Annotated in this window: 59 protein-coding genes (2 of these 59 only partly in view); 37 read left to right on the top strand and 22 right to left on the bottom strand. The window is 63.2% G+C overall.

Features of this window, described 5'->3' with window-relative positions:
• Positions 1-155: the beginning of an aminopeptidase gene (locus tag DN387_RS10835; protein WP_054916039.1), read on the bottom strand. The gene continues 952 nt to the left of window position 1, outside the view; only the first 155 of its 1,107 coding nucleotides appear in the window; the start codon lies at positions 153-155; the stop codon falls past the left edge of the window.
• Positions 156-220: 65 nt separating this feature from the next.
• Here DN387_RS10835 and DN387_RS10830 point away from each other — a divergent pair, with 65 nt between their 5' ends.
• Entirely contained in the window at positions 221-634 is a 414-nt protein-coding gene (locus DN387_RS10830; RefSeq protein WP_054916040.1) for a hypothetical protein, read from the top strand.
• A gap of 52 nt (positions 635-686) precedes the next feature.
• Positions 687-1,100 (top strand): hypothetical protein, encoded by a 414-nt coding sequence (locus DN387_RS10825; protein WP_043862265.1) that lies wholly within the window; start codon positions 687-689, stop codon positions 1,098-1,100.
• Positions 1,101-1,103: 3 nt separating this feature from the next.
• Here the strand turns inward: DN387_RS10825 and DN387_RS10820 are convergent, their stop codons facing one another.
• Together DN387_RS10820 and DN387_RS10815 are read right to left on the bottom strand one after the other, a co-directional pair.
• Positions 1,104-1,337, bottom strand: coding sequence for a DUF1161 domain-containing protein (locus DN387_RS10820; protein WP_043862264.1), 234 nt, complete (start codon positions 1,335-1,337; stop codon positions 1,104-1,106).
• Positions 1,338-1,422: 85 nt separating this feature from the next.
• Complete coding sequence (locus DN387_RS10815; RefSeq protein WP_088514205.1) at positions 1,423-1,857, bottom strand: OsmC family protein; 435 nt, start codon at positions 1,855-1,857, stop codon at positions 1,423-1,425.
• Between the two features lie 181 nt (positions 1,858-2,038).
• Between DN387_RS10815 and DN387_RS10810 the strand changes: the two genes are divergently transcribed.
• On the top strand, positions 2,039-3,043 hold the full coding sequence (locus tag DN387_RS10810) for an LLM class flavin-dependent oxidoreductase (protein ID WP_054916041.1): 1,005 nt from the start codon (positions 2,039-2,041) through the stop codon (positions 3,041-3,043).
• Between the two features lie 66 nt (positions 3,044-3,109).
• On the opposite strand, the gene DN387_RS10805 is transcribed toward DN387_RS10810, so the two are convergent.
• A complete protein-coding gene (locus tag DN387_RS10805; RefSeq protein WP_054916042.1) occupies positions 3,110-3,334 on the bottom strand; it encodes a DUF1161 domain-containing protein in 225 nt (74 codons plus the stop codon).
• A gap of 52 nt (positions 3,335-3,386) precedes the next feature.
• Entirely contained in the window at positions 3,387-3,602 is a 216-nt protein-coding gene (locus DN387_RS10800; RefSeq protein ID WP_043862261.1) for a dodecin, read from the bottom strand.
• A gap of 157 nt (positions 3,603-3,759) precedes the next feature.
• On the opposite strand from DN387_RS10800, the gene DN387_RS10795 reads away from it, so the two are divergent.
• Positions 3,760-4,086 (top strand): YqjD family protein, encoded by a 327-nt coding sequence (locus tag DN387_RS10795; RefSeq protein ID WP_043862260.1) that lies wholly within the window; start codon positions 3,760-3,762, stop codon positions 4,084-4,086.
• Here DN387_RS10795 and DN387_RS10790 read toward each other — a convergent pair.
• Positions 4,083-4,979 carry a LysR family transcriptional regulator gene (locus tag DN387_RS10790; RefSeq protein WP_043862259.1) on the bottom strand — a complete coding sequence of 299 codons (897 nt, stop codon included), beginning with the start codon at positions 4,977-4,979 and terminating at the stop codon, positions 4,083-4,085. The two genes, DN387_RS10795 and DN387_RS10790, sit on opposite strands and share 4 nt — an antisense overlap.
• Before the next feature lie 111 nt (positions 4,980-5,090).
• Here DN387_RS10790 and trpB point away from each other — a divergent pair, with 111 nt between their 5' ends.
• Positions 5,091-6,308, top strand: coding sequence for a tryptophan synthase subunit beta (trpB, locus tag DN387_RS10785; RefSeq protein WP_043862258.1), 1,218 nt, complete (start codon positions 5,091-5,093; stop codon positions 6,306-6,308).
• Entirely contained in the window at positions 6,305-7,117 is an 813-nt protein-coding gene (trpA, locus tag DN387_RS10780) for a tryptophan synthase subunit alpha (RefSeq protein WP_043862257.1), read from the top strand. The genes trpB and trpA overlap by 4 nt, the downstream gene beginning before the upstream one ends.
• 93 nt (positions 7,118-7,210) lie before the next feature.
• On the opposite strand, the gene DN387_RS10775 is transcribed toward trpA, so the two are convergent.
• Positions 7,211-7,546 (bottom strand): DOPA 4,5-dioxygenase family protein, encoded by a 336-nt coding sequence (locus DN387_RS10775; RefSeq protein ID WP_043862256.1) that lies wholly within the window; start codon positions 7,544-7,546, stop codon positions 7,211-7,213.
• A gap of 78 nt (positions 7,547-7,624) precedes the next feature.
• On the opposite strand from DN387_RS10775, the gene DN387_RS10770 reads away from it, so the two are divergent.
• Positions 7,625-8,146, top strand: a complete 522-nt coding sequence (locus tag DN387_RS10770; RefSeq protein WP_054916043.1) for an NAD(P)H-binding protein — start codon at positions 7,625-7,627, stop codon at positions 8,144-8,146.
• 60 nt (positions 8,147-8,206) lie between these two features.
• On the top strand, positions 8,207-9,778 hold the full coding sequence (locus tag DN387_RS10765; protein WP_054916044.1) for a SulP family inorganic anion transporter: 1,572 nt from the start codon (positions 8,207-8,209) through the stop codon (positions 9,776-9,778).
• 69 nt (positions 9,779-9,847) lie between these two features.
• Here the strand turns inward: DN387_RS10765 and aroE are convergent, their stop codons facing one another.
• Positions 9,848-10,675, bottom strand: a complete 828-nt coding sequence (aroE, locus tag DN387_RS10760) for a shikimate dehydrogenase (RefSeq protein WP_043862253.1) — start codon at positions 10,673-10,675, stop codon at positions 9,848-9,850.
• A gap of 52 nt (positions 10,676-10,727) precedes the next feature.
• The gene (gene hemF / locus DN387_RS10755) at positions 10,728-11,654 is read right to left on the bottom strand and encodes an oxygen-dependent coproporphyrinogen oxidase (RefSeq protein ID WP_043862252.1); all 927 of its coding nucleotides are present in this window, start codon (positions 11,652-11,654) and stop codon (positions 10,728-10,730) included.
• Between the two features lie 155 nt (positions 11,655-11,809).
• On the opposite strand from hemF, the gene DN387_RS10750 reads away from it, so the two are divergent.
• Positions 11,810-12,787 carry an NADPH:quinone reductase gene (locus tag DN387_RS10750; RefSeq protein ID WP_054916045.1) on the top strand — a complete coding sequence of 326 codons (978 nt, stop codon included), beginning with the start codon at positions 11,810-11,812 and terminating at the stop codon, positions 12,785-12,787.
• 99 nt (positions 12,788-12,886) lie between these two features.
• On the opposite strand, the gene DN387_RS10745 is transcribed toward DN387_RS10750, so the two are convergent.
• Positions 12,887-13,444 carry an L-threonylcarbamoyladenylate synthase gene (locus DN387_RS10745; RefSeq protein ID WP_043862251.1) on the bottom strand — a complete coding sequence of 186 codons (558 nt, stop codon included), beginning with the start codon at positions 13,442-13,444 and terminating at the stop codon, positions 12,887-12,889.
• Between the two features lie 39 nt (positions 13,445-13,483).
• Positions 13,484-14,581 (bottom strand): DNA-processing protein DprA, encoded by a 1,098-nt coding sequence (dprA, locus tag DN387_RS10740; protein ID WP_054916046.1) that lies wholly within the window; start codon positions 14,579-14,581, stop codon positions 13,484-13,486.
• A gap of 209 nt (positions 14,582-14,790) precedes the next feature.
• Between dprA and def the strand changes: the two genes are divergently transcribed.
• The 5 genes from def to DN387_RS10715 are packed head-to-tail and all read left to right on the top strand — an operon-like array spanning position 14,791 to position 19,314.
• On the top strand, positions 14,791-15,297 hold the full coding sequence (gene def / locus DN387_RS10735) for a peptide deformylase (RefSeq protein WP_043862249.1): 507 nt from the start codon (positions 14,791-14,793) through the stop codon (positions 15,295-15,297).
• 57 nt (positions 15,298-15,354) lie between these two features.
• Entirely contained in the window at positions 15,355-16,287 is a 933-nt protein-coding gene (gene fmt, locus DN387_RS10730) for a methionyl-tRNA formyltransferase (protein ID WP_054916047.1), read from the top strand.
• Positions 16,284-17,597: a 16S rRNA (cytosine(967)-C(5))-methyltransferase RsmB gene (rsmB, locus tag DN387_RS10725; RefSeq protein WP_054916048.1), complete on the top strand. Its 1,314-nt coding sequence runs from the start codon at positions 16,284-16,286 to the stop codon at positions 17,595-17,597. The genes fmt and rsmB overlap by 4 nt, the downstream gene beginning before the upstream one ends.
• A 19-nt stretch (positions 17,598-17,616) precedes the next feature.
• The gene (trkA, locus tag DN387_RS10720) at positions 17,617-18,990 is read left to right on the top strand and encodes a Trk system potassium transporter TrkA (protein WP_043862246.1); all 1,374 of its coding nucleotides are present in this window, start codon (positions 17,617-17,619) and stop codon (positions 18,988-18,990) included.
• Positions 18,991-19,002: 12 nt separating this feature from the next.
• Positions 19,003-19,314: a tetratricopeptide repeat protein gene (locus DN387_RS10715; RefSeq protein ID WP_054916049.1), complete on the top strand. Its 312-nt coding sequence runs from the start codon at positions 19,003-19,005 to the stop codon at positions 19,312-19,314.
• Between the two features lie 107 nt (positions 19,315-19,421).
• Here the strand turns inward: DN387_RS10715 and DN387_RS10710 are convergent, their stop codons facing one another.
• Positions 19,422-20,309 carry a lysophospholipid acyltransferase gene (locus DN387_RS10710; RefSeq protein WP_054916050.1) on the bottom strand — a complete coding sequence of 296 codons (888 nt, stop codon included), beginning with the start codon at positions 20,307-20,309 and terminating at the stop codon, positions 19,422-19,424.
• A 39-nt stretch (positions 20,310-20,348) separates the two neighbouring features.
• Positions 20,349-20,900 carry a DNA-3-methyladenine glycosylase I gene (locus DN387_RS10705; protein ID WP_043862243.1) on the bottom strand — a complete coding sequence of 184 codons (552 nt, stop codon included), beginning with the start codon at positions 20,898-20,900 and terminating at the stop codon, positions 20,349-20,351.
• An 81-nt stretch (positions 20,901-20,981) separates the two neighbouring features.
• Here DN387_RS10705 and glyQ point away from each other — a divergent pair, with 81 nt between their 5' ends.
• Genes glyQ through DN387_RS10685 form a run of 4 tightly spaced genes read left to right on the top strand, consistent with a single transcriptional unit; the run spans position 20,982 to position 25,324 of the window.
• Positions 20,982-21,935 carry a glycine--tRNA ligase subunit alpha gene (gene glyQ, locus DN387_RS10700; RefSeq protein WP_043862242.1) on the top strand — a complete coding sequence of 318 codons (954 nt, stop codon included), beginning with the start codon at positions 20,982-20,984 and terminating at the stop codon, positions 21,933-21,935.
• On the top strand, positions 21,932-23,986 hold the full coding sequence (gene glyS, locus DN387_RS10695) for a glycine--tRNA ligase subunit beta (RefSeq protein ID WP_043862241.1): 2,055 nt from the start codon (positions 21,932-21,934) through the stop codon (positions 23,984-23,986). The genes glyQ and glyS overlap by 4 nt, the downstream gene beginning before the upstream one ends.
• A 3-nt stretch (positions 23,987-23,989) precedes the next feature.
• Positions 23,990-24,532 carry a D-glycero-beta-D-manno-heptose 1,7-bisphosphate 7-phosphatase gene (gene gmhB / locus DN387_RS10690; RefSeq protein WP_054916051.1) on the top strand — a complete coding sequence of 181 codons (543 nt, stop codon included), beginning with the start codon at positions 23,990-23,992 and terminating at the stop codon, positions 24,530-24,532.
• Between the two features lie 21 nt (positions 24,533-24,553).
• On the top strand, positions 24,554-25,324 hold the full coding sequence (locus DN387_RS10685; RefSeq protein WP_043862239.1) for a 1-acyl-sn-glycerol-3-phosphate acyltransferase: 771 nt from the start codon (positions 24,554-24,556) through the stop codon (positions 25,322-25,324).
• 179 nt (positions 25,325-25,503) lie between these two features.
• Here the strand turns inward: DN387_RS10685 and DN387_RS10680 are convergent, their stop codons facing one another.
• Positions 25,504-27,126 carry an MFS transporter gene (locus DN387_RS10680; RefSeq protein WP_043862238.1) on the bottom strand — a complete coding sequence of 541 codons (1,623 nt, stop codon included), beginning with the start codon at positions 27,124-27,126 and terminating at the stop codon, positions 25,504-25,506.
• A 94-nt stretch (positions 27,127-27,220) separates the two neighbouring features.
• A complete protein-coding gene (locus DN387_RS10675) occupies positions 27,221-28,870 on the bottom strand; it encodes a GMC family oxidoreductase (protein ID WP_054916052.1) in 1,650 nt (549 codons plus the stop codon).
• 136 nt (positions 28,871-29,006) lie between these two features.
• On the opposite strand from DN387_RS10675, the gene DN387_RS10670 reads away from it, so the two are divergent.
• Entirely contained in the window at positions 29,007-29,894 is an 888-nt protein-coding gene (locus DN387_RS10670; RefSeq protein ID WP_054916053.1) for a LysR family transcriptional regulator, read from the top strand.
• Between the two features lie 7 nt (positions 29,895-29,901).
• Here the strand turns inward: DN387_RS10670 and DN387_RS10665 are convergent, their stop codons facing one another.
• From DN387_RS10665 to DN387_RS10655, 3 genes are read right to left on the bottom strand one after another with little or no spacing between them, the layout of a single operon-like run.
• Positions 29,902-30,720 (bottom strand): sulfite exporter TauE/SafE family protein, encoded by an 819-nt coding sequence (locus DN387_RS10665; RefSeq protein ID WP_054916054.1) that lies wholly within the window; start codon positions 30,718-30,720, stop codon positions 29,902-29,904.
• Positions 30,717-31,994 carry an FAD/NAD(P)-binding oxidoreductase gene (locus DN387_RS10660; protein WP_054916055.1) on the bottom strand — a complete coding sequence of 426 codons (1,278 nt, stop codon included), beginning with the start codon at positions 31,992-31,994 and terminating at the stop codon, positions 30,717-30,719. Before DN387_RS10660 ends, DN387_RS10665 begins: the two co-directional genes overlap by 4 nt.
• Positions 31,995-32,033: 39 nt before the next feature.
• The gene (locus DN387_RS10655; protein ID WP_043862233.1) at positions 32,034-32,918 is read right to left on the bottom strand and encodes an MBL fold metallo-hydrolase; all 885 of its coding nucleotides are present in this window, start codon (positions 32,916-32,918) and stop codon (positions 32,034-32,036) included.
• 252 nt (positions 32,919-33,170) lie between these two features.
• On the opposite strand from DN387_RS10655, the gene DN387_RS10650 reads away from it, so the two are divergent.
• Entirely contained in the window at positions 33,171-34,481 is a 1,311-nt protein-coding gene (locus DN387_RS10650; RefSeq protein WP_054916056.1) for a sigma-54-dependent Fis family transcriptional regulator, read from the top strand.
• 124 nt (positions 34,482-34,605) lie between these two features.
• Here DN387_RS10650 and gyrB read toward each other — a convergent pair whose 3' ends face one another.
• From gyrB to dnaA, 4 genes are read right to left on the bottom strand one after another with little or no spacing between them, the layout of a single operon-like run.
• Positions 34,606-37,023, bottom strand: a complete 2,418-nt coding sequence (gene gyrB / locus DN387_RS10645; RefSeq protein WP_054916057.1) for a DNA topoisomerase (ATP-hydrolyzing) subunit B — start codon at positions 37,021-37,023, stop codon at positions 34,606-34,608.
• 4 nt (positions 37,024-37,027) lie between these two features.
• Positions 37,028-38,131: a DNA replication/repair protein RecF gene (recF, locus tag DN387_RS10640; protein WP_043860678.1), complete on the bottom strand. Its 1,104-nt coding sequence runs from the start codon at positions 38,129-38,131 to the stop codon at positions 37,028-37,030.
• An 18-nt stretch (positions 38,132-38,149) separates the two neighbouring features.
• Positions 38,150-39,253: a DNA polymerase III subunit beta gene (gene dnaN / locus DN387_RS10635; RefSeq protein ID WP_043860677.1), complete on the bottom strand. Its 1,104-nt coding sequence runs from the start codon at positions 39,251-39,253 to the stop codon at positions 38,150-38,152.
• 42 nt (positions 39,254-39,295) lie between these two features.
• Positions 39,296-40,813, bottom strand: coding sequence for a chromosomal replication initiator protein DnaA (gene dnaA, locus DN387_RS10630; protein ID WP_054916058.1), 1,518 nt, complete (start codon positions 40,811-40,813; stop codon positions 39,296-39,298).
• A gap of 603 nt (positions 40,814-41,416) precedes the next feature.
• Here dnaA and rpmH point away from each other — a divergent pair.
• From rpmH to atpD, 17 genes are all read left to right on the top strand, one after another.
• Positions 41,417-41,551: a 50S ribosomal protein L34 gene (gene rpmH, locus DN387_RS10625; RefSeq protein WP_002551315.1), complete on the top strand. Its 135-nt coding sequence runs from the start codon at positions 41,417-41,419 to the stop codon at positions 41,549-41,551.
• A 13-nt stretch (positions 41,552-41,564) separates the two neighbouring features.
• On the top strand, positions 41,565-41,969 hold the full coding sequence (gene rnpA / locus DN387_RS10620; protein ID WP_196933215.1) for a ribonuclease P protein component: 405 nt from the start codon (positions 41,565-41,567) through the stop codon (positions 41,967-41,969).
• On the top strand, positions 41,962-42,210 hold the full coding sequence (yidD, locus tag DN387_RS10615) for a membrane protein insertion efficiency factor YidD (protein WP_078481305.1): 249 nt from the start codon (positions 41,962-41,964) through the stop codon (positions 42,208-42,210). The genes rnpA and yidD overlap by 8 nt, the downstream gene beginning before the upstream one ends.
• Before the next feature lie 2 nt (positions 42,211-42,212).
• A complete protein-coding gene (gene yidC, locus DN387_RS10610) occupies positions 42,213-43,895 on the top strand; it encodes a membrane protein insertase YidC (RefSeq protein ID WP_054916059.1) in 1,683 nt (560 codons plus the stop codon).
• 83 nt (positions 43,896-43,978) lie between these two features.
• Complete coding sequence (gene mnmE, locus DN387_RS10605; protein WP_043860673.1) at positions 43,979-45,349, top strand: tRNA uridine-5-carboxymethylaminomethyl(34) synthesis GTPase MnmE; 1,371 nt, start codon at positions 43,979-43,981, stop codon at positions 45,347-45,349.
• Positions 45,350-45,863: 514 nt separating this feature from the next.
• Complete coding sequence (gene mnmG / locus DN387_RS10600) at positions 45,864-47,756, top strand: tRNA uridine-5-carboxymethylaminomethyl(34) synthesis enzyme MnmG (protein ID WP_054916064.1); 1,893 nt, start codon at positions 45,864-45,866, stop codon at positions 47,754-47,756.
• Positions 47,753-48,403: a 16S rRNA (guanine(527)-N(7))-methyltransferase RsmG gene (rsmG, locus tag DN387_RS10595; RefSeq protein WP_054916060.1), complete on the top strand. Its 651-nt coding sequence runs from the start codon at positions 47,753-47,755 to the stop codon at positions 48,401-48,403. The genes mnmG and rsmG overlap by 4 nt, the downstream gene beginning before the upstream one ends.
• Before the next feature lie 18 nt (positions 48,404-48,421).
• Positions 48,422-49,216, top strand: coding sequence for a ParA family protein (locus tag DN387_RS10590; protein WP_043860671.1), 795 nt, complete (start codon positions 48,422-48,424; stop codon positions 49,214-49,216).
• Positions 49,217-49,225: 9 nt separating this feature from the next.
• Positions 49,226-50,098, top strand: coding sequence for a ParB/RepB/Spo0J family partition protein (locus DN387_RS10585; protein ID WP_043860670.1), 873 nt, complete (start codon positions 49,226-49,228; stop codon positions 50,096-50,098).
• Between the two features lie 149 nt (positions 50,099-50,247).
• Positions 50,248-50,655 (top strand): F0F1 ATP synthase subunit I, encoded by a 408-nt coding sequence (locus tag DN387_RS10580; RefSeq protein WP_043860669.1) that lies wholly within the window; start codon positions 50,248-50,250, stop codon positions 50,653-50,655.
• Between the two features lie 16 nt (positions 50,656-50,671).
• A complete protein-coding gene (gene atpB, locus DN387_RS10575) occupies positions 50,672-51,541 on the top strand; it encodes a F0F1 ATP synthase subunit A (RefSeq protein ID WP_043860668.1) in 870 nt (289 codons plus the stop codon).
• Between the two features lie 142 nt (positions 51,542-51,683).
• Positions 51,684-51,941 carry a F0F1 ATP synthase subunit C gene (gene atpE, locus DN387_RS10570; protein WP_003097235.1) on the top strand — a complete coding sequence of 86 codons (258 nt, stop codon included), beginning with the start codon at positions 51,684-51,686 and terminating at the stop codon, positions 51,939-51,941.
• A gap of 57 nt (positions 51,942-51,998) precedes the next feature.
• Entirely contained in the window at positions 51,999-52,469 is a 471-nt protein-coding gene (locus tag DN387_RS10565; RefSeq protein ID WP_043860667.1) for a F0F1 ATP synthase subunit B, read from the top strand.
• 12 nt (positions 52,470-52,481) lie between these two features.
• Positions 52,482-53,018 carry a F0F1 ATP synthase subunit delta gene (locus DN387_RS10560; protein WP_043860666.1) on the top strand — a complete coding sequence of 179 codons (537 nt, stop codon included), beginning with the start codon at positions 52,482-52,484 and terminating at the stop codon, positions 53,016-53,018.
• A gap of 21 nt (positions 53,019-53,039) precedes the next feature.
• Positions 53,040-54,584, top strand: a complete 1,545-nt coding sequence (gene atpA, locus DN387_RS10555) for a F0F1 ATP synthase subunit alpha (protein ID WP_043860665.1) — start codon at positions 53,040-53,042, stop codon at positions 54,582-54,584.
• A gap of 50 nt (positions 54,585-54,634) precedes the next feature.
• Positions 54,635-55,495: a F0F1 ATP synthase subunit gamma gene (gene atpG, locus DN387_RS10550; protein WP_054916061.1), complete on the top strand. Its 861-nt coding sequence runs from the start codon at positions 54,635-54,637 to the stop codon at positions 55,493-55,495.
• A 27-nt stretch (positions 55,496-55,522) separates the two neighbouring features.
• Positions 55,523-56,014: the 5' end (the start) of a F0F1 ATP synthase subunit beta gene (gene atpD / locus DN387_RS10545; protein ID WP_043860663.1), read on the top strand. The gene runs 885 nt beyond the window's last position; only the first 492 of its 1,377 coding nucleotides appear in the window; the start codon lies at positions 55,523-55,525; its stop codon lies beyond the right edge, outside the window.

Raw genomic sequence — 56,014 nt, 5'->3', positions numbered from 1 at the left:
CGCAGCAGCTGCCATTGCCCGCTGGCCAGCTGGCTGTAGTAGCCGAGGCTGGTGCAACCGTTGAGCAGCCCGAGCAGCAGCACGGGAACCAACCCGCGGAAAACGCGGTCGAGTGCCCCGGGGCTTGAGCGCAACCAGAAAAAAATTCGAACCATGTGCAGGGATGTCTCGCTCAAGTGCTCATCGGCCCAAGACTATCCTGCCTGCCCGGAGTTTTGCCATGCGTACGATGCTTGCCGCCAGCGCTGTGCTGGCCCTGACCGGCTGCGCCGGCCTGCCCGCCGCCGACCCGAACCAGGCCTGGGTCGACCTCCAGCCCGCTGCCGACGACACCCTGCACGCGCTGGAGGTGGACGAGCGCAGCTGGGCCGACACCCGCTACTTCGAAGTCACGCCGGGCAGTCACGAGCTGACGGTGCGCTATCAGTTCGCGGTAGCGCCCGGCAATATCGGGCCGGTGGACGAACCGCTGTGGCGCGATTGCCAGCTGAACGTGAAATTCAAGGATTTCAATGCCGGCCAGCGCTATCAGTTGCAGGCCGGCAGCATCGGCTTCAGGCCCTGGGCCAAGCTCTACGACGAGCAGCGCAAACTGGTCGGCACCGGTTTGCCTGCCGGATGCCAGCGTACCTGAACAGACTAATGGCGCTATGCTTGTAGCTTGTAGCCCGCCAGCGGAGATTGCCATGCGCCAGCCCATGATGCTGCTTGCCATCAGTACCCTGGGGGCCTGTGCCAGTCCCCTGCCACCGGTCGACAGCAAGCAGGCCTGGATCGACCTGTATACCGTCACGCCGGGCAAGGTGCTCATGGCCGACCGCCTGGATGGTCAGCGCCTGAACGACGGCCGTTTCTTCCAGGTCACGCCGGGCAAACACGAACTGGTGGTGCGCTTTGATTTCGAGGTGTATTCAGGCGGTTTCAGCACCGACCCCACCGAACGCACCTGCTACCTGAAGATTCGCTACGACGACTTCCAGGCCGGCCAGCGCTACCGCATCGAAGCCCGCGCCCCGGCCATGCAGCCCAGTGCCTATCTGTACGACGCGCAGCGCAAGCTGGTCGCCGAAGAACAGAACGACATCTTCTGCATCCCGTGACGGCTAGCGATCGTTTTTCTGGTAGATGATCTTCTTGGTGCCGTTCTCACAGCTGCCCACCACCATGTTCTGGTCGTGGACTTCATCGTTGGTCACGATTTCCAGGGTGTAGGAAGAGACATTGTTGGCCTGGATCTTGGCTTCGATCTCGGCCTTGAGCTCGGCGCAGTCCTTGGGCGCGGCCAGCGCACTGGTGGCCAGCAACGAGGTCAGCACAGCGAATGCAATACGAGTCATCAGAACAGCTCCTTGTGGCGGCAGACCATCTGCCGACAGCCATTTGACCACAAGAAGCCGTGCGTCGTTCTGATCTGCGCCGGCGTCAGTCCACCAGGGTGGCGTCCAGGCTGATCTGGGCCTTGAGCACCTTGGATACCGGACATCCCGCCTTGGCCTTGTTGGCCAGCTCCTCGAATTTCGCCTTGTCGGCACCGGGCACCTTGGCCTTGAGGATCAGGTGCACGGCGGTGATGGCAAAACCATCGGGCTGCTTGTCCAGGGTCACTTCGGCGATGGTGTCGATACGCTCGGCGGTCAGGCCGGCTTCGCCGAGGATCATCGAAAAGGCCATGGAGAAGCAGCCTGCATGGGCAGCGCCGATCAGTTCTTCAGGGTTGGTACCAGGCTGGCCTTCGAACCGGGTGTTGAAGCCATAGGGGTTGGCCTTCAAGGCGCCACTCTCGGTGGAGAGCTGGCCCTTGCCGGTTTTCAGGTCGCCTTGCCAGATTGCCGATGCTGTCTTTTTTATCGAACTCATAAAGCCTCCTGAGTGCCTGAGAGCGCGGGGGATCGCGCCTGGCGTTCAATTCAGAGGGCGTCACCACGGGCAAGTTCAGCCCGATTGCAGGGGCAGGCATTGAATACCTGTGATCTGCCCATACAGAGTCAGAAAGGTCGCGGCATGCTGTCGGCCTAACCATTCAGGAGGCGTACACGCCATGACGCGACTCGCGGACATCAAATACTCCACCCTCGACCTGGTACCGGTACGCCAGGACAGCGGCCCGGCCCAGTCGCTGCGCAACTCGCTGGACCTGGCGCAACACGTGGAGAAATTCGGCTACAACCGCTTCTGGGTGGCCGAGCACCACAACATGGACGGCATTGCCAGCTCCGCCACCTCGGTGCTGCTGGGGTACTTGGCCGGTGGCACCTCGACGATCCGCGTGGGTGCAGGCGGAGTGATGCTGCCCAACCACGCGCCGCTGGTGATTGCCGAGCAGTTCGGCACCCTGGCCAGCCTGTACCCGGGCCGTATCGACCTGGGCCTGGGACGTGCGCCGGGCTCCGACCAGATGACCGCCCGCGCCCTGCGCCGCGAGCGCTCGGGCAGCGCCGACGACTTCCCGGACGATGTAGAGGAACTGGTGCGCTACCTGGGCCCGCGCACGCCCGACCAGAAAGTGATTGCCGTGCCGGGGTATGGCACCGAGGTGCCGATCTGGCTGCTGGGCTCGAGCCTGTTCAGTGCACAGCTGGCGGGGATGCGCGGCTTGCCGTATGCGTTTGCCTCGCACTTTGCGCCGCGCATGATGCATGAAGCGATCCGCGTGTACCGCAACCACTTCAAGCCCTCGACAGTGCTCGACAAGCCCTACGTGATGTTGGGTGTACCGCTGGTGGCGGCCGATACCGACGAGCAGGCCGAGTATCTGGCCACCTCGGTGTATCAGCGAATTCTGGCGTTGATGCGTGGGCAGAGCCTGGTGCAGCGCCCGCCCGTCGATAGCATGGACGGCCTGTGGCAGTCCCATGAGCGGGAGGCAGTGGGAAGTTTCCTGGGCCTGGCGATGGTGGGCGGGCCAGAGAAGATCCGCGCCAAACTGGATGTGCTGCTGGAGCAGACCGGTGCTGATGAGCTGATCTTTACCTGCGACCTGTACGAGCATGCGGACCGGATCCGGTCCTACGAGATTCTGTCGCAGATCATCAAGGGCAACTGAGGGCCCTTTCGCCAGCAAGGCTGGCTCCTACGTGGGAGCCAGCCTTGCTGGCGAAAGACTCACCGATCAACCGCGCTTGTACACGATTTCCTTGGTACCGCCTTCACACGACCCCACCACTTTCCCATCGGTCGCAGCGCCCTTGTCGACGATTTCCAGCGAATAGTGCGGTACGCCATTGGCGTCGATCTTCGCGGCAATCTCGCTCTTCAATTCTTCACACGGCTTGCCCGCCGCCAGCGCAGTCCCGGCCAGGGTCATCAAGCCAAACGCCAATACCAGCTTCTTCATCGATCGCATTCCTTGTTCAGATCAAAAAGGGTTCAGGGCCAGCCGGCCGCCATCAGCTGTTGGCGATACGGAAGCCCACCTTGATGGTTACCTGAAAATGCGCCGCCTTGCCATCCTTGATATGGCCCCGGGTCTCGGTCACTTCGAACCACTCCAGGTGCTTGATGCTCTTGGCCGCTTCGGCCAGGGCATTGTTGATCGCGTCCTCGATGCTGCTGGGCGAGGAGCCGACCAGTTCGACCTTCTTGTACGTGTGGTGATCAGACATGACTACTCTCCATCAATGGTGTGCATTGAGCCTAGCAGCGCCAGGCAGGTTTACCTGTGTGGGTAAAAACCTGGCAAAAGTTCGATTGCTCTGCACTTTCGCGGCACTGCGCAGTCCCATTCTTCACATGCCACTCAAACCCTGAAGGAGAGCCACCATGGCCAATAGCTCGCTACGTAAAGCCTCGTTGCAAAGCATGGAAGCGGAAATCGAAAGTCTCCTCAAATCCCTGGAAAACCTCAAAGACGATGCTTCGGACGAGTCGCGCAAGACCTTGAAGAGCCTCAAGGGCAATGCCGAAAATGCCCTGCGTCACTCGCGCAGCCTGCTCACCGATGCCTATGAAGAGGTCAAGACCAAGACCCGCGAAACCGGCATCGCCACCCGTGACTATGCCCAGCAACACCCCTGGACCACCGCCGGCGTGGCCGTGGGCGCACTGGGCCTGCTGGCCGCCTACCTGCTGTGCAAGCGCGGCGACTAAAGCGCCTGCCGCCCCAGTTCGGCGCGCAACCAGTGCGCCAGCTGCTCGGCGCGCCCGTCCGCGGCGCGCCGGGGCACCCACAGGGCCAATGACGCCCGCGTAGGACCAAAGCCCCACGGTGCCGCCAGCCTGCCGGCACGCAGGTCATCGGCCACCAGCGGCTGCGGGGCGATCGCCACCCCCAGGCCGGCCACAGCTGCCTCCAGCAAGTAATACAGATGCTCGAACCCTTGCCCGTAGCGCATTGCCTGCGGGTCGATGTGCTGTTGGCGGGCCCAGTCGGGCCAGGCCTGGGGCCGCGAGGTGGTGTGTAGCAGGGTTTCCCCCAGCAAGGCGCTGGCTGGCGCCTGACGCAGGCGGTCGAACCCTGGAAAGTGCGGGCTGAGCACCGGCCCGATGCATTCCTGTGCCAGCACGTGCACCTGCATGTCGGCCGGCCACGGCGGCTCGGCGAATACCAGCAGCGCATCCAGCCCCGGCCGGCGCGGGTCCAGGTCGCCTTCGCCCGCCGACAGGTGCAGACGCAGCTCCGGCAGGTCGGCCTGCAGGCGCCCAAGGCGCGGAATGAACCAGCGCGCCAGCAGGCTGCCTGAACAACCCAGCACGAACGGTGCGTCGGCGCGGTCCTGGCCCAGCTCGGCGCACACGCTGCGCAGGCGCTCGAAGGCGTCGCTGCTGGCGTCGCGCAGGCGCACACCGGCATCTGTGAGTTTAATGCCGCGCCCTTCCTTGACGAACAGGCTCACGCCCAGGTGCTCTTCAAGCACCTTCAACTGCCGGCTCACCGCACCGTGGGTCACGTGCAGTTGCTCGGCAGCCTGGCTGACGCTGTTGAGCCGGGCGGTGGCTTCAAAGGCCCGAAGGGCATTGAGCGGGGGCAGTTCTCTGGCCATTGACGTGTGAGTTTTCCTGACAGGTTGTGGCGATCTTATCGGTTTTCAGCGGCGCGTGTCGTGGGTAGAGTAGGCCCATTGCGACCTCATACCCACGCCCTGGAGCGACCCATGACCCAGACCAACTTCCGCAGCGGCCCCGATGCCAACGGCCTGTTTGGCGCATTCGGTGGCCGCTACGTGGCCGAAACCCTGATGCCGCTGGTGCTCGACCTGGCCCGTGAATACGAAGCGGCCAAGGCCGACCCCGAGTTCAACGAGCAACTGGCGTACTTCCAGCGCGACTACATCGGCCGTCCTAACCCGCTGTACTTCGCCGAGCGCCTCACCGAACACTGCGGCGGGGCGAAGATCTTCTTCAAGCGCGAAGAGCTCAACCACACCGGCGCGCACAAGGTGAACAACTGCATCGGCCAGGTGCTGCTGGCCAAGCGCATGGGCAAGAAGCGCCTGATCGCCGAAACCGGCGCCGGCATGCACGGTGTGGCCACCGCCACCGTGGCCGCACGTTTCGGCCTGCCCTGCGTCATCTACATGGGCGCCACCGACATCGAGCGCCAGCAGGCCAACGTGTTCCGCATGAAGCTGCTGGGCGCCGAGATCGTGCCGGTCACCGCCGGCACCGGCACCCTCAAGGACGCCATGAACGAAGCGCTGCGCGACTGGGTGACCAACGTCGACGACACCTTCTACCTGATCGGCACCGTGGCCGGCCCGCACCCGTACCCGGCGATGGTGCGCGACTTCCAGTCGATCATCGGCAAGGAAACCCGCGAGCAGCTGCAGGCCAAGGAAGGGCGCCTGCCCGACAGCCTGATCGCCTGCGTGGGTGGTGGCTCCAACGCCATGGGCCTGTTCCATGACTTCCTCGATGACGCCAGTGTGCAGATCATCGGCGTCGAGGCCGGCGGCCACGGGGTCGACACCGACAAGCACGCAGCGAGCCTCAACGGCGGCGTGCCCGGCGTGCTGCACGGCAACCGCACCTACCTGCTGCAGGACGCCGATGGCCAGATCACCGACGCCCACTCGATTTCCGCCGGCCTGGACTACCCCGGCATCGGCCCGGAGCACGCCTACCTGCACGAAGTGAAGCGCGTCGAGTACGTGAGCATCACCGACGACGAGGCGCTGGATGCGTTCCACGCTACCTGCCGCCTGGAAGGCATCATCCCGGCGCTGGAAACCTCCCACGCGCTGGCCGAAGCCATCAAGCGTGCGCCCACCCTGCCCAGGGACCACCTGATGGTGGTGTGCCTTTCGGGGCGTGGCGACAAGGACATGCAAACCGTAATGAGCCATATGGCCGCGCAGGAGAAGCAGGCATGAGCCGTCTTGAACAACGTTTTGCCGACCTCAAGCGCGAGGGCCGCGCTGCCCTGGTGACCTTCGTGACCGCCGGTGACCCGGGCTACGACGCTTCGCTGGCGATCCTCAAGGGCCTGCCGGCTGCGGGTGCCGACGTGATCGAGCTGGGCATGCCGTTCACCGACCCGATGGCCGACGGCGTGGCCATCCAGCTGGCCACCCTGCGTGCGCTGGAGGCCGGGCAGACCCTGGCCAAAACCCTGCAGATGGTGCGCGAGTTCCGCACCGGCAATGCCACCACGCCGATCGTGCTGATGGGTTACTACAACCCGATCCACCGCTTCGGCGTGGAGAAGTTCGTGGCCGAGGCCAGGGATGCGGGCGTGGACGGCCTGATCATCGTCGACCTGCCGCCGGAGCACGACGCCGAGCTGGCCACCCCGGCCCAGGCCGCGGGCATCGACTTCATCCGCCTGACCACCCCGACCACCGATGACGCGCGCCTGCCGCGCGTGCTGGAGCGCAGTTCGGGCTTTGTGTACTACGTGTCGGTAGCCGGCGTGACCGGCGCAGGCTCGGCGACCAGCGATCAGGTAAGCGGCGCCATCGAGCGCCTGCGCCGCCACACCGACCTGCCGATCAGCGTAGGCTTCGGCATTCGCACGCCTGAACAGGCGGCAGCCATTGCGCGGCTGGCCGATGGTGTGGTCGTGGGTTCGGCGCTGGTGGACAAGGTGGCCAACGCCAGCACGGGCGAGCAGGCGGTAAGCGATGTGCTGGCGCTGTGTTCGGCGCTGGCCGAAGGTGTGCGCGGCGCGCGCAAAGGCTGATACCGCGTCGCCTCATTCGCCGGCAAGGCCGGTTCCTACAGACACCGCAGTCCTGTAGGAGCCGGCCTTGCCGGCGAAAGCCTCACCGCCGCTTCAAGCCCCTTCGAACATCGAAAGATCCAGCGGCCGCACGGCCCCCATCCAGATCGCATGGTCCCGATGATCGGCCAACTCATCGCCGGTCAGCGGATGCAGAAACACCACCAGCCCCTTGCGGTACAACGCCAGCCACGGCAGCACCACGCCCACCATCTCCGGCCCGAATGCCAGCTGGCAGCTCCAGTCCGGGTGCGGCCCCACCGGTTTCTGATGCATGCGCCCCATGCTCACGCCAAACAGCGTGGCGGCCTCCTCGCACAGCGCCCGCGCCTGCTCCATCGTACCGGCGTCGTAATACACATGGGCGTGATACCCCTTTATCCGTTGCACGCTGCCTCCTGAATTCGACCGAACCCCCAGGTGCTCCCGCAGGTCCAAAGGCCATCAGGATACCCCCGGAGCGCTATCGTGAAAAACGCCGAAACACCTGTCTTCAAACTGATCCTGCTCGGCGGCCAGTGCACCCTGGGCGATGCGCTGGTAAGCGAACGGCTGCAGCGCCAGCACGAGGTGACCCTGATCCTCGACGACCTCAACCAGCCCCAGGCGCGCCCCGGCCTGCACGTCAAGAACGGCGGCCTGGCCAGCGCAGACCAGGCCGAACAGAGCATCGCCGGCGGCTCGGCCGTGGTGTGCCTGCTCGACGGCCTGGCGCCCGGCGACTTCTCGCGGCAGGGGCTGATGACCCAGGCCCTGCTCGCGGGCATGGCCCGCACGCCCCTGCGTCGCATCGTGCTGGTGGGCCAGTTTGGCGGCGGCGCGGCGCCGCTGGCGGAGTTGTTGCAGGCCGGTGGCCTGCGCTGGACGTTGGTCAACACGCCACTGAGCGAGCACCCGGACAGCCTGGCAGGCATCGCTGCGGGCATTGCCGACCTGCTGGACCTGAACCTGCATGTTGGCGAACAGGTGAATTTCATCGAGGCCCCCTGACTTGCACCGGGCCGCCATAGCCTGCACCCTGAGCCTTCACCGCACTGCATAGAGAGCTTCATGGCCTGGCTAGAGCGCCACCGTCTGTTTCCCTTTCTCGCCTGGTTGCCTCGGCAAACCCGTGCCAGCGTGCGGCGCGACCTGCTGGTGGGGCTCAGCGGGGCGATCCTGGCCCTGCCGCAGTCGATCGCCTATGCGCTGATCGCCGGCCTGCCCGCCGAGTACGGGCTATACGCGGCCATCGTGCCGGTGCTGATCGCGTGCCTGTGGGGCTCGTCGTGGCACCTGATCTGCGGGCCCACCGCCGCCATCTCCATCGTGCTCTACGCCAGCATCAGCCCCGTGGCGGTGCCCGGCAGCGACGACTACATCCGCCTGATCCTGCTGCTGACCTTCCTGGCCGGGGTGTTCCAGTGGCTGGTGGGCATGCTGCGCTTCGGCGCGCTGGTGAATTTCGTCTCGCACTCGGTGGTGCTCGGCTTCACCCTCGGCGCTGCAGTGGTGATCGCCCTGGGCCAGGTGCCGAACCTGCTGGGGCTCGACCTCGCCAGCCAGGCCACCGCCCTCAGAACCCTGCAAGGCCTGCTGCAGCATGCCGGCGACATCGACTGGCCATCGCTGCTGCTGGGGCTGGGCACCTTGCTGCTGGGGCTGTCGATCAAGCTCGCACGGCCGCGCTGGCCGGCGCTGTTGATCAGCCTTGCCGGCGCCAGCCTGCTGGTGTGGCTGTGGCCGGCACTGTTCGGCCATGTGGCGCTGGTGCCGGCGTTCATTGGCCGGCTGCCCCCGCTGAGCCCGCTGCCGCTGCTGGACCTGGAGCTGATCCTGCGCCTGCTGCCCAGTGCCGTGGCGGTGGGCATGCTGGGGCTGGTCACCAGCCTGTCGATTGCGCGCTCGCTGTCGATCCGCTCCGAACAGCTGATCGACGCCAACCAGGAGATCCGCGCCCAGGGCCTGTCCAACCTGGGCGGTGCATGGTTCTCCGGCTACCTGTCGTCGGGCTCGTTCACCCGTTCCGGGCTCAGCTATGAGGCCGGGGCGCAGTCACCGCTGGCGGGGGTGTTCTCGGCCCTGTGGGTGGCGCTGTTCGCCGTGGCGGGCGCCAGCCTGATCGCGCACATCCCGATCCCGGCGATGGCCGGCAGCATCCTGCTGATCTGCTGGGGGCTGGTGGATCACCGTGCGATTCGGGCGCTGTACCGGGTCAGCCGGCCGGAGTTTCTGGTGATGCTGCTGACCTGCGTCGCCACCTTGCTGCTGGAACTGCAGACGGCGATTTATGCCGGGGTGCTGGCGTCGCTGTTCTTCTACCTCAAGCGCACTTCGCAGCCACGGGTACAGCAGTCGCGCGAAGGCGAGGCGGATGTGCTGCGGGTGTTCGGCTCGATCTTCTTCGGCGCCAGCCATTATCTGCAGGTGCGCCTGCAGCGGTGCCAGGCACCGGTGGTGGTGATCGATGCGCGGCAGATCAACTTCATCGATTACTCGGGGGTGGAGATGCTGCACCAGGAGGCGCGGCGGCTGCGCCGGCAGGGGCGTCAGCTGGTGCTGCGGCGGGCGAGGGGGCAGGTGGTGGAGGAGTTGCAGAAGCTGGAAGGGGCGGCTGATTGCCCGGTCCAGTTTGAGGATTGAGTTGCGCCCTTCGCCGGCAAGGCCGGCGCCTACAGGGGCCGGCCTTGCCGGCGAAGGCAGCGCCGCGTTCTAGCCCCGCGCCAGCTGCCGGCGCAGCTCATCGAGCACCGGCCCGGTGTCCGGGCGCACCCCGCGCCAGATGAAGAACGCCTCCGCCGCCTGCTCAGCCAGCATTCCCAGCCCGTCCAGCACCTTGGCCGCACCGTGCTCGGTGGCCCAGCGACAGAACGGCGTGGGCTCCTTGGCATACATCATGTCGTAGCACACGGTCACGCCCGGTTCGATCAGGCTCGCGGCAATCGGCGGCATCTCGCCGGCCAGGCTCGCCGAGGTGGCGTTGATGATCAGGTCCACCGGCTCTTCCAGCCAGCTGAAGCCGCTGGCGGCCACCGGCCCCAGGTCGTCGAACTCGCGGGCCAGCTGCTCGGCCTTTTCTACCGTACGGTTGGCAATCACCAGCGACGCAGGCTCATGCGCCAGCAACGGCTCGAGCACCCCGCGCACCGCGCCGCCGGCCCCCAGCAGCAGGATGCGCTTGCCCTTGAGCTCGACCCCGGCATTCACCGTGAGGTCGCGCACCAGGCCGGCACCGTCGGTGTTGTCGCCCTGCAGGCTGCCGTCGGGCAGCCGGGTCAGCGTGTTCACCGCCCCGGCTCGCCAGGCGCGTGCGGTCAGGCCGTCACCCACCAGGCGGTAAGCTTCCTCCTTGAAGGGCACGGTGACGTTGGCGCCGCTGCCCTGCTTGAAGAAGCCCAGCGCGCACATGCTGAAGTCGTCCAGCGGCGCCAGCAGGGTGTTGTACTCCAGCTGCTGGCCGGTCTGGTCGGCGAACAGCCGGTGAATCAGCGGCGACTTGCTGTGGCCGATCGGGTTGCCGAATACAACGTACTGGTCCATGACGCGTTTCCTGAGTCCGCCCGGCGAATCGGGCACGTTATCCACAATGGGTTCAGTGAGCGGCCTTGTCCAGGCCCAGCCAGTCGCGGTCCTGCAGGAAGTACTCGGTCAGGCGTGCTTCTTCGCTGCCCGGCGCAGCCTTCCAGTCATAGCCCCAGCGCACCTGCGGCGGCAGCGACATCAGGATCGACTCGGTACGGCCGCCCGATTGCAGGCCGAACAGGGTGCCACGGTCGTACACCAGGTTGAATTCCACGTAGCGCCCGCGGCGGAACTCCTGGAATTCACGCTGCTGGGCGGTGTACGGCTGCGCCTTGCGCCGTTGCACGATGGGCAGGTAGGCCTCGACGTAGGCATCGCCAATGGCGCGGATGAAGGCGAAGCAGGTGTCGAAGTCCCACTCGTTCAGGTCGTCGAAGAACAAGCCGCCGATGCCCCGCGGCTCGCCCCGGTGCTTGAGGTGGAAGTAGCGGTCGCACCAGGCCTTGTAGCGCGGGTACACATCGGCGCCGAACGGTGCGCAGGCCTGCTCGGCCACGCGGTGCCAGTGGATGCAGTCTTCTTCGTGGGCGTAGTAGGGCGTGAGGTCGAAGCCGCCGCCGAACCACCATACCGCCTCTTCGCCTTCCTTCTCGGCAATGAAGAAGCGCACGTTGGCGTGGGAGGTCGGTACATGGGGGTTGTGCGGATGGATCACCAGCGACACCCCCAGCGCCTCGAAACCACGGCCAGCAAGTTCGGGGCGGTGCGCGCTGGCAGACGGCGGCAGGCCGCTGCCGAACACGTGCGAGAAGTTGACCCCGCCTTTTTCGATGACGTTGCCTTCGCCGATCACCCGCGTGCGCCCACCGCCACCGGCTTCGCGTACCCAGGCGTCCTCGACGAAGCGGGCGCCGCCGTCTTCGCTTTCCAGGGCGGCGCAAATCCGGTCTTGCAGGTCGAGCAGGTAGGCCTTCACGGCCTCGGTGCGGGTAGTCATCAGGTCACCTTGGAAACGGGCTAGGGCCGGGCCAGGCGGGGGCCGGCGCTGAATTCGGCGCGTAGCATACCACCGGCGGCAGGCCACCCGCAGTTGACGGCGATCAAGCAAAGGCGTCCGATAGGGGTTTTCCCGGATCCAGCAGGAGAGTGCAGATGGCCAAGCGTATCCAGTTCAGCCAGCATGGCGGCCCCGAGGTATTGACCCTGGTCGACTTCGAACCCGCCGCGCCCGGCCCGCAACAGGTCCGCGTGCGCAACCACGCCATTGGTCTGAACTTCATCGACACCTATTTCCGCAGCGGGCTGTACGCGCCGCCGGCACTGCCCTCGGGCCTGGGCACCGAAGCTGCCGGCGTGGTCGAGGCGGTGGGCGAGGGCGTGACGCGGATCAAGGTGGGCGATCGGGTGGCCTACGCTGGCGGTCCGCTGGGTGCCTACAGCGAGGTGCACACGCTGCCTGAAGCAAACCTGGTGAAGCTGCCCGAGAGCATCAGCTTCGAGCAGGCCGCCGCGGTGATGCTCAAGGGCCTGACCGTGCAGTACCTGCTGCGCCAGACCTACGCGCTGCAGGCCGGCCAGACGGTGCTGTTCCATGCCGCCGCCGGTGGGGTGGGTTCGCTGGCCTGCCAGTGGGCCAAGGCCCTGGGCGTGAAGCTGATCGGTACCGTGAGCTCGCCGGAGAAGGCGGCGCGGGCCAAGGCCCTGGGTGCATGGGAAACCATCGACTACAGCCGTGAAGACGTGGCGCAGCGCGTGCTGGAGCTGACCGGCGGCAAGAAGTGCCCGGTGGTGTACGACGGCGTGGGCCAGGACACCTGGCTGACCTCGCTGGACTGCCTGGCGCCGCGCGGGCTGATGGTGAGCTTCGGCAATGCGTCGGGCGCGGTGAGCGGAGTCAATCTGGGGATCCTGGCGCAGAAGGGCTCGCTGTATGTGACCCGGCCGACGCTGGCCAGCTATGCCAACAATGCCGAGAACACCCAGGCGATGGCCGACGAGCTGTTCGAAATGATCGCCAGCGGCAAGCTGGCTGTGGATATCCAGCAGCGCTATCCGCTGGCCGAAGCGGCCAAGGCTCAGGCAGAGCTGTCGGCGCGGCGGACGGTGGGGTCTACGGTGTTGTTGCCTTGATTCAGCAGTGACGCCATCGCGGGTCAAGCCCGCTCCCACAAGGTTATCCACAACGCCTGTGGGAGCGGGCTTGACCCGCGAAAAAGGCCCGAAGGGCCTTCAACCCGCTCTGACGACCTGCCCCGTGGCCAGGTCGCGAATCACGCTCGGGTTGCGCCGCCCGCCCAGGCTGCCGCCCAGGATCACATCCAGCTGCCCGTGGAAGTACTGTTCCACGCGCAGGCGCGAGCGCGCTGCCGGCCGGCCCTGCGGGTTGGCCGAGGTCGACACCAGCGGGCCCACCAGCGAACACAGGTCGCGCACCACCGGGTGGTCGCTGACCCGCAGCGCCACGGTGTCATGCACGCCGGTGATCCATTCCGGCAACATGCCCTGGTGCGGCACCAGCCAGGTATTGGGCCCCGGCCAGGTGCTGGCCATGCGGTCCAGCCACAGCTCGGGGAAGTCCTCGAACAAGAAGTCGAACTGGCGGATGTTGTCCGCAATCAGGATCAGCCCCTTGTTCACCGAGCGGGACTTGAGCGCCAGCAGGCGGTCCACCGCCTCCTCGTTCCACGGGTCACAGCCCAGGCCCCAGACCGCCTCGGTCGGATAGGCCAGTACCGCACCCGCCCGAATTTCCCGCGCGGCTTGTTGCACACGCCAACTGTTCACCATCGTTGTCACTCCGCGTTCAAAGGCTGGTACGCAGTGTACTTAGCCCGGCCGGGCAAACCAACGCCCCGCGTCACTGCACACACGCCCGTCCAGCTCCAGTTCGGTGAGCGTGGCCAGCACCTGGGGCAGGGCCTGACCGCTGGCCAGCGCCAACGCCTCGGTGGTGTGCGGCGCCGCCAGCAGCAACCCCAGCAGCGGGTGCACCACCGGCTCGGGGGCGGCCGACGGAAGGTTCTGCCAGCCACGCAAACTTTCCAGAATCTGCTCTATGCTCTCCACCAGCATCGCGCCGTCACGTATCAATTGATGGCAACCCCTGGCCCCCGGATGGTAGATGGAGCCAGGAATCGCGTACACCTCGCGCCCCTGTTCGGCCGCCAGGCGCGCGGTGATCAGCGAACCGCTGGCCAGGCTGGCCTCCACCACCAGCACACCGAGCGACAGCCCGCTGATGATGCGATTGCGCCGCGGGAAGTTGGCCGCCACCGGTCCGGCATCCAGCGGGAACTCCGAGACCACTGCGCTACCGCGCTCGGCCATGGCCTGCGCGAGGGCATGATGTCGCTGTGGATAAAGTTTTTGCAGGCCGGTGCCGAGCACGCCGATAGTGCGTCCGCCAGCATCCATTGCAGCCTGGTGAGCGGCACCGTCGACCCCCAGTGCCAGGCCGCTGGTAATCACGAAACCGGCCTGGGCCAGTTGCCTGGAAAACGCGGCCGCGGTGTCCAGGGCCGGGCGTGAAGCACGCCGGCTGCCGACGATGGCCACCTGCGGCTGCTCCAGAATCATCGGGTCGCCGGCAATGAACAGAAGGGGCGGGGCATCGCAAAGCTCGGCCAGCAAGCCAGGGTAGGTGGGGGCGTCCCACATCAGCAAATGCTGCCCGGGCCGCTCTAGCCAGGCCATTGCAGCCGCTGCGCCGGCGTAAGCCTCGGCACTGTGGCGGGCCGTTATGCTGGCCGGGCTGCGGCCCAGCGCCCGCCATTGTGTGGCGGGCGCATCAAGCGCGGCGGCCGCGCTGCCAAAGGCTTCCAGCAGCAGGCCAAAGCCCTTTGGCCCGATATCGGGAAGGCGGTGCAGGCGCAGACGTGCCTCGAGTTCAACCGGCGAGCACGCCGCAACAGGCGGGAGGGGCATCGGATCATCCTTGATCGAAGGCGGGTCAGCCACGCGTGAAAACCTGTGGATAACTCTGTTGATAATAGTTTGACAACTCGCCGCCCGGTGCGGGCCGCCAGTCGCCTTCAAAACCCTAGCCGACCTTGAGAAGGGTGCCGAACGCGCCGAATACCTTTATTATGTGCATTCATGTTTGCAACCCATCGCACAGTGCAGCTCATACGCTTATGGCCATCTTGAACATCCTCGAATTCCCGGACCCGCGCCTGCGCACCATCGCCAAACCGGTGACGGAAGTGGACGACAGCATCCGTCAGTTGATCGATGACATGTTTGAAACCATGTACGAAGCCCCTGGCATCGGCCTCGCCGCCACCCAGATCAACGTGCACAAGCGCGTGGTGGTCATGGACCTGAGCGAAGACCGCAGCGAACCGCGGGTCTTCATCAACCCCGAGCTGGAAATGCTCACCGACGACATGGACCAGTATCAGGAAGGCTGCCTGTCGGTACCCGGCTTCTACGAGAACGTCGACCGCCCGGTGAAGGTCAGGGTCAAGGCCCTGGATCGCGACGGCAAGCCCTTCGAACTGATCGCCGAAGGCCTGCTGGCCGTGTGCATCCAGCACGAATGCGACCACCTCAACGGCAAGCTGTTCGTCGACTACCTGTCGAACCTCAAGCGCGACCGCATCAAGAAGAAACTGGAAAAGCAGCACCGCCAGAACGCTTGATCCCTCATTCCAGAAGGCTTGCTCCGGCAAGCCTTTTTCTTTTTAAGCGAGAACTGCATGCGCATCGTCTTCGCGGGCACCCCCGAGTTTGCCGCCGAACACCTCAAGGCCCTGCTGGCCAGCCCCCATGAAATCGTCGCGGTCTACACCCAGCCAGACCGCCCGGCCGGCCGTGGCCAGAAGCTGATGCCCAGCCCGGTCAAGCAGCTGGCTGTGGATAACGCCATCCCGGTGCTGCAACCGCCGACGCTGCGCAGCCCCGAGGCGCAGGCCGAGCTGGCCGCACTCAAGCCCGACCTGATGGTGGTGGTGGCCTACGGCCTGATCCTGCCCCAGGCGGTGCTGGATATTCCGCGCCTGGGCTGCATCAACAGCCACGCCTCGTTGCTGCCACGCTGGCGCGGCGCCGCGCCGATCCAGCGCGCGGTGCAGGCCGGCGACGCCGAAAGCGGCGTGACGGTCATGCGCATGGAGGCCGGCCTGGACACCGGGCCGATGCTGCTCAAGGTCAGCACCCCGATCAGCGCCAGTGACACCGGCGGCAGCCTGCACGATCGCCTGGCCGAACTGGGCCCGCCTGCGGTGCTGCAGGCCATCGACGGCCTGGGCGCGGGCACCCTGCACGGCGAAGTGCAGGACGACGCGCTGGCCACGTATGCCCACAAGCTGAACAAGGACGAGGCGCGTCTGGACTGGTCGCGCCCCGCCAAGGAACTGGAGCGCCTGATCCGCGCCTTCAACCCGTGGCCGATCTGCCACAGCACCCTGGGCGGCGAAGCCCTCAAGGTGCTGGGTGCGCGCCTGGCCGATGGCAAGGGGGCGCCGGGCGAGATCCTGTCTGCCAGCAAGGACGGCCTGATCGTGGCCTGCGGCGAGCAGGCGCTGTGCCTGACCCGCCTGCAACTGCCCGGCGGCAAGGCGCTGAACTTCAGCGACCTGTACAACAGCCGCCGCGAAAAATTCGCCAGCGGCACGGTGCTGGGCCAATGAACCCGCGTCTGGCCGCCGCCCGCGCCCTGGCCGCCGTGCTCAGCGGCAAGGCCTCGCTCAACAGTTCGCTGCCCGCCCAGCTGGACAAGGTCGAGGCCCGCGATCGCGGCCTCACCCAGGACCTGGCCTTCGGTACCGCACGCTGGCAGCCACGCCTGTCGGCACTGGCCGAGCGCCTGCTGCAAAAGCCGTTCAAGGCCGCCGACAAGGATGTCGAGGCGTTGCTGCTGGTGGGCCTCTACCAGCTGCTGTACACCCGCGTGCCGGCCCACGCCGCCATCGGCGAAACGGTCGGGTGCGCCGACAAGCTGAAAAAGCCCTGGGCCAAGGCCCTGCTCAATGCCGTGCTGCGCCGCGCCCAGCGCGAGAGCAGCGAGATGCTTGCCGAACTCGAACGCGACCCGGTGGTGCGCACCGCGCACCCGCGCTGGCTGCAGAAGTCGCTCAAGGCTTTCTGGCCCGAGCAGTGGGAAGCCATCTGCGCCGCCAACAATGCCCACCCGCCGATGATCCTGCGGGTCAACCGCCGCCACCACAGCCGCGATGCCTACCTGGGCCTGCTGCGCGAAGCCGGCATCGATGCCGCGCCGTGCACGTACAGCCGTGACGGTATTCTGCTCGCCGAGGCCTGCGACGTGCGCGGTTTGCCGGGCTTCGAACAGGGCTGGATCAGCGTGCAGGACGAAGCCGCGCAGCTGGCCGCCGACCTGCTCGACCTGGCGCCCGGCCAGCGCGTGCTCGACGCCTGCTGCGCCCCCGGCGGCAAGACCTGCCACCTGCTCGAGGCGCATGCCGGGCTGGAGGCGGTGGTGGCCATCGACCTGGAAGCCAAGCGCCTGACCCGCGTGCGTGAAAACCTCGACCGCCTGGGCCTGGATGCCCAGTTGATCGCCTGCGATGCCCGCGACACCGCCAGCTGGTGGGACGGCAAGACCTTCCAGCGCATCCTGCTGGACGCTCCCTGCTCGGCCACCGGTGTGATCCGTCGCCACCCGGACATCAAGCTGACCCGCCAGGCCGATGACATCGCTGCCCTGGCCAGCCTGCAGGGCGAGCTGCTCGACGCGCTGTGGCCAACCCTCGAAGTGGGCGGCATCCTGCTCTACGCCACCTGCTCGACCCTGCCGACCGAGAACACCGAAGTGATCGAGGCGTTCCTGGCCCGCACGCCGGGCGCGCGCGAGCTGGACCTGGCCACCGAGGCCGGCATCCGCCAGCCCCATGGCCGGCAGTTGCTCGCGCAGGAAGGCGGCCACGATGGCTTCTACTATGCCAAGCTGATCAAGATCGCCGCCGTTCGCGGACACTAACCAGCACAAGGGAGAGCGGATGAAGATCATCATCCTGGGCGCGGGGCAGGTCGGCGGCACGCTGGCCGAGCACCTGGCCAGCGAAGCCAACGACATCACCGTGGTCGACACCGATGGCGACCGCCTGCGCGATCTGGGCGATCGCCTCGACATCCGCACCGTGCAGGGCCGCGCCTCGCTGCCGACGGTGCTGCGCCAGGCCGGTGCGGATGATGCCGACATGCTGGTGGCGGTGACCAACAGCGACGAGACCAACATGGTCGCCTGCCAGGTGGCCTACACCCTGTTCCACACCCCGACCAAGATTGCCCGGGTTCGCGAGTCGGCCTACCTGACCCGCAGCGGCCTGTTCAACAACGAGGCGATCCCGGTCGACGTGCTGATCAGCCCCGAACAGGTGGTCACCCACTACATCAAGCGCCTGATCGAGCACCCCGGCGCCCTGCAGGTGATCGACTTCGCCGAGGGCAAGGTCCAGCTGGTGGCGGTCAAGGCCTACTACGGCGGCCCGCTGGTGGGCCAGCAGCTGCGCCAGATCCGCGAGCACATGCCCAACGTGGACACCCGCGTGGCGGCGATCTTCCGTCGCGACCGGCCGATCAAGCCACAGGGCGACACGGTGATCGAGGCCGACGACGAGGTGTTCTTCATCGCCGCCAAGAACCACATCCGCGCAGTGATGGGCGAGCTGCGCCGCATCGACGAAACCAACAAGCGCGTGGTGATTGCCGGCGGCGGGCAGATCGGCGAACGCCTGGCCGAGGCCATCGAGAGCCGCTACCAGGTCAAGATCATCGAGATGAACGCGGCCCGTTGCCGCTACCTGTCCGACACCCTCGACAGCACGGTGGTGCTGCAGGGCAGCGCCTCGGACCGCGACCTGATGCTGGAAGAGAACATCGCCGACGCCGACATCTTCCTGGCCCTGACCAACGATGACGAAGCCAACATCATGTCCTCGCTGCTGGCCAAGCGCCTGGGCGCGAAGAAGGTGATGACCATCATCAACAACCCGGCCTATGTCGACCTGGTGCAGGGCGGCGAGATCGACATCGCCATCAGCCCGCAGCAGGCCACCATCGGCACCTTGCTGGCCCACGTGCGCCGCGGTGACATCGTCAGCGTGCACTCGCTGCGCCGTGGCGCGGCCGAAGCCATCGAGGCCATTGCCCACGGCGATTCGAAGTCGAGCAAGGTGATCGGCAAGGCCATCGAGGACATCGCGCTGCCGCCGGGCACCACCATCGGTGCGATCATCCGCGACGAGCAGGTGCTGATCGCCCACGACGACACGGTGATCGAGTCCGGCGACCACGTGATCCTGTTCGTTGTGGATAAAAAGTACATCCGCGACGTGGAGAAGCTGTTCCACGTGGGCCTGAGCTTCTTCTAGGGAGAAACCGGAATGCGCGAATCACTGGAAAAGATGCTGGCCAAGGGTGTGGATAACTCGCTGCTGCGCTTCGGCCTGGGCAAGGCCTGGCTGGATGAGGGCAACGGCGCAGAGGCCGCGCTGCACCTGCGCCGCTGCGTGGAATTCGACCCCAAGTACTCGGCGGCGTGGAAGCTGCTGGGCAAGGCGTATCAGGTGCAGGGCGACGTGGCCGGCGCGCGCCAGGCCTGGACCGAAGGGCTGGATGCAGCGCAGGCGCATGGGGACAAGCAGGCGGAGAAGGAGATGACGGTGTTTCTCAGGAAGCTCGACAAGGCTGTTTAGGGCTGCTGTGCAGCCCATCGCGGGTCAAGCCCGCTCCCACAGGTACAGAGCAGATCCTGAGATCACTGATATCCCTGTGGGAGCGGGCTTGACCCGCGAAGGGGCACTCAGTACCAGCGCGTCTCGCCCGGCGGGCGCTTCTTGAAGCGCTTCATGCTCCACATGTACTGGCTTGGATACGCCCGCACATAACGCTCCACCACCTTGCTCATGGCCGCCGCCGAGGTCTCCACGTCGGTGCTGTACATCGCATCCGGCGCCGCTTCCAGGATCACCTTGAAGCCCGAACCGTCCGGCAGGCGCAACGCATGCAGGAACACCCCCACCGCCTTGCCACCGGCCAGCATGTTCGGCACGAACTTGCTGGTCAGTGCCTTGGTGGCAAAGAACGGCACGAACACCCCCGCCGATTCCGCCGGCTCCGGGTCGGCCGGAATGCCCACCTGGCCGCCCTTGCGCACTTCCTTGATGATGCTGAGGATGCCTTCCTTGGTCGACGCCGCCACTCGGTTGCCCAGTTGCACGCGCTGTTCGCGCAGCAGGTCATCCACCGCCTTGAGCTTGGGCGGACGGTAGAAGATGATCGGCTTGCACTGGCTGCAATAGAAGTGGTTGAGCACTTCCCAGTTGCCCAGGTGGCTGGTGATGCCCACCACGCCCTTGCCCGACGCCAGTGCCTCGTGCAGCACCTCCAGGCCCTCGACCTCGCGCACCAGGTCGATGGAGCGCTGCGCCGGCCAGATCCACGCACAGGCGCTTTCGGTGAACGACTTGCCGATGTCCATCAGCGTGCGGCCCACAAGGCGCTCGCGTTCGGCCGGGTCCATCTCGGGGAAACACTTGGCCAGGTTGATACGCACCACGTTGCGCGAGCTGTTGGGCACCTTCCACATGATCCAGCCGATGGCCGCGCCAACCCGCTGTACCGCGCCCCAGGGCAACTTGGCAAACAATCGCAACGCCCCGACCATCAAGGCGCCCTTGAACTTATCCACAGGCAGGTTCCTCCTTCTGCAAGCCGCGCATTGTAACCGTCAGCGGCGCAGGGCGGCGTAACGATCGCAATCGGTGGTGTGATCCATGACCATGCCAGTGGCCTGCATGAAGGCATAGCAGATGGTCGGCCCGACAAAGGTGAAGCCGGCCTTCTTCAGGGCCTTGCTCATGGCCGTGGCCTCGTCGGTCACGGCCGGCACCTCGTTGCGCTGGCTGAAATGATTGATTTTCGGCACCCCGCCGACGAACGACCAGAGCCACTGCGCCGGCTCGTCCAGCGCCAGCCAGGCCCTGGCGTTGCGCCGCGCGGCGTTGAGCTTGAGGCGGTTGCGGATGATGCCGGGGTCGAGCATGCGCTCCTCGATCTCGGCATCGGTCATCTGCGCCAGGCGCTGCGGGTCGAAGCCGAACAGCACCTCACGGTAGCGCTCGCGCTTCTTCAGCACCGTGATCCACGACAACCCGGCCTGAAAGCCTTCGAGCAGCAGCATTTCGAACAGCGCGCCAGGCTCGCGCTGGGGCGTGCCCCACTCGCTGTCGTGGTACGCCTGGTACAACGGATCATCGGTACACCAAAAGCAGCGTGGCATAAGGCTCCAAGGGTAGAGGCGGGGGCGAATCGGGTTATACTCCCGCTCTTTATATTCGCAGCCCTGGAAAAGGTGAATTTCGTGAGCCAGCCTACGCCAGCCGTGCGTACCTTCCAAGACCTGATCCTCGCCCTGCAGCAGTACTGGGCCGAGCAAGGTTGTGTGGTACTTCAGCCCTACGATATGGAAGTAGGCGCCGGCACTTTTCATACCGCCACCTTCCTGCGCGCCATCGGCCCGGAAACCTGGAACGCCGCTTATGTGCAGCCCAGTCGTCGCCCGACTGACGGCCGCTACGGCGAAAACCCCAACCGCCTGCAGCACTACTATCAGTTCCAGGTGGTCCTGAAGCCGAACCCGGACAACTTCCAGGAACTGTACCTGGGCTCGCTCAAGCACGTGGGCCTGGACCCGCTGGTGCACGACATCCGCTTCGTCGAAGACAACTGGGAGTCGCCGACCCTGGGCGCCTGGGGCCTGGGCTGGGAAGTCTGGCTCAACGGTATGGAAGTGACCCAGTTCACCTACTTCCAGCAGGCCGGCGGCATCGAGTGCTACCCGGTCACCGGCGAGATCACCTACGGTCTGGAGCGCCTGGCCATGTACCTGCAGGGCGTGGACTCGGTCTACGACCTGGTATGGGCCGACGGCCCGTTCGGCAAGGTGACCTACGGCGACGTGTTCCACCAGAACGAGGTGGAGCAGTCCACCTACAACTTCGAGCACGCCAACGTCGACAAGCTGTTCGAACTGTTCGACTTCTACGAGAGCGAAGCCAAGCGCCTGATCGAACTGGACCAGCCGCTGCCGCTGCCAAGCTATGAAATGGTGCTCAAGGCCTCGCACACCTTCAACCTGCTGGATGCACGTCGCGCCATCTCGGTGACCGCGCGTCAGCAGTACATCCTGCGCGTGCGCACCCTGGCGCGTGCCGTGGCCCAGGCCTACCTGCTGGCCCGTGCCAAGCTGGGCTTCCCGATGGCGACCCCGGACCTGCGTGACGAAGTATTGGCCAAGCTGGAGGCTGCACAATGAGTGCTCAAGATTTCCTGGTAGAACTGGGCACCGAAGAGCTGCCACCCAAGGCCCTGAACACCCTGGCCGAAGCCTTCCTGGCCGGCATCGACAAGGGCCTGCAAGCGGCCGGCCTGAGCTTCGAGAGCAAGACCGTGTACGCCGCACCACGTCGCCTGGCGGTGCTGATCACCGCCCTGGCCACCCAGCAGCCGGACCGCAGCGTCAACCTCGACGGCCCGCCACGCCAGGCCGCGTTCGACGCCGACGGCAACCCGACCCAGGCTGCCCTGGGTTTTGCCAAGAAGTGCGGCGTGGACCTCAGTGAAATCGACCAGAGCGGGCCGAAGCTGCGCTACAGCCAGAACATCGTCGGCAAGCCGACCGCCAGCCTGCTGCCGACCATCGTCGAAGACTCGCTCAACGACCTGCCGATCCCCAAGCGCATGCGCTGGGGTGCACGCAAGGAAGAATTCGTGCGTCCGACCCAGTGGCTGGTGATGCTGCTCGGTGACCAGGTCATCGATTGCACCATCCTCGCCCAGAAGGCCGGCCGCGACTCGCGTGGCCACCGCTTCCACCACCCTGAAGCCGTGCGCATCACCTCGCCTGCCAACTACCTGGCCGACCTGCGCGCCGCCTATGTGCTGGCAGACGCCAACGAGCGCCGCGAGCTGATCAGCAAACGCACCGCCGAACTGGCCACCCTGCAGGAAGGCACCGCGATCGTGCCGCCGGCCCTGCTCGACGAAGTGACCGCGCTGGTCGAATGGCCGGTGCCGCTGGTGTGCTCGTTCGAGGAGCGTTTCCTCGAGGTGCCGCAGGAAGCCCTGATCACCACCATGCAGGACAACCAGAAGTACTTCTGCCTGCTGGACGTGGACGGCAAGCTGCTGCCGCGCTTCATCACCGTGGCCAACATCGAGAGCCGCGATCCGAAGCAGATCATCGAAGGCAACGAGAAGGTCGTGCGCCCGCGCCTGACCGACGCCGAGTTCTTCTTCAAGCAGGACAAGAAGCAGAAGCTCGAAAGCTTCAACGAGCGCCTGCAGAACGTGGTGTTCCAGGCACAGCTGGGCAGCGTGTTCGACAAGGCCGAGCGCGTGGCCAAGCTGGCTGCGTTCATTGCCCAGCGCATCGGCGGCGACGCCCAGCGCGCGGCGCGTGCCGGCCTGCTGTCCAAGTGCGACCTGGCCACCGAGATGGTTGGCGAGTTCCCTGAAATGCAGGGCGTTGCCGGCTACTACTACGCCCTCAACGACGGCGAACCCGAAGACGTCGCCCTGGCCCTGAACGAGCAGTACATGCCGCGCGGTGCCGGTGCCGAACTGCCCTCGACCCTGACCGGTGCGGCCGTGGCCATCGCCGACAAGCTCGACACCCTGGTCGGCATCTTCGGCATCGGCATGCTGCCAACCGGCAGCAAGGACCCCTATGCCCTGCGCCGCGCCGCCCTGGGCGTGCTGCGTATCCTGATCGAGAAGCAGCTGGACCTGGACCTGAACGAGGCGGTGAACGTCGCCGTCGCCCAGTTCGGTGCCAAGGTCAAGGCTGCCGGCCTGAGCGAGCAGGTGCTGGAATTCGTCTTCGACCGCCTGCGTGCGCGTTACGAAGATGAAGGCATCGACGTGGCCACCTACCTCTCGGTACGTGCGCTCAAGCCAGGCTCGGCACTGGACTTCGACCAGCGCGTGCAAGCCGTGCAGGCGTTCCGCAAGCTGCCGGAAGCCGCAGCCCTGGCTGCGGTGAACAAGCGTGTGTCCAACCTGCTGAGCAAGGCCGAAGGTTCGGTGGCTACCTCGGTAGAGCCCAAGTACTTCGACAACGCCAACGAGTTCTCGCTGTACTCAGCCATTCAACAGGCCGATCAGGCGGTACAACCGATGGCCGCTGCGCGTCAGTACAGCGAGTCGCTGGCGCGCCTGGCCGCGCTGCGCGAGCCGGTGGATGCGTTCTTCGAGGCGGTGATGGTCAACGCCGACGACGCCAACGTGCGAGCCAACCGTTATGCCCTGCTCAGCCGCCTGCGCGGCCTGTTCCTGGGCGTGGCCGACATCTCGCTGCTGGGGTAGGACGTGAAGCTGCTGATTCTCGATCGGGACGGGGTGATCAACCAGGACTCCGACGCCTACATCAAGTCGCTGGACGAGTGGATTCCCATCCCGGGTTCGATCGAGGCCATTGCGCAGCTGAGCAAGGCCGGCTGGACGGTGGCGGTGGCCACCAACCAGTCGGGCATCGCCCGTGGCTATTACAGCCTGGCCACCCTCGACGCCATGCACGCGCGCCTGCGCGAGCTGGTGGTGGCGCAGGGCGGCGAGGTGGGCCTGATCGTCTATTGCCCGCATGGCCCGGACGACGGCTGCGATTGCCGCAAGCCCAGGCCGGGCATGCTGCGCACCATTGCCAACCATTACGCGGTCGACCTGGCCGGAGTGTGGTTCGTGGGTGACAGCAAGGGTGACCTGGAAGCCGCGCGCGCCGTCGATGCACAACCGGTTCTGGTAAGGACCGGCAAAGGCGAGCAGACCCTGAGCAAGGGCGTGCCCGAGGCAACGCTGATTTTCGATGACCTGGCGTCGATCGCCAGTGCACTTATCCACACACAGGCGGGTTAGCCCGCAACGGTACATTCCGCTATGTCGATCCTGCAGGCGATCAGAATTTTTCTTTTTTACCTGCTGCTGGGTACCAGCTCGTTGCTGTGGTGCACCCTGAGCTTCTTTATCGCGCCGTTCCTTTCGTTCCGCGCCCGTTACCGCTTCATCAATGTGTACTGGTGCCGTTTTGCGCTGGTGCTGGTGCGTGTTTTCCTGAACATTCGGGTGAACGTCACCGGGGCCGAGAACATTCCGGCGCAACCCTGCGTGATCCTCTCCAATCACCAGAGCACCTGGGAGACGTTTTTCCTCTCCGCCTATTTCCAGCCCTTGAGCCAGGTGCTCAAGCGCGAACTGCTGTACGTGCCGTTCTTCGGCTGGGCCATGGCCATGCTGCGGCCCATCGCCATCGACCGCGACAACCCCAAGGCTGCGCTCAAGCAGGTGGCCACCGAAGGCGACAAGCTGCTCAAGGACGGTGTGTGGGTGCTGATCTTCCCGGAGGGTACCCGCGTGCCGTTCGGCAAGATCGGCAAGTTCTCCCGTGGCGGTACCGCGCTGGCGGTTAATGCCAACCTGCCGGTGCTGCCGATCGCGCACAACGCCGGCAAGTACTGGCCCAAGGAAGGCTGGGGCAAGCGCGCCGGCACCATCGAGGTGGTGATCGGCGAGCCTATGTATGCCGAAGGCACCGGGCCACGCGCCATCGCAGCGCTCAACGACCGTGCGGCGGCATGGAACGAGCAGACCCAGCGCGACCTCGGTTCGCTGCCGGCGCACGCCCCCGACGACGCCCAGCCGGTGACCTGACCGTTCTGTGGATAACGTGTGTACAGTATTTGGATTTCTTTCAGAAAAATTCGCTAACCTTATGATTTAACTGCTTATTTCTCTGTATGACTGTTTTGCGAAAATCGTGCATAAGTTTTTTCGCGCGATAAAAAAACCGGCTTTTAGGCCGGTTTTTTTGTGGATTACTTAAGGCCCTTTCACACCTTGTCCAGGTCCACCTTGTTGGTCTCCTTCAGGCAGAAGATCCCCACCACCAGGCTCACCCCGGTAATCAGCACCGGGTACCACAGCCCGTAGAAGATATCCCCGGTATACACCACCAGCGCGAACGATACCGTCGGCAGGAAGCCGCCGAACCAGCCATTGCCGATGTGATACGGCAGCGACATCGAGGTGTAGCGGATGCGCGTGGGGAACAGCTCCACCATCACCGCCGCCAGCGGACCATAGGTCATGGTCGCGATCAGGATCATCACCACGATCAGCAGCACCACCATCGGCTGGTTCACGTTGGCCGGGTCTGCCTTGGCCGGGTAGCCAGCCTTTTCGATGGCCGCACGCATGGCCGCTTCGTCGAAGCCGTCGATACGCTGCTCGCCGATGGTCACCACCACCTCGGTACCGGCAGGCACCGATTGCGAGCTGTACGGCAGGCCCTGCTTGACCAGGAAGGTCTTGACCTTGTCGCAGGTGCTGTCGAAACGTGCCTTGCCCACCGGGTCGAACTGGAAGGTGCAGCCCTGCGGATCGGCCATCACCACGATCGGCGCCTGGCGGCTGGCCGCGTCGATCTGCGGGTTGGCGTAGTGGCTCAGGCCCTTGAACAGCGGGAAGTACAGCACGGTGGCCAGGAGCAGGCCGAGCATCAGGATCGGCTTGCGCCCGATCCGGTCCGACAGCCAGCCGAAGAACACGAAGAACGGCGCGCCGATCACCACGCTGATGATCAGCAGGGTATTGGCCTGGGCCGGGTCCATCTTGAGCATCTGGGTCATGAAGAACAGCACGTAGAACTGCGCGGTGTAGAAGGTCACCGCCTGGCCGGCGTTGATGCTGAACAGTGCGGTGAGCACGATCTTGAGGTTGGCCCACGAGCCGAACGACTCACGAATCGGCGACTTGCTGGTCTTGCCCTGGGCTTTCATTTTCACGAAGGCCGGCGACTCGTGCATGCTCATGCGGATCCAGGTGGAAATACCCAGCAGCACGATCGACAGCAAAAACGGCAGGCGCCAGCCCCATACCTCGAACTGGTCGCCCGTGAGGTAACGGCTGCCCAGCACCACCAGCAGCGAAAGCAGCAGGCCGAGGGTAGCGGTGGACTGGATGAACCCGGTGTGAAAGCCGCGCTTGCCGGGCGGCGCGTGCTCGGCCACATAGGTGGCCGCGCCGCCGTACTCGCCACCCAGGGCCAGGCCCTGGAGCATGCGCAGCACCACCAGGATGATCGGCGCGGCAATGCCGATGCTGGCGTAGTTGGGCAGCAGGCCCACCGCAAAGGTCGACAGGCCCATCAGCACGATGGTGACCAGGAAGGTGTATTTGCGCCCGATCATGTCGCCCAGGCGCCCGAACACCAGAGCGCCGAAGGGCCGTACCAGGAACCCGGCGGAGAACGCCATCAGCGCGAAGATGAACGCCGTGGTGTCGTTGACCCCGGCGAAGAACTGCTTGCTGATGACGACCGCCAGCGCCCCATAGAGAAAAAAGTCATACCACTCGAAAACCGTCCCGAGGGATGACGCGAAAATGATCTTGCGTTCTTCGCGGCGGCTGTTGCCCGCGGCTGCAGCGCCCTGCTGTTGAAGAGTGTCCGACATCGTGCTGTCCTCGGCCCTTGCGGGCACAGTGATTCTTGTTGTTGTTCCACTGTCGTCGCCGGCCGACTGCTGCCGACGTCACTGCACGCCGCCCTCAGGGCGTCGCTAACGCGGTCTTGCCACTGCTGTTGCTGGCTGCGGGTGCGGCCTTAAGAATCAGTTGCGCGGCCTTTTCGCCGATCATCAGGGTGGGTGAACAGGTATTGCCAGAGGTGATCTGCGGCATGATCGAGGCATCGGCGATGCGCAACCCCGCCACGCCATGCACGCGCAACTGTGCGTCCACCACATCCAGCGGGCCGTTGCCCATGCGGCAGGTACCTACCGGGTGGAAAATGGTGGTGCCGATCTGCCCGGCAGCCTGCTGCAACTGCTCCTCGGTATCGAGTGCTGCGCCTGGCAGGTATTCGACCGGTGCAAAAGCGGCGAGGGCAGGGGCCTGCACGATCTGTCGGGTAAGGCGGATGGCCTGGGCGGCGACGCGCAGGTCTTCAGGCTCGCTGAGGTAGTTGGGGTCGATGACCGGTGCATCGCCCGGGTTGGCCGAGCGGATATCCACACGCCCGCGGCTGAGCGGGCGCAGGTTGCACACCGAGGCGGTAAATGCGGCAAAGCGATGCAGCGGCTCGCCGAAGCGGTCCAGCGACAGGGGCTGCACGTGGTACTGCAGGTTGGGCGTGGGCTGCTCGGGGTGCGAGCGCACGAACGCCCCCAGCTGGCTCGGCGCCATGGCCAACGGGCCGCTGCGGTCATACAGATAGCGCAGGCCCATGCCCAGCTTGCCCCAGTGGGTGTTGGCCACCTGGTTGAGGGTGCGCACGTTGCTGACCTTGTAGATCAGGCGCAGTTGCAGGTGATCCTGCAGGTTGCCGCCCACGCCGGGCAATTCGTGCAGTACCGGGATGCCTAGGCGTTCCAGCAATGGCCGCGGGCCGATGCCGGAGCGTTGAAGAATGCCCGGCGAACCCACCGCCCCGGCACACAGGATGATTTCGCGGCGGGCCTGGTAACGCTGTTCGCTGCCCTGCCAGCGCGCCTGAACGGCCGAAGCGCGACCATTGTCGAGCAGCACCTTGTCCACCTCGACGCCGGTCAGCACCGTCAGGTTGGGGCGGTGGCGCACGGGGCGCAGGAATGCCTTGGCCGCATTCCAGCGCACGCCGCTGCGCTGGTTGACCTGAAAGTATCCACAGCCCTGGTTATTCCCACCGTTGAAGTCGTCGATGCTGGCGATGCCGCTCTGGGCTGCCGCCTCGCGAAACGCATCGAGGATCGCCCACGAATAGCGCTGGCGTTCGACCCGCCATTCGCCAGCGTTGCCATGCAGCTCGCTGGCGCCGCCAAAATGGTTTTCGCTGGCCCTGAACAGTGGCAGCACGTCATCCCAGGCCCACCCGGGATTGCCCTGTTCGGCCCAGTGATCGTAGTCGCGGGCCTGACCGCGCATGTAGATCATGCCGTTGATCGAGGAACACCCGCCCAGCACCTTGCCCCGTGGGTAGCCCAGGCTGCGCCCGTCGAGCCCCGGTTGCGCTTCGGTCTTGAAGCACCAGTCGGTACGCGGGTTGCCAATGCAATAGAGGTAGCCCACCGGAATGTGGATCCAGGGGTAGTTGTCGCGACCGCCGGCTTCGAGCAGCAGCACGCGGCAGCCAGGGTCGGCAGACAGCCGATTGGCCAGTAGACAGCCGGCAGGGCCGGCACCGACTACCACGTAGTCGTAGGAATGATCGGCTGGTGCCATGAAGACCTCGCGCCTGATTTTTATTCTTGTCCAGGCCAGTGTTATTGATTATTTTCGAGTTGAACACGTTAGATTTCACGCAACGGCTGTGCGTTTTAGAACAACGCAAGTGAACCTCTGATTCACAAGGAAAAGCATGTTCGACTGGAATGACCTGCGGTTTTTTCTCGAGTTGCAGCGTAGCGGCCGCCTGCTGACCGCCGCCAAGCGCCTCAACACCACCCATAGCACCGTGGCCCGGCATATCGAGAGCATCGAGAGCAGCCTGGGCACGGCTCTGTTCGTGCAGCACGCCCAGGGCTATGAACTGACCCCGGCCGGGCAGGCCCTGCTCAAGCACGCCGAAGCCATGGAGAACGTCGCCTTGCTGGCGCAGGAGGAGATCACCCAGGCCATCACGCCGCTGGGCAAGATTCGCCTGGGGGTGACCGAGGGCATCGGCATCATGTTCTTCACCCCGCGCATGGGCAGCCTGTTCGAACGCTACCCCGGGCTGGAGGTGGAGCTGGTTGCAGTGCCGCGCTTTGTCAGCATCATCAACCGCGAGGCAGAGATCAGCATTCACCTGGAACGCCCGCATGCCGACCTGTTGATCACGCGAAAACTCACCGATTACCGCCTGGCGCTGTATGCCAGCCCCGAGTACCTGGCCAGGGCTGCGCCGCTCAACAGCCGCGAAGACCTGGCCCGGCACAGCTGGATCGGCTACGTGGACGACCTGCTGTTCAGCCAGCAGTTGCTGTTTCTCAACAGCTTCTGCCGCGCACCGAACGTGGTGTTTCGCAGCACCAGCGTGATCGCCCAGCAGCATGCGGCGCGTGCCGGGCTGGGCATCGCGGTACTGCCCAACTACATGGCCCGCCACGACCCGCACCTGGTGCGCGTGCTGCCCAGCGAAACCATCCAGCGCAGCTACTGGATCAGCACCCGGCGCGAACTGCACAAGTCGGTGCGCCTGCGGGTAGTGTGGGACTACCTGCTGGCGCTGTGCGCCGACGAGCAGGGCGAACTGCTCGCCGAGTGAGCGGCGTTCAGCGCGCCAGGGTGTTGACCGCCAGCAACAGGGCAGCCGCTATCCCCACCAGCGCAAAGCCCTGTTGCAGACGCGGCCCGGCCAGGCGGTGGGCGAACTGGCGCGCAACCACCAGGCCCGCCACCGCACCGCCGGCAAACGGCACGCCGACACCCCAGTGCATCACCCCGCTGAGGCTGGCGCTCAACACGCTGCCCAGCGACACCAGGGCGATCACCGCCAGCGACGTGGCGACGATGCTTTTCATCTCAAGGTTGGTGTAGCGCCCCAGGGCAGGCACGATCACAAACCCGCCACCGACCCCGAGCAGGCCGGACAGCAGGCCGCTGAGCAAGCCGGTGAAGGCCAACGCGCGGGCGCAGGGCAGGGTCCAGCGCAAGCGCCCCTGCAACGGGTTGAGCACACAGGGCTGCAGGGCACGATCCGCACAGGGCGGCTCGCCCCGCAGCTCGCGCCGGGCCTTGCGCAGCATGCGTGCGCAGGCATACACCAGCACCAGGCTGAACCCCAGCGCCAGCGGTGCATTGGGCAGGCGATGCGCCAGCAGCAGGCCGAAGGGGGTGGCACACATGCCGATCAGCGCGACGAACAGCGCGGCCCGGTAGCGCACCAGCCCCTGACGCAGCCCCAGCACCGCACCCACACCTGCCGCCAGGCCCACCGCCAGCAGGCCGACCGGGGCCGCCTCGACCATGCTCAGGCCCAGGCCGAACACCAGCAGCGGCACCGCAAGAATGCCGCCACCGGCGCCCGTCAGGGCCAGGATGATGCCAATGAGGGCGCCCAGACCGGCGCCGACCAGTTCATGCTCTGTCACTGGCGCGCCTCACGCAGTCGCGCAACCGGCTTGGCCAGCCATTCGCGCCCCTTGAGCATGCAGCGCCAGTACAGCGGCGGCAGTATCCGCGCCTTGAGCAGCCAGGCCAGGCGCGTGGGCCTGCGCCCGTCGAGCAACCAGCGCGGAAAGCTTGGTGCCAGCTTGCCGCCGTAGGTGAACTCGGCCAGCACGATCCTGCCGCGTTCCACCGTCAGCGGACACGACCCGTAGCCGTCGTATTCGGCCAGACGCGACAGGCGCCCCAGTGCCACCAGCACGTTGTTGGCCACCACCGGCGCCTGCTTGCGGGCAGCGGCGGCCGTCTTGGCATTGCTGGTGTTGATCACATCGCCCAGGCCATGGATGTTGCCGTAGCGCGCATGGCGCAGGGTGGCCGGGTCGACCTCGAGCCAACCGGCCGCATCAGCCAGCGGGCTGTTGCGGATGAAGTCCGGCGAAACCTGCGGCGGTACCACATGCAGCATGTCGAATGCCTGCACCACGGTTTCGCTGCTGCCGTCGGGCAGGGTGCGCAGAAAGGTCGCGCGCTTGCCCGGCCCGTCCACCGCCACCAGCCGGTGTGAATAGTTGAGGTCCACGCCGTAACGGTCGATGTATTCCATCAGCGCCGGCACATAGTCGGCGACACCGAACAGCACGTTGCCGGCGTTGAAGAACTGCGCCTGGATCGCCCCCAGGCGCCCGCTGCGCAGCCAGTGGTCGCACGACAGGTACAGGGCTTTTTGTGGGGCACCGGCGCACTTGATCGGCATCGGTGGCTGGGTGAACACGGCGCGGCCTTCCTTCAGGCCCTGCACCAGCTGCCAGGTGTAGGGTGCCAGGTCGTAGCGGTAATTGGAGGTCACGCCGTTCTGGCCGAGGGTCTCGACCAGACCGTCGATGGCGTCCCAGGCCAACCGCAGCCCGGGGCATACCACCAGCTGTTCGTAACTCACCAGGCGCCCGTCATCCAGGCTGACGGTCTGCGCCTGCGGGTCGAACTGTTGCACGGCGGCCTTGATCCACCTGACCGCCGCCGGCACGGTCGAGGCCAGGGTGCGGGCGGTGGACGCTGCACGGAACACGCCCGCGCCGACCATGGTCCAGCCAGGTTGATAGTAGTGAACGTCGGCGGGGTCGATGATCGCGATATCCAGCGAGGCATCACGCGCCAGCAGGCTGGAGGCGGTGGCGATTCCGGCGGCACCGGCGCCGACGATCAGCACCTTGTGGTGGCTGACCTCGCGGGCAGCGGCAGAGGAGGGGGCAGGCATGGCAGTACGTCCTTTAATAATAATTCTGGTGCAGCAGGTTCAGAGCTTGTTGAGCGGGATCTTCAGGTAGCGCACACCGTTGTCTTCCGGCTCGGGCAACTGGCCGCTGCGCATGTTCACCTGCACCGAGGGCAGGATCAGTTGCGGCATGTCGAGGGTGGCATCACGGGCTTCGCGCATGGCCACGAAGCAGTCCTCGCTGATGCCGTCGCGAATGTGAATGTTGCTGGCGCGCTGTTCGCCCACCGTGGTCATGTAGCGCAACGCACGGCCTCCGGGCAGGTAGTCGTGGCACATGAACAGGCGGGTGGCATCCGGCAGGGCCAGGATGCGCTGGATCGAGCGGTACAGGGTGCGCGCATCGGCCCCGGGGAAGTCGCAGCGGGCCGTGCCGTAATCCGGCATGAACAAGGTGTCGCCGACGAACGCGACGCACTCGTCACCGGCCTGTACCAGGTAGGTCATGCAGGCCGGGGTATGCCCCGGGGTGTGCAAGGCGCGCAGCTTGAGCGTGCCAAGGGCGAGCTCGCCGTTGTCGTCCAGCAGCACATCGAACTGGCTGCCATCACGGGCAAAGCCGGGTTCGGCATTGAACAGCGTGCCGAACACCTTCTGCACCTGGGTGATGCGGCTGCCGATGGCCACCTGGCCTCCCAGCGCCTGCTTGAGATAGGCGGCAGCAGAGAGGTGGTCGGCGTGCACATGGGTCTCGAGTATCCACTGCACCTGACCACCCAGCTCGCGTACCCGTGCGATCAGCTTGTCGGCCGAGGCGGTATCGGTACGCCCGGCCTTCGGGTCATAGTCCAGCACGCTGTCGATCAGGGCGCAGTGCGCGCTGGCCTGGTCCATGACCAGGTAGCTGATGGTCGAGGTCGCGCTGTCGAACAGCGCTTCTACATACAGGTTACCGCCGATGATCATTACCGCTCTCCAGAGAAATCCGCTGATGCCTGCCGGCCAGCCGTGCAGGCATTCGACCAACAGTCATCAAGATATGTGCCAGCGCAGATTCACGCCTGCCCCCGGCCAGCACGCCCGGTTTACCTGAGTCTGGACCCTCTGGCCGAAACTGCCTGCCACGGTTCTGTCAGCTGGTTGGCAGAGGCTGGCAGTTTTTGGCAGTGGGCGTGGCGTTCGGTTAAGCTGCGGGCCTGCCTTGCCCCTGGTGCCGTCATGCCCATGAACCCCGACACACCCGCCAGCCCCGCCCTGCAGGCGCTGGTGTCCTACCTCGAACACGAACCTCAGCCGAGCATCGTGCTCGACCTGCAGTACAACATTCTTGCCGCCAACACCGCGTACCTGCATCAATTCGGGGTGGTGGGCGCCGCGCCGATCGGCCAGAAGTGCCACCACGTCTCGCACCACTACGCGGTGCCGTGCGACCAGGCGGGCGAGCACTGCCCGATGCGCAAGGCCAGGCACAGCCGCACCCCCGAGCGGGTGCTGCATGTGCATCACACCCCGCGCGGGCCGGAGCATGTGGACGTGGAGTTGCGCCCGATCCTGGACGAGCAGGGTGAAGTGATCGCCTTTGTCGAACGCCTGACCAGCATCGCCGTGGCGTCGGCACAGCCGCAGCAGTTCGGTCTGGTAGGGCGTTCGGCGGCCTTCCAGGAGGCCCTTGCCGGTGTCCAGCGGGCCGCGCCGGCGCAGATACCGGTGCTGCTGCAAGGGGAGTCCGGTACCGGCAAGGAGCTGTTCGCCCGCGCCCTGCATGCCAGCAGCCCGCGTGCCAGCGGTCCGTTGGTGGTGGTGGACTGCACGGGGCTGACCGAGACGTTGCTGGAGAGCGAGCTGTTCGGCTACGAGAAGGGCGCATTCACCGGTGCCAACCAGCGCAAGATCGGCCTGGCCGAAGCCGCCCATGGCGGCACCCTGTTTCTCGACGAGATCGGTGAGGTGCCGCTGGCGATGCAGGTCAAGCTGCTGCGCCTGATCGAGTCGGGCAGCTTTCGCCCGGTGGGCAGCCTGCGCACGGTGCATTCGGATTTCCGCCTGATCTCGGCCACCCACAAGCCCCTCAAGGAAATGGCCACCGCCGGCAGCTTTCGCGAAGACCTCTACTACCGTATCAGCGGCTTCCCGATCCGCCTGCCTTCACTGCGCGAACGCTTCGAAGACCTGCCCCTGCTGATCGAGACCCTGCTGCAGCGCCTGGCCGGGTCCGCTGCGCCGCGGGTCGACGAGGAGGCCATGACCTTGCTGGGGCTGTACCGCTACCCCGGCAACATTCGCGAGCTGCGCAACATTCTGGAGCGGGCGAGGTTGTTCAGCGACGACGGCATCATCCGCGCCGAGCACCTGCCCACGGAGCTGAGAGCCGACTCGCCCGCCAGTGCCCCACGCCGCTCGAATACCCGATTGCGCGACATCGCCCAGGCGCTGGACAGCTTCGAAGGATCGCGCAGCGAGCTTGCCCGCCACCTGGGGCTGAGCGAGCGCACCCTGTATCGGCGCCTGCGCGAGCTGGGTGTTTCTTGAGTGCTCACGCCTAGGGCGCAGCAGCACCTAGGCAGGAAAACAAAAAGGCCAACCCCTGAGGGTTGGCCTTTCGAGGGCGTTGTCACTGTGGATAACTGCCCGCTTTCAGAGGTACTGCAACCGGTCAGAAGTCCAGGTTGGATACCGCCAGGGCGTTGCTTTCGATGAACTCGCGGCGCGGTTCCACGGCGTCGCCCATCAGGGTGTTGAAGATCTGATCGGCAGCGATCGCGTCTTCGATGGTCACCTTGAGCATGCGGCGCACAGTCGGGTCCATGGTGGTTTCCCACAGCTGGTCCGGGTTCATCTCGCCCAGCCCTTTGTAGCGCTGGATGGTGTGACGCTTGGTGCTTTCGGCCATCAGCCAGTCCAGGGCTTCCTTGAACTCGGTGATGGCTTTCTTGCGTTCGCCACGCTGCACGTAGGCACCTTCACCCAGCAGGGTGGCAAGCTGGGCGCCCAGCGCGGTCACGGTGCGGTAGTCGTTGCTGCCGAAGAAGTCGCGGTTGAAGGTCACGTAGCTGGCAAGGCCGTGGGAAGTGATTTCCACTTCTGGCAGCCACACATTGCGCTCGCGGTCTTCACGCAGGCTGGCCTTGTACAGCAAGCCCGACTTCTCGGTATTGCGCAGGCGCTCATCGAACCTGGCGAGCCAGTTCTGCATGTGCGCGTGGTCGGACAGCTGCTCCACCGAGATGGCCGGCAGGTACACGAAGTGCTCGGTGAGCTCTTGCGGGTACAGGCGCGACAGACGCTTGAGAGTCTTCATCACGGTACGGAATTCGTTGACCAGACGCTCCAGCTCGACACCGGAAACCGGTGGCGCGGACTCGTCCAGGTGCAGGCTGGCATCTTCGAGGGCTGACTGGGTCATGTACTCTTCCATGGCCTCGTCGTCCTTGATGTACTGCTCCTGCTTGCCCTTCTTGACCTTGTACAGCGGCGGCTGCGCGATGTAGATGTAGCCGCGCTCGACCAGCTCCGGCAACTGACGGAAGAAGAAGGTCAGCAGCAGGGTACGGATGTGCGAACCGTCGACGTCAGCATCGGTCATGATGATGATGTTGTGATAGCGCAGCTTCTCGATGTTGTACTCTTCGCGGCCGATGCCACAGCCCAGTGCGGTGATCAGCGTGCCCACTTCCTGGGACGAGATCATCTTGTCGAAACGTGCTTTCTCGACGTTGAGGATCTTGCCCTTGAGCGGCAGGATAGCCTGGGTCTTGCGGTTGCGGCCTTGCTTGGCCGAGCCGCCTGCGGAGTCACCCTCCACCAGGTACAGTTCGGAGAGGGCAGGGTCTTTCTCCTGGCAGTCGGCAAGCTTGCCCGGCAGCCCGGCAATGTCCAGCGCGCCCTTGCGACGGGTCATTTCACGCGCTTTACGGGCCGCTTCACGGGCGCGCGCAGCGTCGATCATCTTGCCGACCACAGCCTTGGCTTCGTTCGGGTTTTCCAGCAGGAAGTCGGAGAAGTACTTGCCCATCTCCTGTTCCACCGCAGTTTTGACTTCGGACGAAACCAGCTTGTCCTTGGTCTGCGAGCTGAACTTGGGATCAGGCACCTTCACCGAGATGATTGCGGTCAGGCCTTCACGGGCATCATCACCGGTGGTCGCGACCTTGTTCTTCTTGGCCAGACCTTCCTGCTCGATGTAGTTGTTCAGGTTACGCGTCAGCGCCGAACGGAAACCCACCAGGTGAGTACCGCCGTCGCGCTGCGGAATGTTGTTGGTGAAGCACAACAGGTTCTCGTTGAAGCTGTCGTTCCACTGCAGGGCGATTTCCACACCCACACCATCCTCGCGCTGAACGCTGAAGTGGAACACTTCGTTCACCGGAGTCTTGTTGGTGTTCAGGTATTCGACGAATGCGCGCAGGCCACCTTCGTACTTGAATTCCTCTTCCTTACCCGAGCGTTCGTCCTTCAACAGGATGCCTACGCCAGAGTTGAGGAACGACAGTTCACGAATCCGCTTGGCCAGGATGTCCCAGCTGAAGTGGATGTTCTTGAAGGTTTCGGACGATGGCTTGAAGTGGATCTGGGTGCCGGTGGTTTCGCTGTCGCCGACAATCTTCATCGGAGCCTGCGGTACACCGTGAACGTAGGTCTGCTCCCAGATCTTGCCGCTGCGGCGAACGGTGAGGATCAACTCTTCGGAAAGCGCGTTCACCACCGAGACGCCCACACCGTGCAGGCCGCCGGATACCTTGTAGGAGTTGTCGTCGAACTTACCGCCGGCGTGCAGTACGGTCATGATGACCTCTGCGGCGGAAACCCCTTCTTCCTTGTGTACATCGACCGGGATGCCGCGGCCGTTGTCGCGAACGGTGATGGACTCATCCGGGTGGATGATTACGGTAATGTCGTCACAGTGGCCGGCGAGGGCTTCGTCGATCGAGTTATCGACCACCTCGAACACCATGTGGTGCAGGCCGCTACCATCATCGGTGTCGCCAATGTACATACCGGGACGCTTGCGTACGGCATCCAACCCTTTGAGCACTTTAATGCTGGAGGAGTCGTACGTTTGATTTTCGCTCATGCCTTCACTCCCGATGGTCGTGGGTCTGGGTGATACGGCCTTGTTCCACGTGGAACAAGGCAACTGGCGTATCCGTCTGCCAGCCTTCCCTCAATAATTCGTGGTCTACACAGGTGATGAACACCTGGCAGCGTAAGTCTTCCAGCAAGCGGCAAAGTGCACGACGGTGCTGCTCGTCCAATTCGGACGGCAGGTCATCCACCAGATAAATACATTGGCCGCGGCGTGCCTGGCTGACCAGATGCCCCTGGGCGATACGCAGTGCGCACACCACCAGTTTCTGCTGGCCGCGAGACAGGATATCGGCCGCGTTGTTGGCGCCTAACCTGAGTCGCAGATCCGCACGTTGCGGACCTGCCTGTGTGTGGCCCATCTGCTGATCCCGATGGAGCGAGCCAGCCAGGACCTCACTGAGGTCTCTGTCCTTGTCCCACCCTCGGTAGTAACTCAGGGTCAGCCCCTCGAGCTCCAGCAATTCGCTCAAGGTTTGTTCGAAGACGGGTTTCAGCGCTTTGATGTAATTACGGCGGTACTCGTCGATTTCCGCACTGGCCAGGCATAACTCCCGGTCCCAGGCTGCTTGCGAAACAGCGTCAAGTGTACCATGCCGCAACCATGAGTTCCGCTGCCGCAGGGCCTTCTGCAGGCGCTGCCAGGTAGACATGAAGCGAGGTTCCACGTGGAACACACCCCAATCCAGGAATTGCCGGCGAATCTTGGGCGCACCTTCGAGCAGGCGAAAACTGTCCGGGTTGATCAGTTGCAGCGGCAGTATCTCTGCCAGTTGGGCGGCACTGCGGGCGTTCTGCCCGTCGATGCGAATGGTGAAATCCCCTTGCCGTTCCCGCGATATGCCCAGGTTGCTGGAACCACCTTCATTCAGTTCGACCTGGCCGAATACCGTACACGCCAGTTCTTCATACTGGATGACCGGTGTAAGGCGAGTGCTGCGAAATGAACGGGCCAGGCCGAGCAAATGGATGGCTTCCAGCACGCTGGTTTTGCCGCTGCCGTTGGCGCCATACAGGATGTTGATGCGGGGGGAGGGGGAGAAGGTCACCGGGTGCAGGTTGCGCACCGCGGTGACTGAAACGCGACTGAGGGACATCTAGCGAGTGCTGGACAATTACAGGCGCATCGGCATGACGACGTATGCAGAATCGTCATTGTCCGCCTCTTGCAGCAGGGCGCTGCTGTTGGAATCAGACAGGATCAGACGAACCTGTTCGGTGGTCATCACGCCCAGCACGTCGAGCAGGTAGCTCACGTTGAAACCGATTTCCAGCGAACCGCCGTTGTAGTCGACGCCGATCTCTTCTTCGGCTTCTTCCTGCTCAGGGTTGTTGGCCTGAATCTTCAGTTGGCCAGCCGCCAGTTGCAGACGAATGCCGCGGTACTTTTCGTTGGACAGAATCGCGGTACGGCTGAACGCTTCGCGAAGTGCCTGGCGATCACCCAGTACCAGTTTGTCGCCGCCCTTTGGCAATACGCGCTCGTAGTCCGGGAACTTGCCATCCACCAGCTTGGAGGTGAAGGTGAATTCGCCAGTAGTGGCGCGAATGTGTTGCTGACCCAGCACGATGGCAACGGTGCCTTCCGGATCAGTGAGCAGGCGCGCCAGCTCAAGGATACCCTTGCGAGGCACGATCACCTGGTGGCGATCAGCCTGACCGATATCGGCCTGCATCGAGCACATGGCCAGACGGTGACCATCGGTGGCGACCGCGCGCAGAGTGCCGGTGGAGACTTCCAGCAGCATGCCGTTCAGGTAGTAGCGCACGTCCTGCACGGCCATTGCGAAGCTGGTGCGCTCGATCAGGCGGCGCAGACGGCTCTGCTCCAGGGTGCAGGTCAGCGAACCCGGGCCTTCCTCGACGGTGGGGAAATCGTTGGCTGGCAGGGTCGACAAGGTGAAACGGCTGCGGCCGGCCTTGATGATGACCTTCTGCTCGTCGACCTTGATGCTGATCTCCGCTTCGCTCGGCAGGCTCTTGCAGATATCCATCAGCTTGCGTGCAGGTACGGTGATCTCGCCAGGCTCGGCAGGGTGTTCCAGTTGCACACGGCCAACCAGCTCCACTTCCAGGTCAGTACCTGTAAGCGACAGTTGCTGGCCTTGGACCACCAGCAGCACGTTGGACAATACCGGCAAGGTCTGGCGGCGCTCGACGACGCCTGCGACCAGTTGCAGGGGTTTCAACAGGGCTTCGCGTTGAATGGTGAAATGCATGGTCTAGTCCCTTGCCTTAAAAAAAAGCCGCGCTGACGTTCATCACGTCGTCAGGGTCCGCAGCAGGTTCTTATAGTCCTCGCGGATATCCGCGTCGGATTCCTTGAGTTCGTTGATCTTGCGGCACGCGTGCAACACCGTGGTGTGATCGCGGCCGCCGAAGACGTCGCCGATTTCCGGCAGGCTGTGGTTGGTCAGTTCCTTGGACAGGGCCATGGCCACCTGACGCGGCCTGGCCACCGAACGCGAACGCCGCTTGGACAGCAGATCGGAAATCTTGATCTTGTAGTACTCGGCCACTGTGCGCTGAATGTTATCCACACTCACCAGCTTGTCCTGCAGTGCCAGCAGATCCTTGAGCGACTCGCGAATCAACTCGATGGTGATATCGCGGCCCATGAAGTGCGAGTGGGCAATGACCCGCTTCAGCGCGCCTTCCAGTTCCCGCACGTTGGAGCGGATGCGCTGGGCAATGAAGAACGCAGCGTCATGTGGCAGGTCGACCTTGGCCTGGTCGGCCTTCTTCATCAGGATCGCAACGCGGGTCTCGAGCTCCGGCGGCTCTACGGCAACGGTCAGGCCCCAGCCAAAGCGGGACTTGAGGCGCTCCTCGAGGCCTTCGATTTCCTTGGGGTAGCGGTCGCTGGTGAGAATCACCTGCTGGCCACCTTCGAGCAGGGCGTTGAAGGTGTGGAAAAACTCCTCCTGCGAACGCTCCTTGCGGGCAAAGAATTGAATGTCGTCGATCAGAAGCGCATCGACCGAGCGGTAGAAGCGCTTGAACTCGTTGATGGCATTGAGCTGCAACGCCTTGACCATGTCGGCTACGAAGCGCTCCGAGTGCAGGTACACCACCTTGGCATTCGGATTCTTCTTGAGCAGGTGGTTACCCACAGCGTGCATCAAGTGCGTCTTACCCAGGCCCACCCCGCCATAGAGGAACAACGGGTTGTAGCCATGCTTGGGGTTGTCGGCGACCTGCCAGGCTGCCGCGCGGGCCAGCTGGTTGGACTTGCCCTCGACGAAATTCTCGAAGGTGAAGGTGCGGTTCAGGTAGCTGGTGTGTTTGAGCGCACCCTCTACCTGCACAGTACGTTGTTCGGTACGGCTGCTGGGTGGAGCCACCACGGCAGTGTTCTCGCCCATCGAGTCGAAGCTGTCGCGCGAAGGTGCATCTTCGACCTGGGGCGCTGCCGGCACAGGTGCTGGCGCTGCCGGGGCTGCAACGGCGGCGACCTGGGCAGCCTGCTGGGCCTGGGAAGCGGCGACCGAGGCGGCGAGCGGTGCGTTGGGCGCAGCACGGGGTGTCGAACTGCGTCGGCTGCCTATTAATAAGGAAAGCGCAGGGGCGATGCCGTTGCCGTGTTCGCCCAGCAGTTCGAGCAAGCGACCCAGGTACTTTTCATTGACCCAATCGAGTACGAACCGGTTAGGCGCATAGACGCGCAACTCGTCGCCTTCGGCTTCGACCTGTAGCGGACGGATCCAGGTGTTGAATTGCTGGGCAGGCAGTTCGTCGCGCAGAAGGTCCACGCACTGCTGCCAAAGTTCCACTGACACGGATATCCCCTGAGTTGAACGCCGGTGAGGCAAAAACAAGCGGCCATTGTACCGACCACCAGCGCAGTTATCCACATGCAGGTGTGTCGAGGGTGGCGATAAATCAGCAGGTTAGTGGCAAAAACGTCACTTTACCGCTGTGAATAAGCCCTGTGGATAACCATGCCTGAGCACTTTGCACAAGTGGGGGTCGAAATCGGTGGATAACTGCGCTGTGGATAACAGGCCTTTTAATCCACAGCTTTTGCGCCTGCACAGCACAGCCAGAGCACCGCTTCCCGACAGGGTTTCTTTTCTCTGTACAGTACGTAGAACAAGGCCTGTAGCGTTCTATCCACAGAAAACAGCTGCCTAAGTTCTATAAGATTTACAAAAAAGCTTTAAATACCTTCTCTTCTTTTTTCTATGTTTAAGCGTCCGGCAAGGCTGTGTCCCTGTCATCCGGGGCACAGGCCTGTGGACGAGCACGCGAAGGCGCCCGGTTTTTTATCCATAAGGAAAAGCTGGTTGGAAATTGACCTATGGCGCTGCTTTCTCTAGAATCGCCGGTCTCTTAAAACGGGGGCCATTCCGGCCCGTTGTCGACGAACCAGGTAACACGCCATGAAACGTACTTTCCAACCAAGCACCATCAAGCGCGCCCGCACTCACGGTTTCCGTGCCCGTATGGCTACCAAGAACGGCCGTGCCGTACTGTCCCGCCGTCGTGCCAAAGGCCGTAAGCGTCTGGCAGTTTGATTTTTCGGCACAGGTGGTGAGTCAGGACTTCAGTCGGGAAAAGCGTCTTCTGACACCCCGACACTTCAAAGCGGTCTTTGACTCTCCATCCGGCAAGGTGCCAGGCAAGAGTCTCTTGCTCCTTGCCCGCGAGAACGGCCTGGATCATCCCCGCCTGGGGCTCGTGATCGGGAAAAAGAGCGTCAAGCTCTCCGTTCAACGCAACCGCTTGAAGCGTTTGATGCGCGATTCGTTTCGTCTCCACCAGCATTTGCTGGCCGGTTGGGACATCGTGATCGTCGCGCGCAAAGGCCTGGGCGACGTAGAAAACCCAGAATTGCACCAACATTTTGGCAAGCTCTGGAAGCGCCTTGCACGCAGTCGGCCCGCTCCAGTGGTTAACAGCGAATCTGCAGGGGTAGACCGTCCAGATGCGTAAACTGGTACTCGTTCCGATCCAGTTTTACCGTTACGCCATTAGCCCTCTGATGGCCAGCCACTGTCGTTTCTATCCGACCTGTTCCACCTATGCGATTGAAGCCATCGAAACACATGGCGCATTGCGCGGTGGATGGTTGACCGCTCGTCGTCTCGGGCGTTGTCATCCGTGGAATGCCGGCGGTTATGACCCGGTTCCGCCTGCTCCCACTTCCCGTACTTCTTCTTCGATAGCCGAGTAATCATGGATATTAAACGCACGATCCTGATCGCCGCCCTGGCAATCGTGTCCTATGTCATGGTCCTCAAGTGGAACCAGGACTACGGCCAGGCTGCCCTGCCGACTCAGAATACTGCTGCCAGCACCGTCGCGCCGGGCTTGCCCGATACCCCGACCGTTGGCACATCCGGCGCCAGCGCTGATGTTCCGAGCGCCACTGCTGAAACCACCCCTGCAGAAATTGCACCGGTTGCTGTCAGCACAGACCTGATTAGGGTCAAGACCGATGTCCTCGACCTGGCTATCAACCCCAACGGCGGTGATATCGCGCAGCTGACCCTGCCGAAATATCCACGTCGCCAGGACCATCCGGAAATTCCGTTCCAGCTGTTCGATAACGGCGGCGAGCGCGTTTACCTGGCTCAGAGCGGCCTGACCGGTGCCAACGGCCCCGATGCACGTGCCGCTGGTCGCCCGCTGTATTCCACCGAGCAGAAAAGTTATCAACTGGCCGATGGCCAGAACCAACTGGTCGTCGACCTCAAGTTCAGCGACGCGGGTGTGAACTACATCAAGCGTTTCACCCTGAACCGTGGTGAATATGACCTGAAAGTCACTCACCTGATCGACAACCAGAGCGGCAAGCCGTGGACAGGCAACCTGTTTGCACAGCTCAAGCGCGATGCCAGCTCCGATCCGTCGTCGAGCACCGCCACCGGTACCGCCACCTATCTGGGCGCCGCCCTGTGGACAAGTGCCGAGCCGTACAAGAAAGTGTCGATGAAGGACATCGACAAAGGTAGTTTGAAAGAAAATGTTACCGGCGGCTGGGTTGCCTGGTTGCAGCACTACTTCGTGACCGCCTGGATTCCCAACAAGTCGGACAACAACGTTGTTCAGACACGCAAGGACAGCCAGGGCAACTACATCATCGGGTTCACCGGTCCGGAGCTGAACGTGGCTGCCGGCGCCCAGGGCGAAACCAGCACGCTGCTGTACGCCGGTCCCAAGAGCCAGGAAAAACTCAAGGCGCTGTCCCCGGGCCTGGAGCTGACCGTCGACTACGGCATCCTGTGGTTCATTGCCCAGCCGATCTTCTGGCTGCTGCAACATATCCATGAGCTGCTCGGCAACTGGGGCTGGTCGATCATCGTCCTGACCATGCTGATCAAGCTGCTGTTCTTCCCGCTGTCCGCTGCCAGCTACAAGTCGATGGCGCGCATGCGTGCCGTGGCACCTAAACTGGCCGCGCTGAAAGAACAACATGGCGATGACCGGCAGAAGATGTCGCAGGCCATGATGGAGCTGTACAAGAAAGAGAAGATCAACCCGCTGGGCGGCTGCCTGCCGATCCTGGTGCAGATGCCAGTCTTCCTTTCGCTCTACTGGGTATTGCTGGAAAGCGTTGAAATGCGCCAGGCCCCGTGGATGTTCTGGATTACCGACCTGTCGATCAAGGATCCGTTCTTCATCCTGCCGATCATCATGGGCGCGACCATGTTCATCCAGCAGCGCCTGAACCCGACGCCGCCGGATCCGATGCAGGCCAAGGTGATGAAGCTGATGCCGATCATCTTCACCTTCTTCTTCCTGTGGTTCCCGGCAGGTCTGGTGCTGTACTGGGTTGTGAACAACTGCCTGTCGATCGCACAGCAGTGGTACATCACCCGCAAGATCGAAGCGGCGAGCAACAAAGCCACCGCTTGACGGGTTAGCCAGCTAACCTGTGGATAAAACGCCCCCTCGTGGGGCGTTTTGCTATCTGTCGTTTTTGTCTGAGGCCTTCGCTGATGAATGCTCGTCGTGAAACCATCACTGCAATTGCCACTGCCCAGGGTCGTGGCGGTGTAGGAATCGTGCGTATTTCCGGACCGCTGGCCAGCAAGGCCGGGTTGGCCATCACCGGCCGTGAGCTCACCCCGCGGTATGCCCATTACGGCCCGTTCAAGGGCGACGATGGCCTGGTACTGGATGAAGGCATTGCCCTGTATTTTCCCGGGCCCAACTCCTTTACCGGTGAAGATGTACTGGAGCTGCAGGGCCACGGCGGCCCGGTTGTGCTCGACATGCTGCTGCAGCGCTGCGTGGAACTGGGTTGCCGCCTGGCGCGTCCGGGCGAATTCAGCGAGCGCGCCTTTCTCAACGACAAGCTCGACCTGGCGCAGGCCGAAGCCATCGCCGACCTGATCGAGGCCAGTTCTGCACAGGCGGCGCGTAATGCGCTGCGCTCGTTGCAGGGCGAATTTTCCCGCCGTGTGGATAACCTCACCGAAAAACTGATCAGCCTGCGTATCTACGTCGAGGCGGCAATCGACTTTCCCGAAGAGGAAATCGATTTTCTTGCCGATGGCCACGTCCTGCGCATGCTCGAGGAGGTGCGCGAGAGTTTATCCACAGTGCAGCGCGAGGCGGGGCAGGGTGCGCTGTTGCGCGACGGCATGACGGTGGTGATCGCCGGGCGGCCGAATGCCGGCAAGTCCAGCCTGCTCAACGCACTGGCCGGGCGCGAGGCGGCCATCGTGACGGACATCGCCGGTACTACCCGGGATGTGCTGCGCGAACATATCCACATCGACGGCATGCCGTTGCACGTGGTGGACACCGCCGGCCTGCGCGATACCGAAGACCATGTGGAAAAGATTGGGGTGGAACGTGCCCTCAAAGCCATTGGCGAGGCCGATCGGGTGCTATTGGTGGTGGATGCCACGGCACCTGAAGCCGATGATCCGTTCGCATTGTGGCCTGAATTCCTTGAACAGCGCCCCGACCCGGCCAAGGTCACGCTGATTCGCAACAAGGCCGACCTCAGTGGCGACCCCGTGGGCCTGCAGTTGTCCGACGATGGCCACGTCACCATCACCCTCAGTGCCAAGGGCGCCGACCAGGGCCTGGAACTGCTGCGCGATCACCTCAAGGCCTGCATGGGCTACGAACAGACCGCCGAAAGCGGCTTCAGTGCCCGCCGGCGCCACCTGGACGCCCTGCGCCAGGCCAGTTCGCACCTGGACCACGGTCATGCGCAATTGACCCTGGCGGGCGCTGGAGAGCTGCTGGCCGAAGACCTGCGCCAGGCCCAGCAGTCCCTGGGCGAAATTACCGGCGCCTTCAGCTCCGATGACCTGCTAGGGCGCATCTTCTCCAGCTTCTGCATCGGCAAGTAGTCCGTTTATCCACAACGGGGCCGATCCAGGGCCTCGTTGTCGGCTGTCATCCCCCTCAATTTTTTATCCCCTGTCGAGAATTCCGGAACGCTCCGGGACTTTCGCGTGCCTGTCTTACTCACAAACCGCAGAATAAGCCCTGTGGAAAACCCCGCCTCAGCTCGGTTGATAACCCGGCCTCAAGGCTGGAGATAACTCCCCCTGTTGATAAGTGGGTGTTTCATCCACAGGCTTAAGGCGCTTATCCAGACCCCTCATGGCCACTAGACCACAGCCTTTTGAACCTCTGTACATAAGGTGGAATAAGGGCTGTAGAGGTTTATCCACAGAAAGGTGCCTCACTAAGAATAAACATAAAAACAAAGCTTTAATAAATTTCTCTCTCTTTATTTCTATTGTCAGCCACTCATCCACAGGCTGGTTAAATTTTGTTCAAGCGGTTCCTAGAAGGGGGGTAAGTCCCTATACTTGTGCGTTATTCCTATCTATTCCCGAAACAGGCACGAGGTGCGTGGTGGATTTCCCTTCCCGTTTTGAAGTGATCGTCATCGGCGGCGGCCATGCCGGAACCGAGGCTGCGCTTGCGTCTGCACGCATGGGTGTGAAAACCCTGCTGCTGACCCACAACGTGGAAACCCTCGGGCACATGAGCTGCAACCCGGCCATTGGCGGTATTGGCAAGAGCCATCTGGTCAAGGAGATCGATGCGCTGGGCGGTGTCATGGCCCTGGCTACCGACAAGAGCGGTATCCAATTCCGCGTTTTGAACAACCGCAAAGGCCCGGCGGTGCGTGCAACCCGCGCCCAGGCCGACCGCGCCATCTACAAGGCCGTGGTACGCGAGATTCTCGAAAACCAGCCCAACCTGTGGATATTCCAGCAGGCCTGTGACGACCTGATCGTCGAACAGGACCAGGTACGCGGCGTCGTCACGCAGATGGGTCTGCGTTTCCATGCCGATTCTGTGGTGCTGACCACGGGTACCTTCCTCAGCGGACTTATCCACATAGGTCTGCAGAATTATTCCGGTGGGCGTGCCGGCGATCCGCCGGCCATCGCTCTGGCGCACCGCATGCGTGAGCTGTCGCTGCGCATGGGTCGCCTGAAAACCGGCACGCCGCCGCGTATCGACGGGCGTTCGGTAGATTTCTCGGTGATGACCGAACAGGCCGGTGACACCCCGATACCGGTGATGTCGTTCATGGGCGACAAGGCCATGCACCCGCGTCAGGTCAGTTGCTGGATTACCCACACCAACGAACGCACTCACGAGATCATTGCTTCCAACCTCGATCGTTCGCCGATGTACTCCGGCGTGATCGAGGGCATCGGCCCGCGTTACTGCCCGTCGATCGAAGACAAGATCCACCGGTTTGCCGACAAGCAGAGCCACCAGGTATTCATCGAGCCAGAAGGGCTCAATACCCACGAGCTTTACCCGAACGGGATATCCACATCCCTGCCGTTCGACGTGCAGCTGCAGTTGGTGCGTTCGATCCGCGGCATGGAAAACGCGCACATCGTGCGCCCGGGCTATGCCATCGAATACGACTACTTCGACCCGCGTGACCTGAAGTACAGCCTGGAAACCAAGGCCATCGGCGGGTTGTTCTTTGCCGGCCAGATCAACGGCACCACCGGTTACGAAGAGGCCGGTGCGCAGGGGCTGCTGGCTGGTGCCAACGCCGCGCTGCGTGCACAGGGCCGCGAAAGCTGGTGCCCGCGCCGCGACGAGGCGTACATCGGGGTGCTGGTCGACGACCTGATCACCCTGGGTACCCAGGAGCCGTACCGCATGTTCACCTCGCGGGCCGAGTACCGCCTGATTCTGCGTGAAGACAACGCCGACCTGCGTCTGACCGAAAAAGGCCGTGAACTGGGCCTGGTCGACGATGCACGCTGGGCCGCGTTCAGCGCCAAGCGCGAAAGCATCGAGCGCGAGGAGCAACGCCTGAAGTCCACCTGGGTTCAGCCCAATACCGCGATGGGCCAGGCGATTGTGGATAAGTTCGGCACGCCGCTCAGCCATGAATACAACCTGCTCAACCTGCTGACCCGCCCGGAAATCGACTATGCCGGGTTGGTGGAAGTGACCGGCGGTGGAGAAATCGACCCTCAGGTGGCCGAGCAGGTCGAGATCAAGACCAAATACGCCGGTTACATCGACCGGCAACAGGAAGAAATCGCTCGCCTGCGGGCAAGCGAAGACACCCGCCTGCCCGAGGATATCGACTACGCTGGTATTTCCGGGTTGTCCAAGGAGATTCAGGGTAAGCTCAGCCAGGCCCGCCCAGAGACACTCGGCCAGGCCTCGCGCGTTCCCGGCGTGACCCCGGCGGCTATTTCCCTGTTGCTGATTCACCTGAAAAAACGCGGCGCAGGCCGCGAGTTGGAGCAAAGCGCTTGAGTTCTATGGTCACCCCTCAACACGCCCAGGAGTTGTCCACAGGTGCCCGCCAGCTTGGTGTCGAGCTGAGCGAGGCCCAGCACGCGCAACTGCTGGCTTATCTGGCGCTGCTGATCAAGTGGAACAAGGCTTACAACCTGACTGCAGTGCGCAATCCCGACGAAATGGTGTCCCGCCACCTGCTGGACAGCCTGAGCGTCATGCCGTTTATCCACAGCGGCACCGAGCGTTGGCTCGACGTCGGCAGCGGCGGCGGCATGCCGGGCATTCCCCTGGCTATCCTGCATCCGCACAAGCAGGTCACGGTGCTGGACAGCAACGGCAAGAAAACCCGCTTCCTCACCCAGGTGAAACTGGAGCTGAAGCTGGATAACCTGCAAGTTATCCACAGCCGGGTCGAGGCGTTCCAGCCGGAACAGCCTTTCTCCGGAATTGTTTCTCGTGCTTTCAGCAGCATGGAGAACTTCACCAATTGGACGCGCCACCTTGGCGACGCCCAGACGCAGTGGCTGGCAATGAAAGGGCTGCATCCGGCTGATGAGCTGGTAGCATTGCCGGCAGATTTCAAAGTGGATAGCGAGCAGGCCTTGACCGTTCCGGGTTGCCAAGGCCAGCGCCATCTGCTGATACTGCGCCGCACGGCATGACTGGGAACACAAGCAAGAATGGCTAAGGTATTCGCGATCGCGAACCAGAAAGGTGGTGTGGGCAAGACCACCACCTGCATCAATCTCGCTGCATCGCTGGTGGCTACCAAGCGCCGCGTGCTGCTGATTGACCTCGATCCACAGGGCAACGCCACCATGGGTAGCGGTGTGGATAAACACGTCCTTGAACATTCGGTCTATGACCTGCTGATCGGCGAGTGCGACCTGGCTCAGGCCATGCACGTGTCCGAACACGGTGGTTATCAACTGCTGCCGGCCAACCGCGACCTCACTGCGGCCGAAGTGGTTCTGCTCGAAATGCAGATGAAGGAGAGCCGACTGCGCACAGCGCTGGCGCCGATCCGCGAGAGTTACGACTACATCCTGATCGACTGCCCGCCGTCGCTGTCGATGCTGACGCTCAATGCCCTGGTGGCCGCCGATGGCGTGATCATTCCGATGCAATGTGAATACTTTGCCTTGGAAGGCTTGAGCGACCTTGTGGATAACATCAAGCGCATCGCTGCCAAGCTCAATCCGCAGCTCAAGATCGAAGGCCTGTTGCGCACCATGTACGACCCGCGCCTGAGCCTGATCAACGACGTGTCCGCGCAGCTCAAGGAACACTTCGGCGAGCAGCTCTACGATACGGTGATCCCGCGCAACATCCGCCTGGCCGAGGCCCCGAGCTTCGGTATGCCGGCCCTGGCCTACGACAAGCAGTCCCGTGGCGCCCTGGCCTATCTGGCCCTGGCCGGTGAACTGGTACGCCGTCAACGCCGTCAAACCCGCACTGCCGCACAGGCAACTTAAGGAATCCGCATGGCCGTTAAGAAACGAGGTCTCGGACGTGGGTTGGATGCACTGCTCAGTGGTCCTACCGTCAGCGCGCTCGAAGAGCAGGCTGTCAAGGTCGACCAGAAAGAACTGCAACACCTGCCGCTGGACCTGATCCAGCGCGGCAAATACCAGCCCCGTCGGGACATGGACCCGCAGGCCCTTGAAGAACTGGCGCATTCGATCAAGAGCCAGGGCGTGATGCAGCCGATCGTGGTCCGCCCGATCGGCGACGACCGCTTCGAGATCATCGCCGGCGAACGCCGCTGGCGCGCCAGCCAGCAGGCCGGCATGGAGACCATCCCGGCGATGGTGCGCGATGTGCCGGATGAAACCGCCATCGCCATGGCGCTGATCGAGAACATCCAGCGCGAAGACCTCAACCCGGTGGAAGAGGCCATCGCGCTGCAGCGCCTGCAGCAGGAGTTCCAGCTGACCCAGCAACAGGTCGCGGATGCTGTGGGCAAGTCGCGGGTGACCGTGGCCAACCTGCTGCGCCTGATCTCGCTGCCGGAAGTCATCAAGACCATGCTGTCCCACGGCGACCTGGAGATGGGTCATGCCCGTGCGCTGCTCGGTTTGCCTGAAGAACAGCAGGTCGACGGGGCGCGACACGTTGTCGCACGAGGCCTGACCGTACGCCAGACCGAAGCCCTGGTTCGCCAGTGGCTCAGCGGCAAGCCCGAGCCGGTGGAACCGGCCAAGCCCGATCCGGACATCACCCGCCTTGAACAGCGTCTGGCAGAGCGGCTGGGCTCGGCGGTACAGATCCGTCACGGCAACAAGGGCAAAGGCCAGTTGGTGATCCGTTACAACTCCCTGGACGAGTTGCAGGGCGTGCTTGCTCACATCCGCTGAAACAATTCGCTTTGTAGCGCGCAGTCGGAAATCACTACCCAGCAGTTGAATAGGGGTCCAAGCGCCCCTATACTCTGCGCGCATTTTGTCGGCACAAATTATGCCAAGTCATTACTGACTGGTTGGTCGACTTTCGAGGAGCAGTTGTGATGGAGACCCGCACGCCAAACCGCTTGCCTTTCCATCGCTGGGCGGTTTTTCCGGTACTGTTCGCTCAATTTGTCGTGTTGCTGCTGGCATCGTTGGGGGTGTGGCAGTGGCATGGGGTGGTCAGCGGCTATTCGGCACTCTGCGGAGGACTGATCGCCTGGCTGCCGAATCTGTACTTTGCCTACAAGGCGTTCCGTTACACCGGCGCCAGGGCAGCGCAGGCCATCGTCAAGTCGTTCTACGCTGGCGAGGCAGGCAAATTGATTTTGACGGCAGTGCTGTTCGCATTGACGTTCGCAGGAGTGAAGCCATTGGCGCCATTAGCAGTATTCGGCGTCTTCTTGCTGACCCAGTTGGTCAGCTGGTTCGCGCCCCTGCTGATAAAAACGAGACTTTCGAGACCTTAGGGCGTTTGAGGCAAACATGGCAGCAGAAACCGCTTCGGGCTATATCCAGCACCACTTGCAGAACTTGACCTTCGGGCAATTACCAGACGGCGGTTGGGGCTTTGCCCATTCCGCAGCAGAAGCCAAGGCAATGGGCTTCTGGGCGTTCCACGTGGACACCCTGGGTTGGTCCGTTGCGCTGGGTCTGATCTTCATCCTCCTGTTCCGCATGGCGGCGAAAAAAGCGACTTCCGGTCAACCCGGCGGCCTGCAGAACTTCGTCGAGGTGATGGTCGAATTCGTCAACGGCAGCGTCAAGGACTCGTTCCACGGCCGCAGCCCGGTCATCGCACCGCTGGCACTGACCATCTTCGTGTGGGTGTTCCTGATGAACGCCGTCGACCTGATCCCGGTCGACTGGATCCCGCAACTGGCGATGCTGATCTCCGGTGATCCGCACATCCCGTTCCGTGCCGTATCCACCACCGACCCGAACGCCACCATCGCGATGGCCTTCTGCGTGTTCGCGCTGATCATCTTCTACAGCATCAAGGTCAAGGGCATCGGCGGCTTCATCGGCGAGCTGACCCTGCACCCGTTCGGCAGCAAGAACATCTTCGTCCAGATCCTGCTGATCCCGGTCAACTTCCTGCTGGAATTCGTGACCCTGATCGCCAAGCCGATCTCGCTGGCCCTGCGTCTGTTCGGCAACATGTATGCCGGCGAGCTGGTGTTCATCCTGATCGCCGTGATGTTCGGTGCCGGTCTGCTGTGGCTGAGCGGCCTGGGCGTGGTGCTGCAATGGGCGTGGGCTGTGTTCCACATCCTGATCATCACCCTGCAAGCGTTCATCTTCATGATGCTTACCATCGTCTACCTGTCGATGGCTCACGAAGATAACCATTAAGACCGCCTGGCGTGTCTGAGGCCTCTCCGCCGGGGTGGGGGGAGGCCGAAAAAGTCCGCAAGGGCAGCTGTACCAAACGATTTTGTTTTACCGCTTCAAACTAAAAAACCTAACCAATACGACGTAAAAGTCGGGAGGAAAGATGGAAACTGTAGTTGGTCTTACCGCTATCGCTGTTGCTCTGCTGATCGGCCTGGGTGCCCTGGGTACCGCCATTGGTTTCGGCCTGCTGGGCGGCAAGTTCCTGGAAGGCGCTGCTCGCCAGCCAGAAATGGTTCCGATGCTGCAAGTCAAAATGTTCATCGTCGCCGGTCTGCTCGACGCCGTGACCATGATCGGTGTTGGTATCGCTCTGTTCTTCACCTTCGCTAATCCCTTCGTTGGTCAAATCGCTGGCTAATCACTCGAATTTTCGAGTGGATTGGTGTGATGGACTTAGAACGAGCGAGGTGTTGGCGTGAACATTAATGCAACCCTGATTGGCCAGTCCGTTGCGTTCTTCATTTTTGTACTGTTTTGCATGAAGTTCGTGTGGCCTCCGGTCATCGCGGCTTTGCAAGAACGTCAGAAGAAGATCGCGGAAGGACTGGACGCTGCCAACCGAGCAGCTCGCGACCTGGAGCTGGCCCAAGATAAAGCGGGTCAGCAACTGCGCGAAGCTAAAGCTCAGGCAGCCGAAATCATTGAGCAAGCCAAGAAACGCGGTAACCAGATCGTCGAGGAAGCCCGTGACCAGGCTCGCGTCGAAGCTGACCGTGTGAAGGCCCAGGCTCAAGCCGAGATCGAACAGGAACTGAACGGTGTCAAAGACGCGCTGCGCGCCCAAGTGGGTAGCCTGGCCGTCAACGGTGCTGAAAAGATCCTTGGCGCCACAATCGATCAAAACGCGCATGCGGAGCTGGTTAATAAACTGGCCGCTGAAATTTAAGCGAGGGCGATCATGGCAGAACTGACCACGTTGGCCCGACCTTACGCTAAGGCGGCCTTTGAGCACGCCCAGGCCCATCAGCAACTGGCCAATTGGTCAGCCATGCTCGGCCTGGCTGCTGCAGTGTCTCAAGACGACACAATGCAGCGCCTGCTCAAGGCCCCGCGACTGACGAGCGCAGAAAAGGCCGCCGCGTTTATTGACGTGTGCGGTGACAAGTTCGATGCACAGGCACAGAATTTCATTCATGTTGCCGCGGAAAACGAACGTCTCCTGCTGTTGCCGGAGATTTCGGCTCTGTTCGATCTGTACAAGGCCGAACAAGAGAAATCCGTGGACGTGGAAGTCACCAGTGCTTTTGCGTTGAACCAAGAACAGCAAGACAAACTCGCCAAGGTTCTCAGTGCACGACTCAGCCGGGAAGTGCGCCTGCACGCGACGGAGGATGCCAGCCTGATCGGTGGTGTCGTAATCCGCGCCGGCGACCTGGTTATCGATGGTTCAGTACGCGGCAAAATCGCGAAACTGGCCGAAGCATTGAAATCTTGAGTTTGAAGGGGCAGCAGAGCAATGCAGCAACTCAATCCTTCCGAAATTAGTGAAATCATCAAGGGCCGCATCGAGAAACTCGATGTAGCCTCCCAAGCCCGCAACGAAGGTACTGTCGTCAGCGTTTCTGACGGTATCGTGCGGATTCACGGTCTGGCCGACGCTATGTACGGCGAAATGATCGAGTTTCCGGGCGGCGTGTTCGGTATGGCCCTCAACCTGGAGCAAGACTCCGTTGGTGCGGTAGTACTGGGCGCGTACGACACCCTCGCTGAAGGCATGAGCGCCAAGTGCACCGGCCGCATCCTCGAAGTTCCGGTTGGTAAGGAACTGCTGGGTCGCGTGGTCGACGCACTGGGTAACCCAATTGATGGCAAAGGTCCGCTGAACAACACCGAGACCGACGCTGTTGAAAAGGTTGCACCGGGCGTTATCTGGCGTAAATCGGTAGACCAGCCTGTACAGACTGGCTACAAATCGGTTGACGCCATGATCCCTGTCGGCCGTGGCCAGCGTGAGCTGATCATCGGTGACCGTCAGATCGGCAAGACCGCCATGGCCATCGACGCCATCATCAACCAGAAAGACTCCGGTATTTTCTGTGTGTATGTTGCTGTCGGCCAGAAGCGTTCGACCGTTGCCAACATCGTTCGCAAGCTGGAAGAAAACGGCGCCCTGGCCAACACCATCGTGGTGGTTGCCAGTGCTTCGGAATCCGCCGCACTGCAATTCCTGGCGCCATACGCCGGTTGCACCATGGGCGAGTTCTTCCGTGACCGCGGCGAAGACGCACTGATCGTCTACGATGACCTGTCCAAGCAGGCTGTTGCCTACCGTCAGATCTCCCTGCTGCTGCGCCGTCCACCAGGACGCGAAGCATACCCAGGTGACGTGTTCTATCTCCACTCCCGTCTGCTGGAGCGTGCATCGCGCGTTTCCGAAGAGTACGTAGAGAAGTTCACCAACGGTGCCGTAACTGGCAAGACCGGCTCGCTGACCGCACTGCCGATCATCGAAACCCAGGCTGGCGACGTTTCCGCGTTCGTTCCGACCAACGTGATCTCGATCACCGACGGTCAGATCTTCCTGGAATCGGCCATGTTCAACTCGGGCATCCGCCCTGCAGTGAACGCCGGTGTTTCGGTATCCCGTGTAGGTGGTGCCGCTCAGACCAAGATCATCAAGAAGCTCTCCGGTGGTATCCGTACCGCTCTGGCTCAGTACCGTGAACTGGCGGCATTCGCCCAGTTCGCTTCTGACCTGGACGAAGCCACCCGCAAGCAACTCGAGCACGGTCAACGTGTTACCGAGCTGATGAAGCAGAAGCAATACGCTCCAATGTCCATCGCGGACATGGCGCTGTCGCTGTATGCCGCTGAGCGTGGGTTCCTGACCGACGTCGAAATCACCAAGATCGGCAGCTTCGAACAAGCGCTGATCGCTTTCTTCAACCGTGATCACGCCGAACTGATGGCGAAGATCAACGTGAAGGGTGACTTCAACGACGAAATCGACGCTGGCATCAAAGCCGGTATCGAGAAGTTCAAGGCCACCCAAACCTGGTAAGCCGCAGCGGGGGCTTTGCAGCCCCCGCTTGCTAACCTGATAGGTGTTACATGGCAGGCGCAAAAGAGATTCGCAGTAAGATTGCGAGCATCAAAAGCACGCAAAAAATTACCAGCGCCATGGAAAAAGTGGCGGTCAGCAAGATGCGCAAGGCTCAAATGCGCATGGCTGCTAGCCGTCCCTATGCGGAGCGTATCCGCCAGGTGATTGGTCATCTGGCCAACGCCAACCCGGAATACCGCCACCCCTTCATGATCGAACGCCCTGTCAAGCGCGCCGGTTATGTGGTTGTGAGCAGTGACCGTGGTCTGTGCGGTGGCTTGAACACCAACCTGTTCAAGGCCCTGGTCAAGGACATGGCAGCCAACCGCGAGCAAGGGGTCGAAATCGACCTGTGCGTGGTGGGCAGCAAAGGTGCGGCGTTTTTCCGCAGCTACGGCGGTAACGTCGTTGCAGCGATCAGCCACCTGGGCGAAGAGCCGTCGATCAATGATCTGATCGGCAGCGTCAAGGTCATGCTGGACGCTTACCTGGATGGTCGTATCGATCGTCTGTCCGTGGTATCGAACAAGTTCATCAATACCATGACGCAAGCCCCAACGGTCGAGCAGTTGATTCCGTTGGTTGCAACCCCGGATCAAGAACTCAAGCACCACTGGGACTACCTCTACGAACCTGACGCCAAGGAGCTGCTGGACGGCCTGATGGTGCGTTACGTGGAGTCGCAGGTCTACCAGGCGGTGGTCGAGAACAACGCGGCCGAACAAGCTGCGCGGATGATCGCAATGAAGAACGCCACCGACAACGCCGGCGACCTGATCAGCGAATTGCAGCTGATCTACAACAAGGCGCGTCAGGCTGCGATCACCCAAGAGATCTCGGAAATCGTCGGCGGCGCTGCCGCGGTTTAACGGTTCAAATATTCAGAGGATCCAGCTATGAGTAGCGGACGTATCGTTCAAATCATCGGCGCCGTCATCGACGTGGAATTCCCACGTGACAGCGTGCCGAGCGTGTACAACGCACTGAAAGTACAAGGCGCGGAAACCACCCTGGAAGTTCAGCAGCAGCTGGGCGACGGCGTGGTCCGTACCATTGCGATGGGCTCGACCGAAGGCTTGAAGCGCGGTCTGGACGTCGTCGACAGCGGCGCAGCCATCTCCGTACCGGTCGGTAAAGCGACTCTGGGCCGGATCATGGACGTGCTGGGCAACCCGATCGACGAAGCTGGTCCGATCGGTGAAGAAGAGCGCTGGGGCATTCACCGCGAAGCGCCTTCGTTCGCTGACCAGGCAGGCGGCAACGACCTGCTGGAAACCGGCATCAAGGTTATCGACCTGGTCTGCCCGTTTGCCAAAGGCGGTAAAGTTGGTCTGTTCGGTGGTGCCGGTGTAGGCAAGACCGTAAACATGATGGAACTGATCCGTAAC

The sequence above is a fragment of the Pseudomonas sp. FBF18 genome (assembly GCF_024261405.1).
In the GTDB taxonomy this organism is placed as follows: Bacteria; Pseudomonadota; Gammaproteobacteria; order Pseudomonadales; family Pseudomonadaceae; genus Aquipseudomonas; species Aquipseudomonas palmensis.
This window is presented reverse-complemented; position numbering and strand designations above follow the sequence as displayed.

Coding starts and splice junctions, on each gene's coding strand:
- DN387_RS10830 (WP_054916040.1), top strand. CDS start 221: ATGCGTACGATGCTTGCCGCCAGCGCTGTGCTGGCCCTGACCGGCTGC.
- DN387_RS10825 (WP_043862265.1), top strand. CDS start 687: ATGCGCCAGCCCATGATGCTGCTTGCCATCAGTACCCTGGGGGCCTGT.
- DN387_RS10820 (WP_043862264.1), bottom strand. CDS start 1,337: ATGACTCGTATTGCATTCGCTGTGCTGACCTCGTTGCTGGCCACCAGT.
- DN387_RS10815 (WP_088514205.1), bottom strand. CDS start 1,857: ATGAGTTCGATAAAAAAGACAGCATCGGCAATCTGGCAAGGCGACCTG.
- DN387_RS10810 (WP_054916041.1), top strand. CDS start 2,039: ATGACGCGACTCGCGGACATCAAATACTCCACCCTCGACCTGGTACCG.
- DN387_RS10805 (WP_054916042.1), bottom strand. CDS start 3,334: ATGAAGAAGCTGGTATTGGCGTTTGGCTTGATGACCCTGGCCGGGACT.
- DN387_RS10800 (WP_043862261.1), bottom strand. CDS start 3,602: ATGTCTGATCACCACACGTACAAGAAGGTCGAACTGGTCGGCTCCTCG.
- DN387_RS10795 (WP_043862260.1), top strand. CDS start 3,760: ATGGCCAATAGCTCGCTACGTAAAGCCTCGTTGCAAAGCATGGAAGCG.
- DN387_RS10790 (WP_043862259.1), bottom strand. CDS start 4,979: ATGGCCAGAGAACTGCCCCCGCTCAATGCCCTTCGGGCCTTTGAAGCC.
- trpB (WP_043862258.1), top strand. CDS start 5,091: ATGACCCAGACCAACTTCCGCAGCGGCCCCGATGCCAACGGCCTGTTT.
- trpA (WP_043862257.1), top strand. CDS start 6,305: ATGAGCCGTCTTGAACAACGTTTTGCCGACCTCAAGCGCGAGGGCCGC.
- DN387_RS10765 (WP_054916044.1), top strand. CDS start 8,207: ATGGCCTGGCTAGAGCGCCACCGTCTGTTTCCCTTTCTCGCCTGGTTG.
- aroE (WP_043862253.1), bottom strand. CDS start 10,675: ATGGACCAGTACGTTGTATTCGGCAACCCGATCGGCCACAGCAAGTCG.
- hemF (WP_043862252.1), bottom strand. CDS start 11,654: ATGACTACCCGCACCGAGGCCGTGAAGGCCTACCTGCTCGACCTGCAA.
- DN387_RS10750 (WP_054916045.1), top strand. CDS start 11,810: ATGGCCAAGCGTATCCAGTTCAGCCAGCATGGCGGCCCCGAGGTATTG.
- DN387_RS10745 (WP_043862251.1), bottom strand. CDS start 13,444: ATGGTGAACAGTTGGCGTGTGCAACAAGCCGCGCGGGAAATTCGGGCG.
- dprA (WP_054916046.1), bottom strand. CDS start 14,581: ATGCCCCTCCCGCCTGTTGCGGCGTGCTCGCCGGTTGAACTCGAGGCA.
- def (WP_043862249.1), top strand. CDS start 14,791: ATGGCCATCTTGAACATCCTCGAATTCCCGGACCCGCGCCTGCGCACC.
- fmt (WP_054916047.1), top strand. CDS start 15,355: ATGCGCATCGTCTTCGCGGGCACCCCCGAGTTTGCCGCCGAACACCTC.
- rsmB (WP_054916048.1), top strand. CDS start 16,284: ATGAACCCGCGTCTGGCCGCCGCCCGCGCCCTGGCCGCCGTGCTCAGC.
- trkA (WP_043862246.1), top strand. CDS start 17,617: ATGAAGATCATCATCCTGGGCGCGGGGCAGGTCGGCGGCACGCTGGCC.
- DN387_RS10715 (WP_054916049.1), top strand. CDS start 19,003: ATGCGCGAATCACTGGAAAAGATGCTGGCCAAGGGTGTGGATAACTCG.
- DN387_RS10705 (WP_043862243.1), bottom strand. CDS start 20,900: ATGCCACGCTGCTTTTGGTGTACCGATGATCCGTTGTACCAGGCGTAC.
- glyS (WP_043862241.1), top strand. CDS start 21,932: ATGAGTGCTCAAGATTTCCTGGTAGAACTGGGCACCGAAGAGCTGCCA.
- DN387_RS10685 (WP_043862239.1), top strand. CDS start 24,554: ATGTCGATCCTGCAGGCGATCAGAATTTTTCTTTTTTACCTGCTGCTG.
- DN387_RS10680 (WP_043862238.1), bottom strand. CDS start 27,126: ATGTCGGACACTCTTCAACAGCAGGGCGCTGCAGCCGCGGGCAACAGC.
- DN387_RS10675 (WP_054916052.1), bottom strand. CDS start 28,870: ATGGCACCAGCCGATCATTCCTACGACTACGTGGTAGTCGGTGCCGGC.
- DN387_RS10670 (WP_054916053.1), top strand. CDS start 29,007: ATGTTCGACTGGAATGACCTGCGGTTTTTTCTCGAGTTGCAGCGTAGC.
- DN387_RS10660 (WP_054916055.1), bottom strand. CDS start 31,994: ATGCCTGCCCCCTCCTCTGCCGCTGCCCGCGAGGTCAGCCACCACAAG.
- DN387_RS10655 (WP_043862233.1), bottom strand. CDS start 32,918: ATGATCATCGGCGGTAACCTGTATGTAGAAGCGCTGTTCGACAGCGCG.
- DN387_RS10650 (WP_054916056.1), top strand. CDS start 33,171: ATGCCCATGAACCCCGACACACCCGCCAGCCCCGCCCTGCAGGCGCTG.
- gyrB (WP_054916057.1), bottom strand. CDS start 37,023: ATGAGCGAAAATCAAACGTACGACTCCTCCAGCATTAAAGTGCTCAAA.
- recF (WP_043860678.1), bottom strand. CDS start 38,131: ATGTCCCTCAGTCGCGTTTCAGTCACCGCGGTGCGCAACCTGCACCCG.
- dnaN (WP_043860677.1), bottom strand. CDS start 39,253: ATGCATTTCACCATTCAACGCGAAGCCCTGTTGAAACCCCTGCAACTG.
- rpmH (WP_002551315.1), top strand. CDS start 41,417: ATGAAACGTACTTTCCAACCAAGCACCATCAAGCGCGCCCGCACTCAC.
- yidD (WP_078481305.1), top strand. CDS start 41,962: ATGCGTAAACTGGTACTCGTTCCGATCCAGTTTTACCGTTACGCCATT.
- yidC (WP_054916059.1), top strand. CDS start 42,213: ATGGATATTAAACGCACGATCCTGATCGCCGCCCTGGCAATCGTGTCC.
- mnmE (WP_043860673.1), top strand. CDS start 43,979: ATGAATGCTCGTCGTGAAACCATCACTGCAATTGCCACTGCCCAGGGT.
- DN387_RS10590 (WP_043860671.1), top strand. CDS start 48,422: ATGGCTAAGGTATTCGCGATCGCGAACCAGAAAGGTGGTGTGGGCAAG.
- DN387_RS10585 (WP_043860670.1), top strand. CDS start 49,226: ATGGCCGTTAAGAAACGAGGTCTCGGACGTGGGTTGGATGCACTGCTC.
- DN387_RS10580 (WP_043860669.1), top strand. CDS start 50,248: ATGGAGACCCGCACGCCAAACCGCTTGCCTTTCCATCGCTGGGCGGTT.
- atpB (WP_043860668.1), top strand. CDS start 50,672: ATGGCAGCAGAAACCGCTTCGGGCTATATCCAGCACCACTTGCAGAAC.
- atpE (WP_003097235.1), top strand. CDS start 51,684: ATGGAAACTGTAGTTGGTCTTACCGCTATCGCTGTTGCTCTGCTGATC.
- DN387_RS10560 (WP_043860666.1), top strand. CDS start 52,482: ATGGCAGAACTGACCACGTTGGCCCGACCTTACGCTAAGGCGGCCTTT.
- atpA (WP_043860665.1), top strand. CDS start 53,040: ATGCAGCAACTCAATCCTTCCGAAATTAGTGAAATCATCAAGGGCCGC.
- atpG (WP_054916061.1), top strand. CDS start 54,635: ATGGCAGGCGCAAAAGAGATTCGCAGTAAGATTGCGAGCATCAAAAGC.